Raw genomic sequence first — 57521 nt, 5'->3', positions numbered from 1 at the left:
CATCGGTGTCCTCGAGCTGGCTCTCAAGATCGTCCAGGTCCTGCTTGGTCTGGGCCTGCTCCTTGCGCGCGTCCGCGATCTCGTCGTCATAGGACGACGAGGCGACACCCACCTGGCCCGACGCAGCGGCGGAGCCCACGAGCAGCCCGGCTCCGATCGACGCCGCGAGGAGCGTGGCGACGACGGAGGCAAGGCGACGGGAAGGGGTCCTCATGCGCGCGTGTACCTCCCCAGGGTCAACAGCGACGCGAACGCCGCGAGCCCGAATGCGATGACGATGAGCCACGGCGCGATCGCCAGGACATCGTCTCCACTGACATAGTCCACCCATCCGACGGACGAGCTCAACCAGTCCTGCACCAGATACTGCACCCCGAACCACAGCCCGAGCGCGGCGAGCAGGGCTCCCGCGGTCGCGGCGACGGCGCCTTCCAGCATGAACGGCAGCTGGATGAGGGTGCGTGACGAGCCGACCATGCGCATGATCGTCGTCTCACGCTTGCGGCTCAACGCGCTCAGGCGGACGGTCGTCGTGATGAGCAGCACCGCGGTGAGCAGCATGACCGCCGCGAGGCCCGCTGCGACGAGCGTCGCCGCGTTCAGGAACGCGAACAGCTGGTCGAAGATCTCGCGCTGGTCCTGCACCTCCTCCACGCCCGGCAGACCCTGCGTCGCGTCGGCGACGACCTGGAACTGCGACGGGTCGGTCAGCTTGACCCGGAAGCTCGCCTGCATGTCGTCGGCCGTGAGGTACTGCGCCAGCGAGGAGTCGGCACGCGCTTCGAAGTTCTCGTACGCCTCCTCCTTCGACTCGTACTCGACGGACTCGACGAGCGCCGCCACCGAGCCGTTCTCGAGCACGTCGAGGATCGCCTGCTCCTGGGCCGGCGTCGCCTCGCCCTGGGCGCACTGCTCCTCCACGGACTGCACCGGGCACAGGAAGACCGAGACCTCGACCTGGCCGTACCAGTCGTCCTGAAGCTGGCCGATCTGCGTCTGGATGAGCGCCGCCGCACCCACGAAAGTGAGCGACACGAACGTGACGAGCACGACGGACAGCGCCATCGTCGAGTTGCGGCGAAGGCCGTTGAAGACCTCCCCGAAGATGAACCGGAGCCTCATGCCCGCTCCAGCCCGTACACGCCGCGGTCCTGGTCACGCACCAGGTGGCCGCCCTTGAGCTCGATGACGCGCTTGCGCATCTGGTCCACGATCTCGTCGTCGTGGGTGGCCATCAGCACCGTGGTGCCGGTGCGGTTGATGCGGTCGAGCAGGCGCATGATGCCGACGGACGTGCCCGGGTCCAGGTTTCCGGTCGGCTCGTCGCACAGCAGGATCGGCGGACGGTTCACGAACGCGCGCGCGATGGCCACGCGCTGCTGCTCACCACCGGACAGCTCGTGCGGCATGCGCCGCTCCTTGCCGGCCAGGCCGACGAGCTCGAGCATCTCCGGCACCGTCGAGTCGATCTCACGGCGACCCTTGCCGATCACCTGGAGCGCGAAGGACACGTTCTGATAGACGGTCTTGTTCGGCAGCAGGCGGAAGTCCTGGAACACGGCGCCGATCTCGCGGCGCAGGTGCGGCACGCGCCAGGCGGAGAGCTTGTTCAGGTGACGGCCGGCGACATACACGTCTCCCCCGGTGGGGCGCTCCTCGCGCAGGATCAGCTTGAGGAAGGTCGACTTCCCCGATCCTGAGGAGCCCACGAGGAACACGAAGTCACCGCGCTCGATCTCGATGTCGATTCCATCGAGCGCGGGTCGTGCACCTCGCGAGTACACCTTGCTGACGTTCTCTAGCCGTATCACACTGCCATCCGGGCACGGGGGGACGGACCCATGCCTTCTGCACGCATGGTAAGTAGCCGCATCGTGACTCGCGGGGAGGCCACGCCGCCAGCGAGTGTCCGATGGATCACACTGCCCGGAGTGTCCGGTTCGGGGCTGCTTCAGAACCCAGCTCCGACACTTTGAACCAATCTCGCCCGCGACACCCCGCGGACACGCCGCCGCAGACCGCGACGCGCCGGCGCGTCGCCTTGGCGTTGGTTCAAAGTGTCGGAGAGCTCTCGGTCAGCGCTGGCGCGCGAGCCTGCCGCGCGGGCCTGCCGGGGCGCGCCCCTGGAAGCAGCGCGCGGACCGCCGAGTCAGCAGCGCACGGCCCGCCGAGCCTGCCGCGCGGGTCCGCACGGGCCGCCGAGTCAACAGCGCGCGGCAGCCCTCGCGGGCTGCCCGGGGTCAGTCCTGCTGCGTCTGCTGGGCGCGGCGCCAGCGGATGCCGGCGTCGATGAACCCGTCCAGGTCGCCGTCGAACACGGTCTGCGGGTTGCCGACCTCGTGGCCGGTGCGCAGGTCCTTGACCAGCTGCTGGCCATAGAGGAAGTAGGAGCGCATCTGGTCGCCCCAGCTCGCCTTGATGTCGCCGGCGAGCTCCTTCTTCTGCGCTGCCTCCTCCTCCTTCTTGAGGAGCAGCAGGCGCGACTGGAGCACGCGCATGGCGGCGGCGCGGTTCTGGATCTGCGACTTCTCGTCCTGCATCGAGACGACGATGCCGGTGGGGAGGTGGGTGATGCGCACGGCGGAGTCGGTGGTGTTGACCGACTGACCGCCGGGGCCGGACGAGCGGAACACGTCGACCTTGATGTCGGCTTCGGGCACGTCGATGTGGTCGGTCGACTCGATCTGCGGGATCACCTCGACGGCCGCGAACGAGGTCTGGCGCTTGTCCGCGGAGCCGAAGGGGCTGATGCGCGCGAGGCGGTGTGTGCCGGCCTCGACGGACAGCGTGCCGAACGCGTACGGCGCGTTGAGCTCGAAGGTCGCGGACTTGATGCCGGCGCCCTCGGCGTACGAGGTGTCGAGCACCTTCGTCTGGTAGCCGTGACGCTCGGCCCAGCGCAGGTACATGCGCAGCAGCATCTCGGCGAAGTCGGTGGCGTCGTCGCCGCCGGCGCCGGAGCGGATGGTGACGACGGCGTTGCGCTCGTCCCATTCGCCGTTCATGAGGGTGCGGACCTCCATGGCGGACAGGTCCTTCTTGAGCTTCTCGAGCTCCTGCTCGGCCTCGGCGAGCGTCTCCTCGTCCTCGGCCTCCTCGCCCATCTCGATGAGCACCTCGAGGTCGTCGATGCGGCGGCCGAAGCCGGTGACGCGGGCCAGCTCGGAGTTCGCGGCGCTGAGGGCGCTCGTGACGGCCTGCGCGTTCTCCTGGTCGTCCCAGAGGTCCGGGGCTGCCGCCTGGGTCTCGAGCTCTGCGATCCTCGCCTTCAGCGACGCCGGGTCGAGCACCGCCTCGATCTGCTCGAAGGTGTTGCGCAGCGCTGCGATCTCGACAGGGAATTCAATAGCCACGGTGCTCAAGTCTAGTGGTCCTGCGCGCGGCGCCGCTGCGGACGCGGGAAGGCCCCGACTCCCCTTGTGAGGGAGCCGGGGCCTTCCGGTGCGGGCCGGGTGTGTCCAGGTCCGACTCGCCTGATGCCGCTACTTGGCGGACTTCTTCGCTGCGGCCTTCTTGGCGGGCGCGGCGGGAGCCTTGTCCGACGCGGCCTTGGCCTTGCGGGAGGCGACGACCTCGTCGAACGAGGTGCCGTAGTACGCGGCCTCCATCATGATCTTCATGTCCTCGAGGATCGGCAGGCGCGGGTTGGCCGGCGCGCACTGGTCCGCGTAGGCGTTCATCGCGAGCGTGTCGAGCGAGGCCATGAACTCGGCCTCGTCGACGCCGACCTCCTGGAACGAGCCCTCGACGCCGCACTTGGCGCGCAGCTCGGCGACCGCGTTGGCGTAGGACTCGATGCCCTCCTCCGGCGTGGAGGCCGGCAGACCGAGGTGCTTGGCGATCTCCTGGTAGCGCTGCGGCGCGACGTAGGACTCGGCCTTGGGCCACGAGGTGGGCTTGGTCGGGACCTTGCCGTTGTAGCGGATCACGTGGGGCAGGTAGATGGAGTTGGTGCGGCCGTGCGCGACGTGGAAGGTCGAGCCGGTCACGTGCGACATGGCGTGCACCAGGCCGAGGAACGCGTTGGCGAAGGCCATACCGGCGATCGTCGCGGCATTGTGCATCTTCTCGCGGGCCTTGACGGCCTCGCCGCCCTCCTGCACCGAGGTCTCGAGGTGCTCGAAGACCATCTTGATGGCCTGCAGGCACAGGCCGTCGGTGTAGTCGTTCGCGTACACGGAGACGTAGGCCTCGGTGGCGTGGGTGAGGGCGTCCAGACCGGAGTCCGCGGCCACGCGGGCCGGGAGGTTCCTGGTGAGGACCGGGTCCACGATCGCGACGGTCGGCGTGAGCGCGTAGTCGGCGAGCGGGTACTTGCGGCCGTTCTCCGGGTCGGAGATCACCGCGAACGGCGTCACCTCGGAGCCGGTGCCCGACGTGGTGGGGATGCAGACCAGCTTGGCCAGCTCGCCCAGCTTCGGGAACTGGAAGGCGCGCTTGCGGACGTCGAAGAACTTCTCCTTGAGGTCGGCGAAGTCGATGTCCGGGTGCTCGTACAGGAGCCACATGACCTTCGCGGCGTCCATGGGCGAGCCACCGCCGACGGCGATGATCGTGTCGGGCTGGAAGGCACGCATGGTCTCGGTGCCCTTGCGGACGGTGGAGACGCTCGGCTCGGGCTCGACGTTGTCGATGATCTGCACGGAGACGGGGTTCTCGCGACGCTGCAGCATGTCGAGGACCTTGTCCACGATGCCGATCTGCGTCATGGTCGCGTCGGTGACGATCGTGACGCGGTTCACGCCGTTCATGTCCATGAGGTACTGGATGGCGTTGGGCTCGAAGTAGGTCTTCGCCGGCACCTTGAACCACTGCATGTTGTTGTTCCTCCGGGCGATGCGCTTCACGTTGATCAGGTTGACCGCGGTGACGTTCGCGGAGACCGAGTTGCGACCGTAGGAGCCGCATCCCAGGGTGAGCGACGGCATGAGGGCGTTGTAGATGTCGCCGATGCCACCGTGCGAGGAGGGCGAGTTGACGAGTATGCGGCTGGCCTTGCAGATCTTGCCGAAGTCCTTGATGAGCTCGTCGTCCTGCGCGTGGATGGCGGCCGAGTGGCCGAGGCCGTTGAACTCGACCATGCGCTTGGCGTAGTCGAGGCCCTGCTCGGTGGACTCCGCCTTGAGGACGGCGAGGACCGGGGCCAGCTTCTCGCGGGTGAGGGGCTCGCTCTCGCCGACGGTGGACACCTCGGCCATGATGATCGAGGTCTCCTCCGGGACGGTGAAGCCTGCCTGCTCGGCGATCCACTGCGGGGTCTTGCCAACCACGTTGGGGTTGAGCTTGGCGCCGGCGCAGTTCTCACCGTTGGCCTGGACGCCGAAGATGAACTCCTCGAGCATCGTCTTCTCGGCGGGGGTGGCCATGTAGGCGTGGAGGCGCTTGAAGAGGCTGATCGACTCGTCGTAGATGTCGGCGTCGAGGATGACTGCCTGCTCGGAGGCGCACACCATGCCGTTGTCGAACGCCTTGGAGATGACCAGGTCGTTGATGGAGCGGTCCAGGTTGGCCGACTTGTGGACGTAGGCGGGGACGTTGCCCGCGCCGACGCCGAGTGCGGGCTTGCCGCAGCTGTAGGCCGCCTTGACCATGGCGTTTCCGCCGGTCGCGAGGATGAGGGCGACGCCGTCGTGGTTCATCAGGGCGCCGGTGGCCTCGATGGACGGGGTCTCGACCCACTGGATGCAGAACTCGGGGGCGCCGGCGGCGATCGCGGCGTCGCGCACGATCTTGGCGGCGGCGACGGACGACTTCTGTGCGCTCGGGTGGAACGCGAAGATGATCGGGTTGCGGGTCTTCAGCGCGATGAGCGACTTGAAGATCGCGGTCGAGGTGGGGTTGGTGACCGGGGTGACTCCGGCGACCACGCCGACGGGCTCGGCGATCTCGATGATGCCCTTGATCGGGTCCTCGTTGATGATGCCAACGGTCTTCATGGGCGCCATCGAGTGGGTGACGTGCTTGCAGGCGAAGATGTTCTTGACGGCCTTGTCCTCGAACACGCCGCGGCCGGTCTCCTCGACTGCGAGGACCGCGAGCTCACCGTGCTGGTTGAGCGCGGCGACCGAGGCCTTCTTCACGAGAAGGTCGACGTCGTCCTGGGTGAAGGTCGCGTACTGCTGCAGGGCGACCTGCGCGTTCGCGACGAGCTTGTCGATGGATGCCGCAACGTCGACCGCCTGGGCGGGAGCTTCGGCCTTCTGGTCCGGGGCTGTGGTTGTCATCTTTCACTCTCTCCTCTACCGGGTTCCCCCATCGGGTCCCGACACTTAGAAGTGTAAGGGGGATCAACGCGGTCTGCTCGGTGCCAAGGTCCCGGGGACCATGGGCCTAAATACCAGGCCTTTTGCATCCCCTAGGGGGTATTTTTCCAGCGCATTCACACGGTTCCGAAGCCTGTTGGACAGGTGTCGCTCAAGGGGCGACAGCCGACCGTCCTGCCCGGTTCGACGCACATCGCTGCGCGTCGGCGTATACCCTCGGGGGTATAGAAGAGTGGCCAGATCCCAGGAGAACCCCATGACCGCAGCCCCCGCCGACGCACCCGCGGCACCGCAGTCCCCCACCGGCCCAGGCCTTCAGCACCTCCCGGTGGGCATCTTCGCCTCCGTCATGGGCATCGGCGGACTGGCACTCGCATGGCAGGGCGCCGCGCACCGCTGGGACCTTCCGGCCGCGACCGGAGAGACGCTCGCCTGGGTCGCGCTCGGAGCGCTCGCCCTGGCCACTGTCGCCTACGCAGCGAAGGCGATCCTTCACCCCGCCGCCGTGCGCGCCGAGGCCACCCACCCGGTCAAGGCGGCCTTCATCGCCACGGTCCCTATCGGCGCGCTCGTGACCGCGACGGCGCTGCTCGAGGTCCAGGAGGGCCTCTCCTTCGGGCTGTGGGCAGTCGGCGCGACGCTGCAGGCGGCGGTCACGCTGTACGTCATGCACCGCTGGATCGCCGACGCGACCATCACCCAGACGCACATCCACCCCGCCTGGTTCATCCCCGTGGTCGGCAACCTGGTCGTGCCGCTCGCGGGCGTCGAGCACGCCGACGCGGATCTGAGCTGGCTCTTCTTCGGCGTCGGCATCGTCTACTGGCTGGGATTGCTGCCCGTGGTCCTGGCGCGCCTCTTCACCGCCGGCGTCATCCCGCCGCGTCTCGCACCGACGCTCGCGATCCTCGTCGCTCCCCCGGCGGTCGCGAGCCTCGCGTGGGTGCGCCTGGGCGGCTCCTGGGACGACCCTGCAGCCCGCATCCTGCTGGGCGTCACCCTGTTCCAGGTGTGCCTCCTCCTGGTGCAGAGCCGCTCGCTCCGGAAGGCCCCCTGGGCGGTCTCCGCGTGGGCGTACACCTTCCCCCTGGCCGCCGCGTCGCGCGCCTTCCTTCAGACGGCCGACGGTGCGGCCTGGTGGGAGTGGGTCGGCGCCGTATCGCTGGCTGCGGCCACCATGCTCGTGGCGGCCATGGCGGTGCGCACGATCATCGCCGCCCGACGCGGCGAGCTCACCAGCCCCGAGCCCACGCCTCCCGGCCCGGCCGCCTGATCCTCGGGCGGAGCGTCGGCCCGTCCCGCTGAAGCCGAGCGGGCCCAGACGCACTGATGCCCTGACCGCTCAGGGCCAGGGCATCAGCGAAGGCGAACTGTCAGCCCGTGAACAGCGCCGCGGCGCGGATCGCGGTCATGCTGACGCCGTAGACGAGGCCGGAGACGACCAGCGCCCACAGCACATAGGCGAGCGGGTTGGACCCGCTGGTGGAACTGCTCTTGTCAGCCATGGCTCAGGACTCCTTCCCCGCGGCCGCGAATGCGGGCGCGTCGCTGTCTGCGGTGTGGTGGAGCTCGTGGTCAGGCACCGCGTCGTCGGCCTCGTGCCACTTCTGGCTGACCGGACGCACCAGGAGGTTGGCGACGAAGCCGACCAGGAGGATGCCGACCATCACGAGCATCGAGGGGCGGTAGAGGTCGGCGCCGCTGAGCCCCTGGCCCTCGAGCAGGTCGAGCAGGCCGTTGATGATGAGCGGGCCCGCCACACCGGCGGCCGACCATGCGGTGAGCAGCCGACCGTGGATGGCACCTACCTCGAACTCGCCGAACACGTCCTTGAGGTAGGCCGGGATCGTGGCGAAGCCTCCGCCGTAGAACGAGATGATCAGCACCACGAGCAGCACGAACAGCACCAGGTTCGCCGGGCCGAAGAGCGCGACGGAGGTGTAGGCGACGGCGCCGACGCCCAGGTACATGATGTACGTGGCCTTGCGCCCGATCACGTCGGAGAAGCTCGACCAGCCGATGCGGCCGCCCATGTTGGCCAGGGACAGCAGCCCGACGAATCCTGCGGCGGCCGCCGCGGACACGGCCGGGAAGTAGTCCTCGATCATCGGCTTGGCGTTCTCGAGGATGCCGATGCCGGCGGTGACGTTCGTGAACAGCACGAGCCACAGCATCCAGAACGGGAACGTCTTGATCGCGTTCTTCGCGCTCACCTGGCCGCCGCTCGACACCTTCGAGACGTGCTCGGACGGCACCCACCCCTCAGGGACGTAGCCCTTGGGAGGCACGCGGACGACGGCGGCGCCCAGCAGCATCAGGCATCCGTACATGGCACCCAGGGTGAGGAAGGTCGGAACCAGCGAGTCGGCCTCGGTCGCGGAGTAGGAGCTGAGCATGTACTGGGTGAGCGGGGCTGCGAGCATCGCGCCGCCACCGAAGCCCATGATCGCCAGGCCCGTGGCCAGGCCGGGACGGTCCGGGAACCACTTGATCAGCGTCGACACGGGCGAGATGTAGCCGAGCCCGAGGCCGATGCCTCCGATGAAGCCGTAGCCCAGGTAGACGACCCAGAGCTGATCCATCGAGACGCCCAGCGCGGCGATCGCGAAGCCGCTCGACCAGGCCGCCGCGGAGATCACCATGGTCTTGCGCGGGCCGTTGCGCTCCATCCAGCGGCCGCCGAACGCGGCGGAGAGGCCGAGCATCACGATCGAGATCGAGAAGATGATCCCGACCTGCGTGTGCGAGGCGTCGAAGCGGTCTCGGAGCGCGTCCTTGAGGACGGAGTAGGCGTACACCTGGCCGATGCTCAGGTGGACGGCGAGCGCTGCCGGGGGCACGAGCCAGCGGTTGTAGCCGGGCGGGGCGACGGTGCGTTCGCGGTCAAGGATGGACATCGTTGTTCTCCCTTCGGGAGCAACGCGCCGCGAACGGGGGACGCTCGAGCATCGTTGCTCCGCTGAGCCCCATATTCCTGGTTCCGGGAGTGAGAACGCAGGGACCTTGGTCCGGATTCTGGCCCCTCGACGCCACAGTCGAAGGAGACACCGCGTGTCGCAGGCCGAAATCCCTTGACAACGCTGCATCAGGTGTGAAATATCAGCGTTTCCCGTACCAATTCGTGGGCGCCACGCTCACACGGCGGGAGACAGGGCGTTCGCTCGCCGGGGGGCGGCGGCGCAGCAACAGATGAAGGGGGCTTCTGATGCGACAGGGCATGCTCGCCGAATGGCGCGACGTGATCGCGGTGCACCACGAGGAGCGGCGCGAGCGGCGCGAGGACCGACGCTGGGAGCGCGGCTTCGAGCAGCGCTCGTGGATGATTCAGGCCGACGACCGCTTCGCCTTCAACCCCGAGCGCGACTTCCGCGAGTTCGACCGCTGGATCCGGCAGCAGAAGCGCACGCACGGACGCGAGCACTTCCGGCGCCTCCGCGACGAGCTGAAGGCGGATGGCGCGTGGGACCCGCGATGGAGCGACCGCAGCGTCTGAAGCCGCCGAAGCCTGAAAGCAGTCCGCCCCGGCCTGCGGGAAGGGGAGGGAGCAGGCCGGGGCGTACAGAGGGTGGTGGGGGTCAGCCGGTGACGACCTCGCCGCCCCACGCGCCGATGCCGCCCTCGAGGCCGATCAGCGCGGCGAAGCCTGCGCCCTGCATGGTCTCGATCGCTGCGCGTGAGCGGTTGCCCGAGCGGCAGTACACGGCGTAGTCGGCGTCGGGGTCGAGCTGCGCGATCTCGTCCGCGAACGTCGCGGCGCTCACGTCGATGTTGACCGCGCCAGGCAGGTGGCCCTCGGCGAACTCGGCAGGCGTGCGGACGTCGATGATCGTGACGCCGTCCACCTCGGTGGCGGCGGCGAACATCGAGGAGTCGACGTGCGACGCGTCGAAGACGACGTCGGCGGGCTCCACCACGGCAGCGTCGTCGGACGAGCAGGCGGTGAGCGCGGGAACGGCCAGGGTCAGCAGGGCGCCGGCGAAGGCGGCGCGGACGATGTGCTTCTTCATGACGGAAACTATACCCCAGGGGGTATATGTTGCGTCAACCGTCCGCGCCGCCGCGCACGCTACGGCGCGACGCGCACGAGCTTCTTGTTGACGAACTCGTCGGCCGCGAGCAGGCCCATCTCACGCGAGGTGCCGGACCGCTTCACGCCGCCGAACGGAAGCTCGGGGCTGTCCGCCAGGACGCAGTTGACGTAGACCATGCCCGCGTCGATTCCGTTCGCCATACGGTCGGCCTGCTCCGGGTCGGTCGTGTACACGTACGAGCCGAGGCCGTAGCCGGTGTCGTTCGCGAGCTCGAGGGCCTCTTCCTCCGACGACACCTTGTACAGCGTCGACGCGGGGCCGAAGAGCTCCTCCTTGTAGACGTCCATGTCCTTCGTGACGTCGGCCAGGACCGTCGGCGAGTAGAAGGCGCCCGTGCGCACGCCGCCCGTCACCAGCGTCGCCCCCTGCTCCACCGCGCGGTCCACCTGCGCCTGGAGGCGCTCCGCGGCGAGCAGAGAGGACAGCGGGCCGATGTCCGACCCCTCGGCGAACGGGTCGCCGGCGACGGTGCCCGCGACGGCCGCGGTGAACTTCTCCGCGAACTCCTCGTACAGCGAGTCGATGATGATGAAGCGCTTGGGGGCGTTGCAGGACTGACCGGAGTTGTCCATGCGCGCCTCGAGCGCTCCGGCGACCACGGCGTCCATGTCGTCGGTGGACATCACGATGAACGGGTCCGAGCCTCCCAGCTCGAGCGCGACCTTCTTGAGGTGCTTGCCCGCGAGCGCAGCGACGGCCGAGCCCGCACGCTCCGAGCCGGTGACGGAGACGCCCTGGACGCGCGGGTCGGCGATGAAGTCCGCAGCCTGCTCGTTCGTGGCGTACACGTTCACGTAGGCGCCCTCGGGGAAGCCGGCGTCCAGGTACATCTGCTCGATCGCGGCGGCGGACTCGGGGCACTGCGGCGCGTGCTTGAGGATGATCGTGTTGCCCACCGCAATGTTCGGCGCGGCGAAGCGAGCGACCTGGTAGTAGGGGAAGTTCCACGGCATGATGCCGAGCAGCACGCCGATCGGGGCGCGACGCACCACGGCGGTGCCCTCGCCCAGGATGTCGAGCGGGGTGTCGCCGGTGATCTTGTCGATCTGGTCGGCGTAGTACTCGGTGATGTCTGCCGCGAAGTCCACCTCGCCGTAGGCGTGGGACAGCGGCTTGCCCATCTCGCGCACGATGATCGCGGCGAGCTCGTCGCGGCGCTCACGGTGGAGCTCCGCGACCTTGCGGATCAGTGCGGCGCGCTCGGCGGGCGTCGAGTTGCGGGACCAGCCGCGGTAGGCGCCCTCGGCCTTGGCGAGCGCCTCCTCCACCTCGGCGTCGGTCATGGTCGGGTACGTGGCGAGCGTCTCCCCGGTGGCGGGGTTGACGACGGCGTAGGCGGTCATGCTTCTCCTCTTTTGGTGGTGGTGCTGCGGTCAGCTGACCGGGATCAGCGTGTACTTCGTGGACAGGTACTCGTGGATGCCTTCGAGGCCGCCTTCGCGACCCAGGCCCGAGAGCTTGACGCCGCCGAACGGCGCAGCCGCGTTGGAGACGACGCCTGCGTTGAGGCCCATCATCCCCGTGTCGAGCCGGTCGATCATGCGGTGGCCGCGGGCCAGGTCCTCGGTGAAGACGTAGGACACGAGCCCGTAGTCGGTGGCGTTAGCGAGCGCGACAGCCTCGTCCTCGGCCTCGAACGTCGCGATGGCGAGCACGGGGCCGAAGATCTCCTCGCGGAGAATCTCGCTGCCTGCCTTCACGTCGGTCAGGACGGTGGGCGCGAGGAAGCTGCCGGGGCCGTCGATCGCGGCGCCGCCGGTGGTGACCGTCGCGCCGCGGTCCACGGCGTCGGCCACGAGGGCGAGCGAGGACTCGACGGCGCGGTCGTCGATGAGCGGGCCGATGGTGACGCCGTCCTCGGTGCCGCGGCCGATGCGCATCGCGGTGACGCGCTCGGTGACCTTCGCGGCGAACTCGTCGGCGACGTCCTTGTGGACGATGAAGCGGTTGGCGGCGGTGCAGGCCTGGCCGATGTTGCGGAACTTGGCCATGAGGGCACCCTCGACGGCCTTGTCCAGGTCGGCGTCCTCGAAGACGACGAACGGCGCGTTGCCGCCCAGCTCCATGGAGACGCGGAGGACGCGGTCGGCGGCCTGACGGATGAGCCCCTGGCCCACCTCGGTGGAGCCGGTGAAGGACAGCTTCTTGAGGCGCGGGTCTGCGAGCAGGGGCTCGGTGACGCCGCGCGAGCTGGTGGTCGTGATGACGTTGACCACGCCCGCGGGGACGCCGGCCTCCTCGAGGATGCCCACCATCGCGAGCGTGGTGAGCGGGGTCAGGGCTGCGGGCTTGACCACGACGGTGCAGCCGGCGGCGAGCGCCGGCGCGATCTTGCGGGTCGCCATCGCGAGCGGGAAGTTCCACGGGGTGATGAGGTAGCTGGGGCCGACGGGGCGCTGGGAGACGACCATGCGGCCGGTGCCCTCGGGGTTGAGCCCGTAGCGGCCGGAGATGCGGACGGCCTCCTCGGAGAACCAGCGGAGGAACTCGCCGCCGTAGGCGACCTCCCCCCTGGCCTCGGCCAGCGGCTTGCCCATCTCGAGCGTCATGAGCAGCGCGAGCTCCTCCTTGCGCTCCTGCACCAGGTCGAACGCCTTGCGGAGGATCTCGGCGCGGACTCGGGGCGCGGTGGCGGCCCACTCGTCCTGAGCGGCGGCAGCGGCGTCGAGCGCGCGGACGCCGTCCTCGGGGCTCGCGTCGGCCACGGAGGTGAGCACGTCACCGGTGGCCGGGTCGCGAACCTCGAACGTCGCTCCGGTGGAGGAGGCGACCCACTCGCCGCCGAGGAACAGGCCGGTGGGGACGGCGTCCAGGACTGCCTTCTCGGTGGCGCTCATGCCTGCACCTCCGCGAGGGCCTTGCCGACGACGGTGAGGCCTTCGACGAGCAGCTCGTCGGAGATGGACAGCGGCGGCAGGAAGCGGAGCACGTTGCCGTAGGTGCCGCACGTGAGCACGATGACGCCCTGAGCGATGGCCGCCTTGGCGACAGCGCCGGCGACGGCGGGGGCGGGCTCTCCGGTGGTCGGCTCGACGAGCTCGATGGCCATCATGGCGCCGAGCCCGCGAACCTCGCCGACGCGGGGGTCGCTGGACTGGAGCGCTTCGAGGCGGTCGCGCATGAGGGCGCCGAGTGCGGCAGCCCGCGCGGAGAGGTTCTCGGTCTCGAAGACCTCGATGGTCGCGAGCGCGGCGGCGCAGGCGACGGGGTTGCCGCCGTAGGTGCCGCCGAGGCCGCCGGGGTGGGCGGAGTCCATGATCTCGGCGCGGCCGGTGACGGCCGCGAGGGGCATGCCGCCGGCGATGCCCTTGGCGGTGGTGACCAGGTCGGGCATGAAGCCGAAATGCTCGGAGGCGAACATCGTGCCGGTGCGGGCGAATCCGCTCTGGACCTCGTCGGCGATGACGACGATGCCCTTCTCGTTGGCCCATGCCTGGATGGTGGGCAGGAAGCCGTCGGCCGGGACGATGAAGCCGCCTTCGCCCTGGATCGGCTCGATGATGACGGCGGCCAGCTGGTCGCCTCCCACCTGCTTCTCCAGCACCGAGATGGCGCGGGCGGCGGCGGCCTTGCCGCTCAGCCCGTCGCGGTAGGGGTACGACATCGGGGCGCGGTAGACCTCGGGGGCGAAGGGACCGAAGCCGGTCTTGTAGGGCATCGCCTTGGCCGTGAGCGTCATCGTGAGCGTGGTGCGGCCGTGGTACGCGTGGTCGAACGCGGCGACGGCCGAGCGGCCGGTGTGGTGGCGGGCGATCTTGATCGCGTTCTCGACGGCCTCGGCGCCCGAGTTGAACAGCGCGGTGCGCTTCTCGAAGTCGCCGGGCGTGAGGCTGTTGAGCGCCTCGGCGACGGCCACGTAGCCCTCGTACGGGGACACCATGAAGCAGGTGTGGGTGAACTGCGCAACCTGGTCCTGGACCGCCTTGACGACGGCAGGGTGGGCGTTGCCCACGGAGGTCACGGCGATGCCGGAGCCGAGGTCGATCAGCGAGTTGCCGTCGGCATCGACGACGACGCCACCACCGGCGGCGACCGCCGCGATCGGGGCGGTGTGGCCGACGCCGCGGGGCACCGCCTGCGCCTTCCGGTCGAGCAGCTCCTGCGAGCGGGGACCGGGGATGGACGTGACGAGTCGGCGCTCCTGCGCCAGGGCCGGCCCACCGAGGGGGACGGCGGATGCCTCAAGGGTGCTCATAGCGGCGAGCCTAGGCATGGGTTGCGGGAGACTCATTCGCCACGGCGTACAAAGTGGTGCGCATCTCTGTACACGGTGGCAGACTGCGTCCATGGAACCCGCCGGGCCCACCATCAGGGCGCTGCTCGCGCGACGCGGACTCGACCTGCGGCTCGCCAGCGATCCCGCCGACCTGCCCGCCGATGCGCTCGACCGCGAGATCCGGTGGGTCCACAGCACCGACCTCCTGGACCCCACGCCGTTTCTTTCCGAAGGGCTCGTGCTCCTCACCACGGGCACGCAGTTCGCGGACGCCGCCTCCGACGACGAGTACGACGCCTACGTGGACCGACTGCGGCGCCGCGGGGTGCTGGGGCTGGGCTTCGGCACCGAGGTGGTGCGCGACGGCATCCCCGCTCCCCTGGCGCAGGCCTGCCGAACCCACGGCATCCCGCTGTGGGAGGTGCCGTACAAGACTCCGTTCATCGCGGTGGCACGTGCGAACGCGGAGGCCGTGGCGGCCGCCGCCTACGCCCGCCGCACGTGGGCGCTCGACGCGCAGCGCGCCATCGCGCTGGCCGCGCTGAGCCGTCGCGGCACCGACGCGGTGATCGCGGAACTGTCGCGACGCCTGGGCGTCTGGGTAGGCGTGGTCGACGCTGGGGGCAGGTTCCTCCACGAGCACCCCGCCGGCGGCCTCGGGGCCGACGCCGCCGAGCGGGTGCGGGTCGAGGCCGTGGGCCTCACCGCCCGCCGGGTCGCGGCGGGCGGCTCGTTCACCGTCGGGGACACTCCCGTGACGCTGCAGACCCTCGGGCACGGCGGCGGCCAGGGCGTGCTCGCCGTCGCGATGATGCTGGACGAGCACGAACGCTCCGTCGTCACCACTGCCGCGGCCATCGCGGGTGCGGCGGGCGAGCGCCGGGCCGACCTGGAGCACGGACGTGAGGTGCTTCGGGCAGGGCTCCTGGCAGCGATCGAGCGCGATGACGGCGACCTTGCCCGAGACGTCGCCGACGCAGCCGGCATCTACCTGCCGTCCCCGCCGGTCGCCGTTGCCATCGCCCCGCATCCCACTCCCCGCCTTCTGACGGCGCTCACGCAACAGCCCACGCTGTTCGTCGTGCTCTGGACGACCGAGGCGATCGTGCTCGGCCCGGCGGACGGCGCCGCGATCGCGCTGGCCGCCGTCGACGAGCCGGTCGGGATGTCAGTCGCTCACTCCTGGGAGGAGTACGGCGATGCGCTCGCGCGGGCGCGGATCGCGCTCACCCGCGGCCACACCGGGCTCGTCCGCTTCGAGGACACGGCGCGGCTGGGGATGCTCGCGGCGCTCGGCGACGAGGAGGCGCGCCAGCTGGGCGCGCGCACTCTCGAGCCGCTCGCGGACCACGACCGCGCTCACGGCACAGAGCTGATGGCGACGCTCACCGCTTGGGTCTCGGCGGAGTGCGCGCACGACGCCGCGGCCCGGGCGCTCGGCGTGCACAGGCACACGGTGCGGACCCGGATCGAGCAGGCGCAGCGGCTGCTCGGGCTCGATCTGAGCACGGTCGCGGGCCGCGCACTGGCGTGGGCGGCGCTGACGGCCTCGGGCCGGCTTGAATCGTAGGGGCGCGCCTCAGGCGGGCTTGCCCACCTGTCGCTAATCAGCCCCCATCGGTGAACACGCGTCGAGGGCCGGCGGGGCCCGGTGCGGTGCGGCCTGCGCCGCTGGCGCACCCGCCCCTCGCACGGCACCCGCGAGCTCCTGCCACCCGAGCGGGCAAGTTACCGGCGAACCCGGAACCCGTCGAGCCCGTGCCCAGGTGTGCAGCCACGAGATGCGCTCGCCTCGCATGCGCGTACTTCCGTTGCCACTGAACGGTCGGGCTTGACCAAGCCCGGAACCGCCTGGGGCTAGCCGCTATCGAGTGGCCGGAGGGGTCTGGATGGCGTAACGAGTTATGTTGCTACTTCAAGTTTGGGGGCGCGCACAGCGCGCCCCGTGCTTCGCGCGGGCTGCCCGGCCAACCTCCGCACGCCCTACCAAGACTCTGTCTTGAACAACCGACCCGATTCACCTTCATCGTGGAGAGTAACGATCACTTCGCCGTCCGAGAGCCGGTCCGCTGAAGCGGCGCTACCCCGCGGAACCTCGAAGTCAAGTAGCGAGACTATGGGCTGGAATCCGAGCTCCGAGTACTCGCGGAAGACCGCGAGCAGTTTCTGGCGCTTGCGCGACTCCAACTGCTCGAACGCTCCATCGTGATAGACGAAACGCGGGAACGGGGCATCGCCATACGCCCTCAGAAGCGCAAGATCGAAAGCAATGCACATCGTCTTCTTGTAGGTGAGGCCCTCGCCGCCAGCTGTTGCCGTTCCACTGTCGTCGATGAAGTCGGCCACGAAATCGATTCCTCCCGACGCATTGAGGTGCATCGCGAGCAGCGCTCGTTGCCCAAGCACTTCGTTGACAATGTCTCCGAAATACCGCCTAAGCAAGCCGAATCGCCCCTCGTCATCGCTGCTGACCGCGACGATTTCAGTCTCCGTCTCCGACTTGAGCCGGTTGAAGTCCTCTTCCTTCTCGCGCAGTTCCTGCTTGAGGTCAAGTAGCCGATCGGCGGCCACCCGGCGGGCCTCAAGAGCCTGAAGTTCGGCCTTGAGATCAGTCAGCTCGAGCGAGACGTCACGGTACTTCTCAAGCGAGTCTGACTCGCGCAGAACCCCCAGAACGTCACGGCGAATTCGATCCAGTTCCTCAAGTCGCGCATCCGTGGCCTCCTGCTCCTCCAGGACCTCTGCGTACTGCGCCGCCAAGTAGCCTCTACGCTCTTCGGAAATCTCACGGTTGAACGCGATGAGGCTCTCGAACGTGTGCTTCACCTGGTCCCCGAAAGCGATGCCAGCTTCAGCAAACAGCCCCTCGGCTTCGCTTGGCCGGAATACGATCTGGTCCTCAGCCAGCGACTCCTCGAGCCGAACCGCCAGCTGCCTAAGTCTGTACGAGTCCTCATTGAGCCTGGCGATCTCTTGCTCGGTCTCGTCGACCAGCACCCTGACTCGCTCGACATCGTCGCCGTGGAAGGAGAACGCCTCGACCGCGGTCTCCTTCTCCTTCACCTCACGTCGCTTGTTGGCGATAAGGCCGCTAAGCACCGAGGAGTCAACCTCGACGCCGCCCCACTCCGCCTTGAGCGTCTTGATCCGCTCTCGGTACTGCTCCACGTCATCACGAGTTTGATAGAGGGCCATAGCGCGCTCACCGTCCATGCCAATCAGCTGCGCAACGAACGGCTTCCATTCCAGGTGCTTGCCGGAGTTCTTGTCCAGCTGGAACACATCGCCGTAGTCACTCTGGCTGCGAATCAGGTATCCAATCACCTGCCGCAGACCCCATGGCTTGAGCACGTCGAAGCTCAACAATCCGTCGACAATCAACTTCGCCCGCGCGAGCGTGAGATTGGTGTGCTCCCACACGACCGATTCGTCGCCTTCACCATCGATGGGCACATCTGAGATCGCAAGATCGACACGGGTGCCAGGGTCTACCGCTCGTCTAATCGTAAGAAAGCGGCCGTCCGGGAGCATGACCTCCAAGAAGAACACAAACTCACGAAATATATCTCCGTTGGCGAAGAGGAAGAACCTTTTCGATTTGCCCTTCAACAGGCAGAAGTCCAGGAGTGCCCCGACCGTGCTCTTGCCGAGATTGTGGGTGTCAAGATCCATATTTTCTGGCTTGCGAATCTCCGCGAGCACCGCAGAAAACCCGTCATTGAATCTGACCTCTTCGAAGATTTCGGGACGGTTCGAGTACAGTCGTTCTAACTTCACTATTTATCCACCCGTGTATTCGAAGCAATCCACCGTCGGCCGGTATTCAACTATTCCAAGGAGGAAAAGAAGGCTGACCGCGGGCGTGAACAAATAGTCCACGTCTCGCACCTCGCGACCCGCAACACGCTTGACGTCGTCGTACTTCATGACGCGCTCGCGGCGGAGCGCGCGGAGAATCACGGTCGACGCCGCCATTACTGTCGCGTCGGGGTGCGAGTGCTTATTCGGCAATAGCATCCGGCACCCGCCCGATATCGCAGTTCCAGTACATGTAGAAGACCAGAGCGCGCGTGAGCCTCCGCTCCCGCCCGAGGACAGTGTCTCGAGAGAAGAGCAAGCCCACGAGGTAATTAAAGAGCCTGTCGAAAGACTCGAAGTCACTTCGATGAGCAATGATCTTGAGTTGAAAGTCCTCCACGGCAGCCTCATATCGCCGCAGGACATCAACATTTCCAGGTGCAGCCAGGAATCGCTGGATTTCAATCGTGAGGTCAAGGTAGTTCCTGGCGAGCTGGGAACTAAACTCACTCGACATACCGTTCGCAGCGTCCTTCTGCGCAAGTGAGACCCTGTCAACGACTGGTGCATCCGTGAGGAGATCGTCAGCACCAAGCGCCTTGGAAACCGCAAGAATTATCTCCGCGAGATCCTGGCTCGGAACGTTCAGCGGCACATCTGGCATCTCCAGATGGGCCTGTCGAACAAGGCCTGGAAACTTCTCGAGCATCGAATCAAGGAACTCGATGCCGGCGACGAATATGCGCTCAGTCGGGATGCCAACCTCACGTGCTATCCGGTCCCTGATGTCAGTGGCAGCGATCGCTCCAGCGCGCCTATTTGTAATGAGAAGATAGTTGTCGAGCTCACCGGACTTCACGAGCGCCTTTACACGCTCGATCTCCACTGAGATCAACGACGTCTCTCCGGCACCGCTGAAATCGCTGTCTGAAATGTGAGTGTTAAACCCGCTCGTGTGCTTGGCCTGCCCGATTGTGCAGCCCACCCAGGGGCTGGCGGCGCTCGGGAATCTCTCGGCGGTACCCGTGAACCGCGCATCTCGCCCACCATCGGGGCCTGGCGAGAACTCTTCGACAGCCAGCCCGAACAACTCCCGCATCAGTGCAACCACGAGACGTTCAAACTTGCTGTCGTCCAAGTCGTGGAACGGGTAGCGCATGGAAGAACCCTAGCTCTCGGCGACCGCTGCCCAAAGCGGCTCGCCACGGCGGGCGCCGCTTCCAGGCGACGGGGGTGGAGGCGACCGGTGCGGCGACGTCGGTCCGCTCGGCTAGAGGCTCTACTTCCACTTGATCATTGCGTGGCCATTTGAGCCCGAGAGAGGGCGACACCGCCATGAGGGTGTATTCACGAGTTGCTTCCTTGGTCGTCACCCTGGCTCCGGACGCAGTGCTGCACGTCTAGCCAAGAAGGCAACTCGTCGATCAACCCTCCGGTGCGGTCTCACTCCGGACACGCCCCTAGAACGCGCACACGCAGTTTGATGTCTCGGTTGCCGCGAAGTAGACCGCCCTATGTGGACCTGGGATGCGATAGGTGGGCACGCGTTGAGGGTTGGGACCAATCGAGTTCTGCATGAGGACCGCGGTTGCCGTGCGTTGCCACTCCATGGTCCAGACATCGACGCCGCCGAGGAACACAGGGTCACCTTCTACGCAGCGGGTGCGGAACTGCAACTCGGGAACGACGATCATGAAGGCAGGGTTGCACAGTGACTGCATCCCGCTGAGCTGCGCCACGCAATCATCATGTCGAGAGCATCCGGTGCCCAGCAGGCGACCCACCCGTGTGCCCGTGTGTACGCGACCGGGCGGATTGGCGCCTAACCAGCATGCCCGCCCCTCCCTTGTCCATGGGAAGCCGTGAAGCGCTACTCGACTACGTGCATAGACGGGCCGTGAGCTCGGCGACGGTCGATCTCCTGCTTCGATTTGAGTGCCAGGTAGCCATTGGAACCGACACCGACGACGCTCGCGCAGGTCAGCAGCGCCAGCCCGATCCAGTCCGACCACTCGGAAGCCCACACGTACGCCGCCAGAAGCACCCAGAGAGCCGTGAGGGCGAGGTGAAGACGGTGCGTCCACACAAGTCCCGTGTCGTCGACCTGCCGATACCTCTTGCTAGGCGCCGTGACCATCCTCTGAACCCCCTGTCGTGCATTCCCGCCCCTGCGACAAGGCTACTCAGACTCGACGCCGCTGAGGGGTTCCTGGGGACAGAACTCAGGCCAGGTAGATCTTCCTCAACGTCTCCGTCACCGTCCAGCGCGTGCGCTGGCCGGCCACGAGCCGCACCACGTCACCGGGACCGACCTCAAGCGATTCGCCTTCAGGCTCGACCATGTCGATGCGCGCGGCCCCGGAGAGCACCACGAAGACCTCGTCGATCTCCACGTCGGTGCTGACGCCCGGGGTGTGCTCCCACACCCCAACTTCGAGCCCCTCGAACGCCGCGAGAGCGACAGAGCCGGCCCGCGGCGCCCCGGCCTCGACCTGTGCATGCGGCAGCGCCTCCAGGGGCACCGGCAGCGAGGCCGCGCGGATCACGCCGCCCGGCTCCAGCGTCGTCACGAGTCGAAGCCCAGGCCGAAGCGGTCGAGGGTGCGCAGCAGGATGTTGCGCCGTCCCTCGCGGTGGTCGGCCTGGTTGAGCGACCACTGGGTCATGCCGATGCCGATCGCCGCGACGGGCTCGGGCGGGAACGGCAGCGGCCGCTCCTTCACCATCTGGAGCCGCGTGCGCTCGGTGTCCTCGCCCGCGAGCAGGTCGAGCATCACGTTCGCGGCGAAGCGCGTCGCCCCGACACCCAGCCCGGTGAAGCCCGCCGTGTAGGCAACCTTCCCCTTGCGCGCGGTGCCGAAGTACGCGCAGTAGCGGGTGCACGTGTCGATCGCTCCGGCCCAGCGGTGCGAGATTCGGATGCCTTCGAGCTGCGGGAAGGTGGTGAGCAGGTGGCTCATCAACTTCGCGTAGGACTCGGGACGGTCCTCGTACGCCCCCTTGACCTTGCGGCCGGGGTGGTAGATCGCGTCGTACCCGCCGAAGAGGATCCGGTTGTCCGCGGTGAGCCGGTAGTAGTGGAACTGGTTGCCCATGTCGGCGATGCCGTAGCGGCCGTCCCAGCCGATCGAGGCGAGCTGCTCGGGCGTGAGCGGCTCGGTCATGAGCGAGTAGTCGTAGACGGGCACCGTCATGAGCGAGTTGCGCTTGAGCAGCGACGGGAAGACGTTCGTGGCGAGCACGGTCTTCGCCGCGTGCACCTCTCCCCTGCCGGTGCGCACGCCGTTGTCGGTCAGCTCGGTGACGGCGGACCGCTCGTGGATGACGACGCCCAGCTCGACTGCCACGCGGGCCAGCTCGAGCGCGAGCTTGCCGGGGTGCACCATCGCGCAGCCTTCGGTGTCCAGCTCGCCGCCCAGATAGGTGGGCGAGTCGACCAGGGCGCGGACGCCGTCGGCGTCGAGCGAGCCTTCCTCGAGCCACTCCACCTGGTGCGGCTCGACGGCGACGCTCAGCTGCCCGGTGCGCTCGAAGTCGACGTCCATGCCGTACTTCGCGACGGTCGCCTCGATCTCGTCGAGGTTCTCGAGGCCGAGCTCGTCGAGCCTGTCGATCTCGTCGGGCCAGCGGCTCTCGCCGTTCTCGCGGCCGTGCGTGAGGCTGGCCTCGCAGAAGCCGCCGTTGCGGCCGGACGCCGCCCAGCCGATCAGCTCGCCCTCCAGCAGGACGACGCGCGTCTCAGGGTTGCGCTCCTTGGCGAGCACAGCGGTCCACAGGCCGGCGTAGCCGCCGCCGACGATGACCAGGTCGGCCACCTCGAGTCCTGACAGGGGCGGGTGCTCGGGGCGTTCGACGCCGTCGAGCCAGAAGGGAGCAAGGCGGGAGCCGCTGAGGGCCTCCCGCACCACCGCGGGGTCGGCGGGTTCGCGTTCGAAGACAGTGGTGCGGGAGGCCTCGGCAGTCATCAGGCGTCGGCCTCCGTGAGCGCAGCGGCGAGCGAGTCGAACGCGGCGATGTAGGCGTCGACCGACTCGTCGGAGTGGACGACGGACATGGTCCACTCCTCCTCGCGGCCCGGGGTCATGAAGATGCCGTGGTTCATGTTCCACAGCCATGCGAGCTCGCACAGGTCGACGTCCTGCGCCTCCTTGAAGGTCTCGTAGTCCACGATCTTCTCGGTGGCGAAGGTGACGCACCCCTTGGAGCCGATGCCGACGGCGTAGCCGGGCAGGTCGTACTTGTCGATCACGGCCTGGCAGCCGTTGACGATGCGGTCGTTGAGCTCGGCGAGGCGGTCGTAGGCGGCCGGGGTGAGCACGTCGAGCAGCGAGGCCCGGGCGGCGGCCATGGTGAGCGGGTTCCCGTTGTAGGTGCCCACCTGGTAGACGGTGCCGTCCTCGACGATCGCCATGACCTCCTCGGTGCCGCCGATCGCGCCGGACGGCAGACCACCGCCGAGCGCCTTGGCGAGCGTCACCATATCGGGGGTGACGCCGAACTTCTCGGTGGCGCCTCCGGGGGCGATGGTGAGGCCGGTCTTGACCTCGTCGAAGATGAGGACGATGCCGTGCTTCTTGGTGATCTCGCGGACGGCCTCGAGGTAGCCAGGCTCGGGAAGCACGACGCCCAGGTTCATCATCGCGGCCTCCATGATGACGCAGGCGGGCTTGCGCCCCTCGGCGTCGAGGCGCTCGATGCGGCGCTCCATGGCGCCGGCGTCATTAAAGGGCACGGCGATGGTCATGTCGACGGTCGCCTGCGGGATGCCTGCGCCGTAGGCGAGCGACTCGAGGTTCTCGCGGTCGCCGATCTTGTCGTACTCCACGCCGATCGACACCATGACGGTGTCGTGGTGACCGTGGTAGCTGCCGAAGATCTTCATCACGGTGTCGCGGCCGGTGAAGGCGCGGGCGATGCGGATCGCATCCATGGTGGACTCGGAGCCCGAGTTCGTGAAGCGCCACTTGGGCAGACCCCAGCGGCGGGCGAGCTCGTCGGCGACGACGATCGAGTCCTCGGTGGCGGCAGCGAAGTGCGTGCCGAGCGGGTAGCGCTTCGCGAGCGCGTCGCCGATGGCCGGGTGGGCGTGCCCCTGGACCATCGAGCCGAAGCCATTGTGGAAGTCGTAGTACTCGTTGCCGTCCACGTCGACGATCCGGTCGCCGGAGCCGGACTCGATGTAAATGGGCCAGGGGTCGCGCCCCTGATAGCTGGAGGCGACACCGCCCGAGAGGTGCTCGGACGCCTGCCCGAACATCTCCTTGGACTTGGTGGTGCGCTCGTTGAGCATCGCGGTCTGCTCTTCGATGAGCGTCGCGATGCGGGTGCGGTCAAGCGTGATTGCCATGGCTACTCCACCCGACCGGCCTGGCGACGGGCGTATGCGTGGCATGAAGACGGTCGTCGGCCTGGCACGATCCGTCGAGCAAGAGTCCCGCAGGACTCGCGTCGGGGCACGCACTGCTTGGGTCCGACGATAGCAAGCGAATCCGCAGAGAATCGGCCATGTCACAAGGAATTAACACGTGAGGGCGTTCCACGACTGCGGAAACCATGGCTGGCGGCCATATGAGAAGAGGCGCCCCGGAGGGCGCCTCTGGCTCACATCACGTTGATGCCGCGCTTCGCGAACTGCTGCTTCACGCGCTCGATCAGCTCCTTGCTCGGCGGTTGCGTGTCCTCGAGCAGGTACGGCTCGCCGGACAGCTCCCACTTCTCGCGACCGAGCTGATGGAACGGGAGGACCTCGAGCCGCTCGACGTTGCCGAGCGTCGCGACGAAGTCGGCGACGGCGTCGACGTTCTCCACCGCGTCCGTGAGTCCGGGGACCAGGACGAAGCGGATCCACACCTTCTTCTCCAGCGCGTCCAGACGCCGGGCGAAGTCGAGCGTGGGCTGAAGCGGGCGACCGGTGACCCGCTTGTACGTCTCCGGGATGCCCGACTTGATGTCGAGCAGCACGAGGTCCACGTAGTTGAGGTCGTCGTCCGTGAGACGCGAACCCAGCAGTCCCGCGGTGTCCAGCGCCGTGTGGATGTCCAGATCCTTGCAGCGGCGGAACACGTTCATGACGAACTTGGACTGCAGCAGCGGCTCACCGCCGGAGATGGTGAGCCCTCCCCCGGTGACCTTCATGACGGTCGCGTACCGGGTGACGCGCTCCATCACCTCGTCCACCGTGTGCCGCACGCCATCACGCATGCGCCATGTGTCGGGGTTCTGGCAGTACTGGCAGCGCATGCCGCAGCCCGCCATGAACAGCGTCATGCGGGTGCCGGGGCCGTCCGCGCCGGTGACCAGATCCCACGAGTGGACGGAGCCGGTGAGGGGTGACGCGAGCTTCTCGCTGTCCTCCAGCTCCTTGTCCGCGATCTCCATGGGAGGGGACGTGAGGAGCTGTACGGGGACGGGCTCGTCAGGCATGGTGGGGATCTCCTCGCCTTGTCGAAGTTGTCTGGAGAAAGGGCGACGCCCCGCCCACCGAGGGGCGGGGCGTCGCTCCTGATTCTGTCTTACAGGCCCGCGTGGAACGTACGGGAGAGGACGTCCATCTGCTGCTCACGCGTCAGGCGGACGAAGTTCACCGCGTAGCCGCTCACACGGATGGTGAGCTGCGGGTAGTTCTCCGGGTGCTCCATGGCGTCCTCGAGCGTCTCGCGGTTGAGCACGTTGACGTTCATGTGGAAGCCGGAGGACACGGTGTAGGCGTCCAGCACGCCGACCAGGTTCTTGATCTGCTCGGACTTGTCACGACCGAGGCCCGAGGGGACCACGGAGGTGGTGAGCGAGATGCCGTCCTGAGCGTCGTCGTAGGGCAGCTTCGCGACGGAGAGGGCCGACGCCATGATGCCGTGGTTGTCGCGGCCGTTCATGGGGTTGGCACCCGGGGCGAAGGGCTCGCCGGCGCGGCGACCGTCGGGCGTGTTGCCCGTCGCCTTGCCGTAGACCACGTTCGAGGTGATCGTCAGCACCGACTGGGTGTGCTTGGCGTTGCGGTAGGTGGGCTGCTTGCGCACCTTCTCCATGAAGCGGTGCACCAGGTCCACCGCGATGTCGTCCGCACGGTCGTCGTCGTTGCCGTAGGCCGGGTACTCGCCCTCGGTCTTGTAGTCGACCACGAGGCCGGTCTCGTCGCGAACCGGCGTGACCTTGGCGTACTTGATGGCGGCGAGCGAGTCGGTCGCGACCGAGAGGCCGGCGATGCCGCAGGCCATGGTGCGCAGGATCTCGCGGTCGTGAAGCGCCATCTCGATGCGCTCGTACGCGTACTTGTCGTGCATGTAGTGGATGCAGTTCAGCGCGTCCACGTACGTCTCGGCCAGCCAGTCCATGAAGACGTCGAACTTCGCCATCACGTCGTCGAAGTCGAGCACGTCGCCCTCGACCGCCGGGGTGACCGGCGAGACCTGCTTGCCGGAGACCTCGTCGCGGCCACCGTTGATCGCGTAGAGGAGGCCCTTGGCCAGGTTGACGCGAGCGCCGAAGAACTGCATCTGCTTGCCGACCTCCATGCCGGACACGCAGCAGGCGATCGCCGCGTCGTCACCGCACTGGTCGCGGAGCAGGTCGTCGGCCTCGTACTGGATCGACGAGGTGTCGATCGAGACCTTGGCGCAGTACTCCTTGAAGCCCTGGGGCAGCTTGTCGCTCCACAGCACCGTGAGGTTCGGCTCGGGGGCCGGGCCGATGTTGTACAGCGTCTGCAGGAAGCGGAACGAGGTGCGCGTCACGAGCGAGCGACCGTCCGTGCCGATGCCGCCGATGGACTCGGTGACCCACGTCGGGTCGCCGGAGAACAGCGAGTCGTACTCGGGGGTGCGGAGGAAGCGGACGATGCGCAGCTTGATCACGAAGTCGTCGATGATCTCCTGCGCCTCGGACTCGTTGAGGGTGCCGTCGGCGATGTCACGCTCGATGAAGATGTCGAGGAAGGTGGAGGTGCGGCCCAGCGACATGGCGGCGCCGTTCTGCTCCTTCACCGCAGCCAGGTAGCCGAAGTACAGCCACTGCACGGCCTCCTTGGCGGTGGTCGCGGGGCCCGAGATGTCGAAGCCGTAGGAGGCCGCCATCTGCTTGAGCTCCTTCAGAGCCTTGATCTGCTCCGAGTTCTCCTCGCGGTCGCGGATGATGTCCTCGGTGGAGCGCTCCATGTCGAGCGACATGCGCTCGACCTTCTTGCCCTCGATCAGGGCGTCGACGCCGTAGAGGGCGACGCGGCGGTAGTCACCGATGATGCGGCCGCGACCGTAGGCGTCGGGCAGACCCGTGACGATGTGCGACGAGCGGGCGGCGCGAACGTTCGGGGGGTACGCGTCGAAGACGCCGTCGTTGTGCGTCTTGCGGTACTTGGAGAAGGTCTCCTCAAGCTCCGGAAGGACCGGGTAGCCGTAGGTCTCGAGCTCCTTGACGACCATGCGCCATCCGCCGAACGGCATGATCGCGCGCTTCAGCGGGGCGTCGGTCTGGAGGCCGACGATGACCTCGTTGTCCTGGTCGATGTAGCCGGGCTTGTGCGCGGTGATGGTGGCCGGGGTCTCGTAGTCGACGTCGTAGACGCCCTTCTCGCGCTCCTCCGGGAACATCGCCGACAGCTTCTCCCACACACCCGTGGTGCGCTCCGTCGGGCCGGCGAGGAACGAGTCGTCGCCGTCGTACGGGGTGTAGTTCAGCTGGATGAAGTCACGGACGTTGATCGCGTCGCGCCACGGGCCGGACGTGAAACCACGCCATGCGTGCTCGCGGACGGCGTCGAGGTCAGCGCCGGTGGGGGAAGTGATGGTCATTGGCGGAACTCCTCACGCTCGAGGCCCGGTAAGGCCTCTTCTCTCCCCGGCGGTTCTGGACCCCGTCGAGGCTGCGACCACACGGTCCGGTCGACCGCATGTCCAAAACCAAAATAGAACGGCGTGTTCACTAATTCTCGGGACCTTTGGCCCCGGTTCGTTTCACCACGGTACCTAGGGTCCGGATCCGGCGCCCGACGAGCCCGCTCGCGTACCCCTTCGCCCTGGCAACGCCTCCCCCTCCCCAGGCGTTGCACACATGTCAGCCCGACCCCCACGCGGGCGATGTCACGCCTGCTCGCTACTACAGTGAGGGGGTGCGCCTCACCGGCGCGAGAACTGATGAGGGAGCGAACGGATGACCTGGAGGACTGCGACCGGCGTCGCGGCGACCACCCTGGCGGGAGTGCTCGTGCTGAGCGCCTGCACCGGAGACGGCACCGACACGTCCGCATCCCCCTCGGCCTCGGCCGAGCCCGTGACGATCTCCGTCGCCACAGTCGGAGACATCGGCATCGAGCCGCTCGCCGAGCAGTACATGGCCGACAACCCGAACGTCACCATCGCGGTCGAGCAGCAGTCGTACGCCGACCTGCACGACGGGCTTCAGAGCGCGCTCGTCGCCGGCACCGGCGCCCCGACCATCGCCGTGCTCGACGAGGCGTACATGCCTACCTTCGTGGGCCAGTCGGACGGGTTCGTCAACCTGCTGGACCTGGGCGCCGCCGAGTACGAGTCCACCGTGCTGCCGTGGGCGTGGGCCGAGGCCACGAATGCCAACGGCTCCGGCACCATCGGACTGCCCGCCTCGGTCTCAGGGCTCGCGCTGTGCTACCGCCGCGACCTGCTCGAAGACGCCGGCCTCACCGGTGACCGCGACGCGCTCTCCACCCTCATGGGCGACTCCTGGGAAGGCTTCATCAGCGTCGGCGAGCAGTACACCGGAGAGACGGGCACCGCATTCGTGGACAGCACCACGAGCCTCCTCAACCCGCTGCTCATGCAGGCCGGCGTCAGCTACTACGACACGGACAACGCGCTCGCCATGGACGGCGTCGAGGCCCCGTTCGGCACGGCTGTCGCCGCCGCATCCGCTGGCATCTCCGCGAACGTCGCGCAGTGGACCGACGAGTGGACCGCAGGCCTGTACGACGGCACCTTCGCCACGGTTCTGTGCCCCTCGTGGATGCTCGCCTATGTCGAGCAGAACGCACCCGAGGACTTCTCCGGCCAGTGGGACGTCATGGACATCCCCGGCGAGGGCGGCAACTGGGCGGCGAACTTCTACACGATGCCCGCCCAGTCCGACGAGGCGACGACCGCGGCCGCCTACGAGTTCCTGCAGTGGCTGATGGAGGACGAGCAGCAGCTCGCGCGCTTCCAGTCGGTCGGTGCGCTGCCCGCCACCCCGGCGCTCTACGTGGACGAGGGCATCCAGGCCTTCTCCAACCCGTTCTTCAACAACGCGCCCGTGGGCTCGATCTTCACGAAGACGGCAGAGGACCTCACCGGCTCCATCTACTACGCGCAGAAGAACATCAACGTGCGCACGGCAGTGGAGCTCGTCCTCGCGGACGTCGCGGTGGGCAACACCAGCGCTGACGATGCCTGGTCGGAGGCGGTCGACGCTGCTGAGACCGCCGACGCGTCGTAGGCGATCCCAGCAGCGGGTCTGCAGGGCCTAGCGGCCCCTGCCGCCGCCCCCTCCTCCTCCTGCCTTCGGGCTGAGCGTGATGTCGAGGGTCACCGCGTGGTCGGTCCTCGTCATCGTGTCCGCGTTCCAGTCCTGGACGGCGCCGATCGTGGTGTCGTCGGAGACGGTGAACGTGATCGCGTAGTCGCCTGCCGCGGCGAAGTCGCCCTTCTGACCCCAGTTGAAGCCGTAGACCACGGCTCCCATGGAGTTGATCTCCGCGGACGCGGGGATCGTGAAGGAGGCGGGTGCACTGCCGTCCGTGGGAACGGTCGCGATGGTGAACGTCGCGTCGTGATCCCACACGCGAGGCGTCATGGCGGTGCCGTCGGCGTCGTTGGTGCCGTAGACCGCGAGACGGTCGGGCACGCCCTCCTCCGACAGGTTGTCGATCGTGTAGCCGGTGGCCGCTGCCGCACCGTTGGCGAACAGGCCTACCTCCACACGGATGGTCTTGCCTGCCTTGAGCGCGGTGGTGCCGGTGAGGTTGTCACCCCAGTCGAGCGTCACCTGTGCGCTGCTGGCGACGGCGCATGACGCGCCCCAGGTGGCTGCGGTCTTCTGCAGCCAGTAGCCGGCATTCGGGAGTCCCTCAGCGATGGGGAGCGCTCCGTCCCAGCCGGGTGCGTACGACGTCCAGTCGCAGGGCGCGCGGAGTCCGGGCGCCGTGCTGGGGATGGTCGTACCGTCGGCGGTGACGAAGATGGCCGGGACGGACAGGTTGTTGCCTGTCTCGACTCCGGTGGGCGGTCCGCCCTTGGCGAGGGCGGGTGTCGCGAGCATCGCTGCGATGAGCGCTGCTCCGACTATCGGTACTGCTAACTTGCGCATCGTTCCTCTCCTCCCCGGAGGGTGGTGAGGCGCGCGGGGTGCGTGCCGCACCACCGGCGATCCTGCGTCTTCGCAGGCTCGTCTACTCCTATCCCACACCCGCCGCAGACCCCACGTGAGGTGGGTGACCTGTCATGACGCGCGGGCCGAGGACTCGGCGGTGAGGGTGATCCCGTCGGTGAACGGAAGCAGGGCGGAGACGCCGAACAGAGGGTCGACGGTGACCTGCACTTGGACGACGGCGGTGGCGCCGTCGGGCGTGGCCACCAGCACTGCTTGGGCACCTTCGAGGCCGTGCCGATCGCTCGCGTCGCCAAGGTGATCCGCAACCGTCGCCTGCATCCTTTGCTCGCCGAGCAGCACGGTGCCGTCATCCAGGTCTGCGATGTCGCCTCGGTAGTACGCGTCGAGGTCGAGCGAGTCGGCGGCATCGAGGGCGAGCTCGTCGGCGAGGTGCAGAAGGCGCACGCGCGTGAGCTGTACGGCAGTCGCGGAGGCGATCACCAGGATCAGCGAGAGCAGCAGGACAAGCAGGCCTAGCGAGAGGAGGGTGACGTTGCCGGCCTCATCGTCCGCACTCACACCAGGAAGCCGTCGCAGGGTCATCGTCCGTCTCCGAGGGAGTCGACGGGCATGGTCGACTCGGACGAGATCGTGACGGCGAGCCCGGCATCCGACACGAAGCCGGGAACTCCGGGGAGCGGCACGCGGATGGTCACGCGCGCGGTGACATCCGATCCGGGCGTGAAGCACGGGTTCGCAGAGCAGGAGGTGGCGAGATCGGCCTGGGTCGGATCGACGGCGAAGTCCGCGAGCGCGACCGAGAGGGCAGCCTCCGCGCGGGCCTGGGCGGCTGCACCCGCGTCGCCGTCGGTGGCGCCGTTCTCGAGCGCCTCAACTCCGACGAGCACGGATGCCCTGGCCGCGTCCCGGGCGGCACCTTCGGCGGCGTACGCCGCCGCCTGCACCAGTCCCAGGGTGATGACCAGATAGATCAGAGGCACGATCAGTACCAGCGAGATCGCGAGGAACTCGACCATCGCGCCGCCCGTGTCGTCCCAGCCCCAACGAGTGTCGAAGCCCGCTTCCTCACCCACTGCTCGGCTCCTGCAGGGCCGTGCCGCGAACCGTGGACTCGGCGGGGCCCCAGAGCCCGAGCACGGGTACGGGCGCCGTCAAGGTGACCTCGACGGCGGGCATGCCTGCGATGGTCGCGTCTGCAGCGGCGGCGCTCACCTCGAGCCCGCCGAGCGACTCGTGGGCGAGCGACTCGGCACGCGCGGCGCCGTCGGCGAGTTCACGGTCGCCGCGGGCGGCGAGCCGCGCTCCCTCTGCGGCCGACTCGATGAGGGTGTTACGGACGTGCACAGCGAGCGCGACCTGGAGGACGCCGAGCGCGAGCACCACGACGAGGATCATCGTCATCAGCTGTTCGACGATGACGCTGCCCGTATCACTACGGAGGTCACGCACCGGTGACGGAGTTGATCGCGTCGGTGAACAGGCCCGTGAGGGCTGGGCCGGCGACAGCCCAGATGGCCGCCACGAGCCCTGCCGTCATGAGCGTGATGAGGACCCAGCCGGGCACGTCTCCACGGTCGTCGAGGTCTCGCATGCGTTGCCCAAGCGCGTTCCAGGCCTTGGTGAGTGTGGTCATGCCTTCTCCTTCACAGTTCGAGCCTCAGCGCGGCCAGCCCAGGGAAGGCGGCGAAGAGGACTGTCACGGGGAGGATGAGGAAGATGACGGGGACCATCATGAGGATCTCTCGCCGCCCTCCGTCCTCCATCAGTTCCTGCTGCCCTGCGGCACGCACGTCGCCCGCCTGCGCTCTGAGGACCCCGGCGAGCGGTGTGCCGCGCTCGATGGCGGTGGCGACGGCCTCCGCAAAGCGCTCGACCGCCGGCACTCCGGTGGAGTCGCTGAGCTGACGGAGCGATTCGGGGAGCGGTGTGCCTGCCTTGGCGCGGGCCAGCACCTCGAGGATCTCCTCCGCCATGGGCCCGGAGGCGATCCTGCTGACCCTCTCGAGCGCGCCGAGCGCGCCCTCTCCTGCCGAGACCGAGAGCGCGAGCAGCTCGGCGATCGCGGGGAGCTCGGCGGTGAGTCGACGCTCTCGAACGGTGATCGCGCGGGAGAGCATCCGATCTCCGAGGAGCACCCCCGACGCAGCGCACGCGAGGGTGAGGACCAGGAGCGCAGGCATCGGTGAACCTCGGGTCGCGGCGAGCGCGAGCGACACCGCGATCCCCGCCGCGAGACCAAGCGCTCCGGCGACGACCTGGGAGGCGCGGTACTGGTCGGCGGTGCCCGCGCGCCCTGCTCGTGCGAGACGGCGCTCGATCTCAAGGGTGGAGCTCCCCCACCGTTCGAGCGCCCGGATCGCGTCCGCCACGATCGGCTCCAGGATCCGTGGGGCTGCGAACTGCGGACCTGAGACGAGGTCGTCGGCTCGACCTTGCTGCCCGAGCGACAGCGCGGGGTCGAGACGCTGAAGCAAGCTGGGCGTCCGCGAACGCCACCACGAGTGAACGAGCAGCACACCAGCGCCGAGGGTGACGCCGAGCAGGATCGCGGTCATCGCATCACCCGCTGCTCCTGGGGCAGGCGACCGATCCGCATCATCAGCCGATACGCGACGATCGTCGCAGCGCCACCGGCCACCAGAACGGTGACGCCCCGCGCGGAGTCATAGGCGGCGGCGTTCTGCGGCTGCATAGATAGGACGAGTAGGACCACCCACGGAGCCGCACTCGCCAGGCGGGCTGCGTTGACCGTCCAGCTCTGTCGCGCCTCCAGCTCGCCGCGAGTGCGGGAGTCCTCGCGCAGGAGCTCGCTCAGGGTGCGCAGCAGCGAACCGACATCACTGCCACCGACCTCCCTGGTGAGCCGCAGCGCCTCGACGATGCGGTCGGCGACGGGGTCGGCGAGCCGCTCCTTCAGAGCATCGAGGCAGTCCCCGAACCTGCCTGAGGCGCGATAGTCCCGGCCGAAGGCGGCGCACGGCGCGCGCAGCGGTTCCGGCCCGCGCTCGCCGAGCTGGCTGAGCGCTTCGGGCAGCGCCATCCCTGCACGGATGCCGGATGCCAGGTGGTCGACGGCTTCGGGCCAGACCTCCCGCATCATCGCGCGACGGGACCGGGACCGCGCGCGCACGAGCGCGACAGGCGCACGTGCGGCCAGCACAGCGAAGCAGGCGGCGATCACTGCGGATCCTGTCATCGCCCATGTCACCACCATGGCCATCAGTCCCGTTCCCGCGGCAGTCCACAGGAGCCCTCCTGGACCGACGCCCCTCACACCCGACTGCACGAGGTCATCGGACAGGCGCGAGGACCACCGGGAAGCAGCCCTTGCGGACCGCGGCTCCACCACCCAGGTCGACCACCAGACAAGGAAGAGTCCTGCCCCGAGCGACAGACCGAGCACCGTGCCCATCAGCCGCCACCTGGGTGGCGCGAGAGGCCAAGGCCACCGAGTCCAGCGAGCCGTTCCGCGTGCGGAGGTTCGCCGCTTCCCCTCACGAGCTCGCCGTCGACGCGGTGGAACAGGTCGGAGGTCTCGATGATCCCCGCCTCGACCCGACCGGGCACCCCGACGATCTCAACGACTTGGCGACGTCCGCGGGCGTCGCGATCGAGGTGGACCACCAGGTCGATCGCCGAGGCGACCGTCGGCACGACGAAGGCCGCCGTGACGTTGTCCCCCGCGAGAAGCGGCAGCGTGCACATCTTGGTGATCGCGTCTCGCGCGGAGTTCGCGTGAAGCGTGCACATGCCAGGCACTCCCGCGTTCAAGGCGATCAGCATGTCGAGCGACTCGGCCTCGCGCACCTCGCCGATGATCAACCGGTCGGGCCTCATGCGCAGCGCCTCCTTCACGAGGCGTCGGAGGGCGATCTCCCCTGTCCCCTCAAGCGACGGCTGCCGACACTGAAGACCGACCACGTCGCGCAAGGGAAGCGACAGTTCGAACACTTCTTCGCAGGTGACGACGCGCTCGCGGGCCGGGACGGAGCCCGCGAGCGCGTTGAGGGCCGTGGTCTTGCCTGCCTGGGTGGCGCCAGAGACCAGGATGTTGAGCCCTGCATTGACCGCGGCGGCAAGGAACCGCGCGGCGGCGGGCGTGAGCGAGCCGAGAGCGACCAGGTCGTCGGGATGGCTGGCGCGAGCGATGTACTTGCGGATGTTCACCGACCAGTGGAGGCGAGTGACATCCGGAATGACCACATGCAGGCGCTCTCCGCCAGGAAGCGATGCGTCGACGAATGGGCTCGACAGGTCAAGGCGGCGGCCCGACACCTTGAGCATCTGCTCGACCAGGTCGCGCACCTGTGCGGCGGACAAGATCGTGGTGGTGAGCTCGGCGACTCCGCGGCGTGCGACGAACACGCTGGTCGGCGAGTTGATCCAGATCTCTTCCACCTCTGGATCGTCGAGGTACTGCTGCAACGGCCCGAGACCGGCGACGTTCGCGAGCACGGCCCGGGTCGCCCACTCGGGATCCTCAACTGACGGCACGACGCCCTGAAGCGCGCGCTCCTCCCACGCCGCGAGCGCCTCATCAACCAAGGCGCGCACGCCCTCACGATCACGCAACGGGTCGACGCCACGCGAACGAATCTGTGCGCGCACCTCGCTCTCAAGCTGCGCGACCGCTTCCGCCCCCATGAACGGACAAACTAGGCAAATGAGACACCACGCGTCAGGGGCTGCCAGGCATCTGTGGACAACTGCCCGACAATCTCACGCTGTGGATGGCGGATACCGCGTCGGGCCGCATTGACAAGGATTCACTCAAGGATGCCCGCCGAGCGCTGCGACGACAGTACGTCCCGCAGCGCGAGCGCCTGCCTACCAGTGCCTCAGGTCTGACCCCAGTCCCCCGGCTCCCCCTGCAGCACGCTCGGCGGGGTCTCAGGCGGCTCGCTGTCCTCGACCGGCTCCTGCTCGAGGTCGGCCTCGAACTCGTACTCGGCGATCTCTTCCTCGGAGGCGCCGAGGTTTCGCAACTGCTGTGTCCGGTCCTGGACATACTGCTCGAGCGACTCGGAGGGGTGCGTCACTCTCTACTCCTTCACCTGAGAGTTCTCTGAGATGGCGAGCCCGCTTCTGGTCTGCATCTCTACGCACCGTCCCGGCACGGGAAGAGCAGCTCGCTCACGAGCCAACCCACGCGAGAAGCATCGCAGTCATGTGCGGCTTCGCGGAAGGCATGACGCCGCGGCGCCGCGCGAACAGCACACGACTCCGCCCCGGACTCGGCCACGCAGTCCCTAGACCACCATCACCGCGATCGCCGCCGTGGCCACATAGACGGCCGGCAGTGCGACTCCTTCGAAGCCGACGCCGCGTCGGTCCCTCACTAGCAGTCCGGCCGCGAGGATCGCGGTGATGAGCAGCGTGCCGCCGAGCAGGACGAGGCTCTCGGGCCCCGCGTCGGCGTAGATGGATCCGCGCGTGTAGAAGGCGTCGGAGACGGCGATGAGCAGCGTGTCGAACACGTTGCCGCCGATGATGTTCGCGACACCGAGGGTGAGCGCGCCGATGCGGACGGCCGCGAGGAGCGTGACGAGCTCGGGCAGCGAGGAGATCGCCGTGGTGAGCGTGAAGCCCGTCACCGACGACGACCATCCTGTCCCCGCGGCGACACCCAGCCCTGCCTTGGCGATCACCCAGCCGGTGACGCCGACGACAATCGCGAGCGCGGAGAGAGACGCCCACAGGTGCGGCAGCGAACGCTCTGAGGGCTCGTCGGGCTCATCCACGACGGTGTCCGAGGTCGCCTCGGGCTCCCACATCGGCTCGGCACGCATGCGTCGCACCAGCACGAGGCCGTACCCGTACAGCACGGGGATCAGCACGGTGACGGGATGCACCCAGCCCCACGTCAGCTCGGGGGTCGCGTACGCGATGACGGGCAACGACAGCAGCGCGAGCAGCACGAGCGCCTGCAGGATGTTCTCGAGCGATGCGGCGGCGTGCTCCAGGTTCGCGCGGCGATAGACGAGGTCCGCGATCGCGAGCCACACCGACTGGATGGCCACCCCACCCACGGGGTTGGCGAGCGCGAAGCCCGCATCGCCTTCGAGCGCTCCAGTGGCCGACGCGACGATGCCCGGAAGCGACGTCACACCGCCCAGGAAAAGGGCCCCAGCAAGGGCCTCGCCCATGCCGGTGCGGTCAGCCAGTTCGTCGGCCACGTGGGCGAGCTTGGACCCTGCGACAACGATCGCGCCGACCGCGAGCGCAAGCGCGACCGCGGAGGGCAGGAGTGGCCAGGTGCCTTCCATCGCTCCCCCTCCCGATGCTCGACTCCGGGATCGACGTGTGCGCCGGCTTCCGTCAGGTGCAACCGGCCGACGCCCCCACACCTTCCCCGAACCGGCCGCCACACGGTCGGACCTGCCCACATGGGCCCGCTGTCGCTACGCTCGGTAGCAGGAGACATGGGGTCTCCCGGTACGAGGGGTGGGGGTCGCGATGGCGACGAAGATGACGAAGGCCGAGCTGGAGGCGCGGCTGAGCGCGCTGGAGGCGGAGAACGAGTCGCTGCGCGCGCAGGTCTCGACGCCGCCGGAGCCGGTCGTGGTGGCGGCTCCCGCACCCACCCCGACGCCCGCGCCGGTGAAGGAGTCGCGCCACCGTGGCCGCGCCTTCCTGGCGACCACGATCCTGGTGATCGCAGCGATCCTGGCACCGATCACGTCGGTCGCGTCGTTCGCGGCGGGCCAGGTGAGCGACACGAGCCGGTTCGTCGGCACGCTCGCACCGCTGGCCGAGGACCCGGCGATCCAGGCGCTGATCGTGGACACCGCCGCCACGGCGATCGACGACGCGCTCGACACCGACGCGCTGGTCGCCGAGCTGCTCGACAGCATCCTCGACGAGGACTCGACGCCGCGCCTTGCCGAGGCGGCCGATGTGCTGGGCCCCCTGCTCGCCGATCAGACCCGCACCGCGATCCGCTCCGCCCTCACCGCCGTGGTCGAGTCCGAGGCGTTCGCCGACATCTGGGAGCAGGCTCTCACGCTCACCCACTCGCAGGTTGTCGCCGTCCTGGAGGACGACGGCGAGGGCGCGATCGCGATCGACTCCTCCGGCAACGTGGTCATCCAGCTGCAGCCGATCATCGAGGCCCTCAAGCCCGCGCTCGTCGAGCAGGGCTTCGGGCTCGCCGACTCGATCCCTGAGGTCGACGTCTCGATCACCGTCACCCAGGTGCCGGAGGTGGCCACGGCACGTCTCGCCTACGCCGTCCTCACCACGATCGGCAACGTGCTCCCGTGGATCGTCCTGGGCCTGCTGGTGATCGGCATCCTCATCCACCCGCGCCGCCCACGCGCCGCCGTGGTCGCCGGCTCGCTGATGCTCGTGGTCGGCTCGCTCGTCGCCGGTGCCCTCACCATCGTGGGCGCGGTCGCCGGCGCCGCTCTCGCCTCGGACATCCCGACCGACGCGACGGCCGCCCTCTACAACGGCCTCACCGGGCAGCTGGTCGCGTCCAGCATGGCGTTCGCGCTCGCTGGCCTGATCCTGCTGATCGCCGGCTTCCTCTCAGGCGGCTCCACGGCGGCGATCGCGGCGCGCGAGGGAGGCGCGCGGACGCTCTCGCGCGGCGCGTCGACGCTGGACGAGCGCGGCTGGCGCTCCCCCGAGCTCGCCCGCCTGCTGGACCGTCACCCCTGGATCCTGTGGGTGGTGCTCGCCGCCGTGTTCGCGCTGTGCTTCGCGCTCGTGCGCCCGGTCACTCCGCTCGAGGTGGTCTTCATCGGACTCCTGCTGGCGCTCATCGCCGTCGCGTTCGGCGTGTTCCGCGGCGACGCAGAGTCCCCCTCCCCCGCGAGTGACCCCGAGGTGGATCCCGTCTGACCCCGGGCCCCGGTCTCACCCAGAACCCCGCCCGAGCCCGCGCGCACCGTCACACCCGCGAGGCACACTGGGGTCATGTGCGGCCGGTACGCGAACTTCCTCACCGAGCAGGACCTGATCGACGCCTTCGAGGTGGCGGTCATGTCCGACGACGCCCGTCTGCTGCCGCCGTCGTGGAACATCGCGCCCACCCAGAAGGTGCCGATCGTCGTCCCCGCGCGTGAGCCCGCACCCGTCGGCGAGCGTCACGTGGAGGTCGCCCGCTGGGGCCTGGTGCCGTCGTGGGCCAAGGACCCGTCCGTCGGCTCCCGCATGTTCAACGCGCGCTCGGAGACCATGGCGGAGAAGCCGTCGTTCCGCGCGGCCTTCAGCAAGCGTCGCTGCCTGGTTCCCGCGTCGGGCTACTACGAGTGGAAGACGGGACCCGACGGCAAGACCCCGTACTTCATCCATCCTGCGGGCGACGCGCCGCTCGCGTTCGCCGGGCTCTACGAGTTCTGGCGGGACAAGGCCGAGGGGGACGACGCACCGTGGATGGCCTCCTGCTCGATCGTCACCGTCGCGTCGCGTGACGAGATGCAGGAGATCCACGACCGCCAGCCCGCCATGCTCACCTCCGAGTCAGCGGCCACCTGGCTCGCCAAGGACGCCGAAGCGTCGGACCTGCACGACGCTGTCGCCGCCCCCGCGCCCGAGCTCGCCTGGCACACGGTCGGCAAGGCGGTCGGCAACGTCCGCAACAACGACGCCGATCTGATCGCGCCGGTCACCTGACGGACCGCCTCGCGCTCGCCGGGAACCGGGACCACGCCGACCTAGACTTGGCACCATGCCAGCACGGGGGTCCTATCGCAAAGGCATCGAGAAGCGCGCCGAGATCCTGGACGCCGCGCTGCGGATCATCGCGCGCGACGGCTACTCCAAGACGACCATCGGGCAGCTCGCCCAGGAGGTGGGCCTCAGCCCCAACGGCGTGCTCCACCACTTCGGCTCCAAGGAGGCGCTGCTCGCCGCTGTCGTCCAGGAGCGCGACGCCCGGCACGGCGCCGCCTCCGCCGAGGACGACGGGCTGGGACACACGCGCGGCTACGTCGAGTTCGTCCGCCGGAACACCGATCAGCCAGGACTCATCCAGCTGTTCACTCGCATCGTGAACGAGGCGACCGAGCCCGAGCACGACGCGCACGAGTACTTCCGTGACCGCTACCGGGTGGCCCGCGATTCTTGGGAGACGTACTTCGCCGGCGTCGCAGCCGAGGGCCGCCTGCGCGAGGGGCTGGAGCCGCGCGTCGCAGCCGAGACGATCGTCGCCATCTCCGACGGCCTGCAGACCCAGTGGCTCTACGACCGGAGCGTCGACATGCCGCGCGCCATCAGTTCGATGCTGGCGCTCATGGTCAAGGACGCCTGACCCGCCCTGCACATACGTCTGCCCCCGGTCCTGCTGACCGGGGGCAGACGCTGCATGGAGGACCCCAACTACACGTGCCGGCCTGCTGCCGGCGAGGTCCAACCCCCCGCGCCCGCCGGTGATGGGGAACCGGTGGGCGCGGGAAGAGTGATCAGGACTCGACGGTCACCTCCGCCGTCTTGCGCTGGACGATCAGCCGGCGGGTGGTGAAGCCGAGCATCGCCAGCACGCCCAGCGCCACCACGGCGTCGAGCGCGTACAGGCCCCACTGCCACAGCGGCGTGACCTGCTCGATGCGTCCGCCCGCGGCCAGACCGTTCATGGCGTTCGAGTTCACGACCGCGAAGGCCACGTCATGCGCGGCGTCCACGATGTCGCGCTGGACGGTGGGCGTCATGTCCTCGTCGGACAGGCGCCACAGCTCGGCGTCGGTGTTGAGCCACAGGCTCGTCCCGGCCGCGAGACCCTGACGCAGGTCCTCGTAGGCGAAGACGTCGAATGACGCCTGGTCGGTGATGACCACGCCCTGGAAGCCCCACTCATCGCGCAGCACTCCGGTCATCAGACCCTCGTGAGCGCCGACCCACGTGGCGCCGATGCGGTTCATCGCCGCCATCATGCCGCGCGCACCGCCGTCCTCGACAGGCATCTGGAAGGCGGGCAGGTAGACCTCACGGATGGTCTGCTCGTCGGCGAACATGGCGCCTCCGTAGCGGTTCACCTCCTGGTCGTTGATCGCGAAGTGCTTCACGAACACCTGCACGCCCTTGGCGTCGGCACCCGCGACGACCGCGGCTCCCATGCGACCGGACAGCAGACCGTCCTCCGAGTAGTACTCGAAGTTGCGGCCCGAGTACGGGGTGCGGTGGAGGTTCGTCGAGGGCGCGTACCAGCCGGCCACGCCGAGCTGGATCGAGTCCTCGCCGATCGCGTCGCCCATCTGGCGGGCGAGCTCGTCGTTCCAGGTGGCCGCGAGGACGATCTCCGGCGGGTAGGCCATGCCGGACTCACCGCCCACGAGCGTGTCGGAGATGCCTGCAGGGCCATCCTTGACGACGGTCGCCGGCAGCTGGATCGAGTCCACGCCGCGGGTGGCGTAGCCGCCGATGCGGACCAGCTGCTCGAGCTCGTCGAGCGTCGCCTGACCGAGAAGCGCGTCCCAGGCGGGGCTGTCGTACTCCTCGCCCACGAGCATCGCCGCGGTGAGCTCGCCGTAGTCGGGGTCGACCGTGTCGAACACGGGCGTCTCGACGTCCGGGTCCTCCTCGGGGACCGTGATCTGCATCGCGTCGATCAGCTCCTGCGGGGCCTCCCACGCGCCGTCGGCGTAGGTGGTGGGCCAGGTGCCGTCCCAGTCGGTGCGGCTCAGGTAGGTGAACGACTCGTCGTATGCCTCGACCCCGGTCATCGGGAACTGGTTGACGATCGGCTCACCCGTCACGTCGGACGTGGCGAACGTGGTCGAGTCGAGCTCGTCGAGGGTGGTGACCCACGCGAAGTCGGCAGTGCCGTCGACGTCCATGCCGTCGGCCGTGCTGTGGCCCTTGGCGGCGAGCACGTTGTTGAGGGCCTCGTGCACGTTCTGGCCTGCGGCCAGGTAGTAGTCGCCGGCGTCAGCGATGTAGGTGCCGAAGCCATCGGTGTCGTACGTGGCCATGAGGTCCTTCGGGACCGTCACGGTGACGGTCTCGGAGGCGCCGGGCTCGAGCAGCGACGTCTTCGCGTAGCCCGCGAGCTCGATCGCGGACTTCTCGATGCCGTTCTCCACGTCGTAGTCGGTGAAGGGCTGCTGCAGGTACACCTGGACGATGTCCTTGCCCGCCACGTCACCCGTGTTGGAGACCTCCACGCTCACCTGGAACGAGTCGTCGGACTCGTCGACCGTGTAGCCGTCCCACGCGAAGTCCGTGTACGACAGGCCGTAGCCGAACGGGTACTGGACCTGAGTCGCGTAGTCGTAGGCCGAGGCGTCCTCGTTGCCGAGCACGACGTCCTCATAGCGGGTCTCGTAGTAGCGGTACCCCATGTAGACGCCCTCGCCGTACACGAGGTAGGCATTCTGCGACCACACCTCCGCGTTGTTCGCGAAGTGGTAGGAGCCGAAGTTCGCCATCGCGGGGGCGCTGAGCGAGTCGTACGCGTAGGTGTCGGTCAGCGCACCGGAAGGGTTGACGACGCCGGTGATGACCTCGGCGACCGCGGTCGCGCCGGTCTGGCCCAGGCCGCCGACCCACAGGGTGGCGTCCACGTCGTAGTCGGCGAGGTCGCCGAGCTCGACAGGGTTCTGGGCGTTGAGGACCACGATGACGGTGTCGAAGCGGTCGGACGCGAGCTGCAGCATGTCGCGCTCCTCGGCGCTGAGCTGCAGGTACGTGTAGCCGTTCTCGTCGGCCGCGGTCGGCAGGTCCGAGGACTCTCCGCCCGAGCGGCCGAGGATGACGACCGCCGCGTCGTTGTAGTCGTCGAGGCTTGCGAGCGCCTCGTCGGTGTAGACGTCCTGCGGCACCTCGTTCACCGCGTACGAACCCTGGCCGTATGCGTCGATCGTGGCCTTGCGGTACGACGAGCCTGCCCCGGTGTCGTAGAAGTCCCACAGGGTCGGGTTGACCTCGAGGCCGGCTGCGGCGAACGCGTCGTCGAAGCCGACGGCCTGCGACGTGTCGACCGAGCCTGCGCCGCCACCGCCGAAGACCGGGTCCACGGAGTCCTGGCCGAGCAGGCTGACGCGGATGCCGGTCGAGAGCGGCAGGGCGCCGTCGTTCTCCAGCAGGGTGATGCCCTCGCGGGAGATGTCGGTCGCGACCTGCTCCAGGTAGGCCTGGCGGTCGGCCTCGTTGTCGAACGAGGAGATGTAGTAGTCGGCATCGCCGTCTCCGTCGGTGGAGACGACGCGCTGCGTGGACTGTCCGAGGTACACCGAGATGAGATCGGAGTACCGCAGCGCGTAGCTGTTGCCGATGATCAGCGCGACGATCAGGACTGCGCTGAGGACATAGATGGCCGTGGCACGGACGGGTCCGAGCCGGCGAGGGCGCTTCCGGGCGGCGGTGCCGCCTTCGGGCGTGGTGCTCATGTTGCTCCTTTGCAAGGTGACCGCTCGTCACGAACCATCTGAAAACTGCATGACAAGCGCTTTTCAAGCATCGCGCACGCTCACAGCCGCGCCGGCCGTCCTGCACAATCTGTCGCTCTGACCGCACAACCTGTCACTCGGAGGCAGGGTCCAATGCTCCCGCACGCCCCGATAAACTGGCGGTCCCGGACGCGTCACCTCGTCCGGCCGAGGGAAGGCGGTGGTCGCGTGATCCGCATCGGGATCGTCGAGGACGATCCGACGGCGCGCGACGCCCTCGTCGGACACCTCCGCCGCTACAGCGCCGAACGCCGGCTCGAGTTCGACATCCGCACCTTCTCCGACGGCTCCCAGATCATCGACGCCTACCGCCCTGAGTACGACATCCTGCTGCTCGACATCGAGATGCCGGAGGTCGGGGGGCTCGACGCCGCGCACCACATCCGCGAGACCGACCCGGACGTCATCATCGTCTTCGTCACCAACATGGCGCAATACGCCATCAAGGGGTACGAGGTCGACGCCCTCAGCTTCCTGCTCAAGCCCGTCCCCTACTTCTCGCTCGAGCACGAGCTCGACCGCTCCCTCAGCCGCCTGCGCGAACGCGACGACGAGAGTCTCGTGGTCAACGTCGGCGGCTCCCTGACGCGCATCAACCTCGTGGACATCGTCTACCTCGAGTCGATCCGGCATCGCATCATCGTGCACACGCGCACCGAGGAGCTGTCCTTCACCGGAACCCTCAAGGCGCTCGAGGCAGAGCTCGAAGGCAAGGGCTTCTACCGCTCCAACAACCCCTACCTGGTGAACCTCCGCCACGTGCGCTCCGTCCAGCCCACCAGCTGCACCCTCACCGGCGGAATCGAGCTGCAGGTCAGCCGCCCCCGCAAGCGCGGCTTCATGGACGCGCTCGCCGACCACATGGGTGGCCACCGGTCATGAACGACGCGATCGCGGACATCCCTCGCTGGGTCACCGCCCTCGCGGAATGGTCCGCGTGCCTCGTCTACATCTCCGTGATGCGCAAGCGCGTCAGCGGCGTTCCGCTGGTCGCCACGCTCATCGGTGGCCTCGTCCTGATGTGGGGCATCCAGGAGTTCGCCGGCACGCTTCCCATCGGACTGTGGACGGTCGGCATGCTGCTTGCCGTCGCGGCGATGTTCACCCTGATCTGGCTCACCTCCGACGTGTCGATGCGAGAGGCCGGCGACCTCACCGCCCGCGCCTTCGTGCTCGCCGAGCTGGGCGCCTCCCTCGCCTGGCAGCTCCACTACTTCTTCCTCGGAGACGCAGGACCGACAGCAGGCGGAATCGTGCTGCTGATCGCGACGGCGGGCACGGTGTTCGCCGTCGCCTACCTGATCGAGCGACGACAGTTCCCCCGCGACCTCCCGCTCGCGATAGACAACAAGGCGCTCGCCAGCGCCCTGGGAATCGCCACCGCCACGTTCCTGGTCTCCAACCTCAGCTTCATCACCACGAGCACCCCCTTCAGCGGACGCATCGGCCCCGAGCTGCTCTACATCCGCACGCTCGTGGACCTGTGCGGCTTCGTGGTGCTGTACGCCCAGCGCGCCCAGCGGCTCGAGCTGCTGCGCGTGGTCGAGCTGCAGTCGATGAACACGCTGCTCCACACCCAGCACGAGCAGTACCTCGCGTCGCGCGCCGCGGCCGATGAGGTGAACAGGCGCCACCACGACCTCAAGCAGTACGTGGAGGCGATGCGCGCCGAGTCAGACGCAGGGGCGCGAGGGGAGCTCGCCGATCAGCTCGAGCAGGAGATCCGAGGGCTGTCGGGCGTGCCGCTCGACACGGGCAACACCGTCGTCGACACGATGCTCACCTCCAAGACGAGCCAGGCCGCACAGCACGGGATCGCGATCACTCCCGTCGTCGACGGCTCCGTCGTGGACTTCATGGACGTCATCGACATCGTCACCATCTTCGGCAACGCGCTCGACAACGCGATCGAGGCGACGCGCAACGTGTCCGACAAGGACAAGCGGCTCATCCGCGTGGCCGTGTACAGGGAGGGCGCGTTCGCGCTGCTGCGGTTCGAGAACTGGTTCGGCGGCGCCGTCACGCTCGTCGACGGCCTTCCCCGCACCACGAAGGACGAGGCGCACCATCACGGCTACGGCCTCAAGAACATCCGGCAGGCCGCCTACAAGTACGACGGCACCATGACGGTCCGCGTCGAGGACGGCTGGTTCGTGCTGCGGGTGCTCGTGCCGGTGCCGGCCTGAGGCCCGCGCCCGCGCCCGCGCCCGCGATCAGTTGAAGCCGACGGCCCTCTGCGCGGCCTTGTAGGCCACCACGCCCACCTGACGACCGGCACGGCCCGGCAGGTTCACCACGAGGTTGAGCATGCGACGGCGCAGGCGCCAGTACAGCTCGGGGTCCCACTCGCGGATGTCGTCCCACAGCGCGTCCTTGCGGTCCAGCGCGGCAGGCGTGCCGGCGCGCAGCGACAGCGTCGACGAGACGGCGCAGATGATCTCGAAGTAGTGGCTCATGTAGCGCATCAGGCCCGCGGGGACGCTGTCGCGGCGAGGCAGGTGGCGCATCATCATGCGGTTGACGCGCAGCTGCTGGTCGAGCCGGGAGATCATGACCTCCTCGTTGACCGACTGACCCTCACGCCCGATGAAGTAGCGGTAGAGGTCCACGTCCAGGTAGTACATGCGGCGCACGTGCGGCAACGGCTCGAACGCGTACAGGTTGTCCACGTAGAACGTGTGCTCGGGCAGGCGCAGGCCGGCGTCGCGCAGCAGCTCGGTGCGGTACACGAGCGAGTGCATCATCAGGTACTGCCGCTTGCCGAACCGACCGACCTCGTCCCAGCCGAAGACGCGGCCCGTGGGCAGCACGTCGCGGAAGCGCACGGCGGTCTTGTTCTTCTTGCCGACCTTCTCGTACACGAAGTTCGACACGACCAGGTCGATCACGGTGCGGTCCGTCACGAACGCACGCAGCGTGGACAGCAGCGCCGAGAGCGCCGACTCGTCCACCCAGTCGTCGGAGTCGACGATCTTGATGAACTCGCCCGTCGCGACGGCCAGGCCGGCGTTGATCGCCGAGCCGTGGCCGCCGTTGGGCTTGTGGATCGCCTTCACGATGCCCGGGTACCGCTCCTCGTACGAGTCGGCGATCTCCGCCGTCGCGTCACGGGAGCCGTCGTCGACGACCAGGATCTCCACGTCCTCCCCGCCGGTCAGCAGGGTGTCGAGGCAGTGGGACATGTAGTCGGCCGAGTTGTAGCAGGGCACGACGACGGACAGGGTGGGCATAGTCAGACTCAGCTCTCTCAGCGGGCGGGGGAGCCCGGCGTGCCCTCCGCAGCGTCGTCCGCGGCAGGGCCGGCGGCAATCCTACCTGCCGGGGCGGCCTCTGCATCGGGCTCCGCGTCGGAGGTGACCGACGCCTCATCCTCAGGCACATGCTTGAAGATGATCTTGAAGATCGGGAAGAACACCCAGAACGCGATGGCGCTGTTGATGATCATCGTGATCACGTCGGCGATGGTCTCGCCGGTGCTGCCCATGCCCCAGGTGTCGATGAACAGGTTGTAGATCGGCACCTTGTAGAAGCCCTGCGCGGCGCCTGCCGCGATCGTGATGATGACGTACGCGATGAAGTACCACATCGCGGCCTTCCACACCGAGTTGTTCGCGCGGAAGGTGATCTTGCGCTGGGCGAAGAAGTTGATGACCTGGGCGATCGCGATGGTGATCTGCACCGCCAGGAAGTAGGCGAGGCCGCCGCCCGTGCCGTCGGCCTGGATGGGGCCGGCGGCGTAGTCGAAGATGTAGAACTGAGAGCCGTCCAGGTTGGAGCCGACCGGCATGACCTGGAAGCTGATGTCGACGAGCCCGGTCTGGTCGAAGATGCTGCGGAACAGCGGCATCAGGACGAGCTGCAGCACGGTGACGCCGTTGCTCAGGATGAAGAACATGAGGAACTGGGCGGTGTTGGGACGCTTCTCATAGAAGCGGTTCCACAGACGCGTGATCCAGCTGAACATCGTTGGTCTCTCTTTCAGTTCTCAGATCGAGACGGACTCGGTGGCTTCCGCCGCGAGCTCGTTCTTGAGGCGACGCGAAGCGCCCGCCTGGCGGAAGAACCCGGCGATCACGCCGCCCAGGCCCTTGAAGAAGTGGCCGTTGGCGAGGATCACGATCGAGTCGACCATCCCCATCGACACCGCGCCGTTCGTCATCTTGGCGAGCGCGCGGAACGGCATGTTGTACAGGAAGTACAGGTTGAGGTCGGGCTTGCCCTTCGCCTCGGAGCGTGCGATCAGGGACCGCAGGATGCGCGCGACCAGGCGACCGAGCGGGCTCTTGGCGTGGTGCATCGCGCGGAACGGGTCGTTCGCGCCGAGAGCGACGCGGGCACCCGCAGCCGGAGCGGTCGGGAGCGACCGTCCGATCAGGGCCTCCACGTCGGCGTCGGTCGCGTCGGTGACCTTGCCGGTGCGGTACACCTCGGGGACCTCGGTCGTCGACGGAGCGGAGCCCTCGACGGCGTGCGAGGCGTCGAGCCAGAGGTCCTCCACCGAGGCGCCCACGAGCACCCGGTACTCCCCCGCCTCGACCGTCCAGGCGTCGGCCTCGACGTCGAAGGTGCGGAAGGTGCGCTCGTCGAAGGGGATCGTGACACGCACCGACTCGCCTGCGGCGAGGTGGATCTTGCGGAAGCCCTTCAGCTCGCGCGCCGGACGGTAGGCGCCCGGCGAGGTGCGGGAGATGTAGAGCTGCGCGACCTCGGCACCGTCGCGGTCGCCGGTGTTCGCAAGCGTGAACGTCGCACCCTCGGCCGTCACGGACAGGTCCGAGTACTCGAAGGTGGTGTAGCTCAGGCCGTATCCGAACGGGAACAGCACCGGCACGCCTGCCGTCGTGTAGTAGCGGTAGCCGACGTACGGGCCCTCGCGGTAGACGGTGGCCTCCTCCTCGACGGGGAACGCGCTCGCGGTGGGGGTGTCGGCGAGCGACACGGGGTAGGTCTCCGCCAGGCGACCGGAGGGGTTCACCTCGCCCGTGATCACGGACAGGACCGCACCGGCTCCTGCCTGGCCGCCCAGGTAGGCGTGGACGACGGCCGGGACCTTCTCGAGCCACGGCATCTCGACGGCGGAGCCGGCCGAGAGCACCACGACGACGCGATCGTTGACGGCGGCGATCTGCGTCAGAACGTCCACCTGGTTGGCAGCGAGCGTCATGTCGTCGCGGTCCTTGCCCTCGGACTCGCGGGTCTCGTCGAGGCCCAGGTAGAGCAGCACGACGTCCGCCTCGCGGGCAGCGTCGACCGCGGCCGACGCGAGAGCGGGGTCCGCGACGCCGTCGCGGCGGAAGCCCTGCGCGTACGTGACCATGTCCAGACCGCTGAACGGCACCGCTTCGAGCGCGTTGGTCAGCTGGGTGGGGTTCACCTGCGAGGAGCCTGCGCCCTGGTAGCGGGGGGTGTCCGCGAAGTCGCCGATGACGGCGACTCGCGTGCCCTTCGCGAGCGGCAGCAGGTCGCCCTCGTTGCGCAGCAGCACCACGGACTGCTCCGCGGCGGCCCTGGCGAGCGCGTGGTTCGCGTCGTGATCCACGGCGTCCGCCTCGCGCGACTCGATCCAGTCGTGCAGATCGAGCATCTCCTGGACGCGCACGTCCAGGTCGGCCTCGGTGAGGCGACCGTCCTCGACCGCTGCCAGGATCTCGAGCGCGGAGCCGAGCCCGGGAGACGGCATCTCCAACGTGCCGCCGCCCTTGACCGCGGCCACCGCGTCGTTGCCGCCTCCCCAGTCGGAGACGACCACGCCGTCGAAGCCCCACTCGTCGCGCAGGATGTCGACCAGCAGGTGGCGGTTCTCGTGGGCGTACTCGCCGTTGACCTTGTTGTACGAGGACATGATCGTGCGGGGGCTCGCCTCGCGCACGACGGTCTCGAAGGCCGCGAGGTACATCTCACGCAGGGTGCGCTCGTCCACGATCGAATCGCTCGACATGCGGCGCGTCTCCTGAGAGTTCACGGCGAAGTGCTTGGGTGACGCGGCGGTGCCCTGGGACTGGATGCCCCGCACGTACGCCGCGGCGAGGCGTCCCGCGAGCAGCGGGTCCTCGGAGAAGTACTCGAAGTTGCGCCCGCCCAGGGGGCTGCGCTTGATGTTCAGTCCGGGGCCGAGCAGCACGTCCACGCCCAGCGCGGCGGCCTCGGCTCCCAGCGCCTCGCCGATCCGCTCCGCGAGCACCGGGTCCCAGCTGTTCGCGACCGTGGCGGACGTGGGGAAGCAGGTCGCCTTCGCGGAGGCGTTGAGGCCCAGGTGGTCTCCCTCACCGAGCTGACGACGCACGCCGTGCGGGCCGTCGGACAGCACGAGCGAGCGCAGTCCCAGGCGCGGCAGCGGGCGGCTGTCCCACACGCTCTCGCCGCTCAGGAGGGCGGCCTTCTCGCGGAGGGTGAGCTTGTCAGCGGAGATCACGGAGCATTCCAATACGTCAGAGATGAGTGTCTTGCCTGAGGTCCCGTCCCGGGCCGGCGATGGGGAGCCGACCCGGGACAGAACCTGGTTCAGGTCAGGACTTGGCCGGAGCCTCGTCCTTGGCGGGGGCCTCGACATCCGCAGAGCCCTGAGGCTCGTCGGTGCCGGCCTCGGCGCCCTCAGGCGCCTCGTCCTCGCCCTTGCCGTGGCGACGGACCCGGACGGTGACCAGCACCGCGCCGAGAGCGATCAGCACGCCCAGGGCGATGGTGATGCCGGTCTGCCAGTAGCGCCACGCCGGCGGCGTGTAGGTGATGGTCGACGCCGGGGCGATGCCGTCCATCGCGTTCGAGTTGGCCACCGTGTAGAGCATGTGGTGGGCGACCTGACGGAGGTTGCTCACCGCAAGCGCGGACTCGGTGTCGGCCAGCTGCTTCATGGGCTCGAAGGTCAGCATGTGATCGGTACCGGCGTTGATGCCCTGGTCCGGGTACATGTACCCGTACAGGTTGAAGTCGGTGATCACGAAGCCCTCGAAGCCCCACTCCTCGCGAAGCACGTTCGTCATGAGCGCCGGCGAGCCGCCCGCCCAGGTGCCGCCGATGCGGTTGAACGAGCTCATCATGGCCATCTGACCCACCTCGGCGGTGGCGAGGGTGCCCTCGTCGTCCGCGACGTAGGTGATCTCGCCGGTGACCTCCTTGACGGGGATCTCGAACGCCTTCAGGTAGATCTCACGGATCGCCTGCTCGTTCGCCTGCGAGGAGACGCCGTTGTTGACGCGGTTGGTCTCCTGGTCGTTCATCGCGAAGTGCTTGAGGAACGTGTACACGCCCTTCGTGAGCGCTCCGCTCGAGGTGGCCTCCGCCATCGCGCCGGACAGGTACGGGTCCTCCGAGTAGTACTCGAAGTTACGGCCCGCGAACGGCGAACGGTGGATGTTGAGCGCCGGTGCGTACCAGCCGTTGGCCTCCATCTGGAGCGCCTCCTCGCCGATCTGCTGGCCCATGCGGAACGCCAGGTCCTTGTTCCACGTCTGGCCGATGACGACCTCGGACGGGTACGCGGTGCCGTTGTAGGCGTCGTTGAGGAAGGACGAGAAGCCTGCGGGGCCGTCGAGGTCGACGGTGGCGGGCTTCACGATCGACTCGATCGCGGCCGTGTTGTACGCACCGTTGAGGATCACCGTGGTGATGTCCTGGACGGTGAGCTGGTCGAGCAGCAGGTCCCACAGCGGGTCGTCGAAGGCGACGCCGCGCAGGTCGATGAGCTGCAGGCCGTTCTCGGCACCCGTGGTGGGCATCTCGGCGTCCGACGCCTCGGCCGCGGCAGCGGCGTCGTACGGCTGGAACGCCTCGACGATCGCGTCGGGAGCGACCATGTCGGCCTCGGTCGGCGCGGTGGGCCAGGTGCCGGCGAAGTCGGCACGCGACAGGTTCGTCGCGACGCCCTCCTGCGGCGTGTCGGAGAACAGCGCGCTGACGTCGTCGAACTGGTTGACGGCGGTGACCGCGTCGGAGGGACGGCCGTCCTCGTCGAAGACGACGGTGTCGCCCACGCTGTAGGTCAGCTCGTCGATGCCCTCGGCGAGGGTGTGCGAGTCGCTCTGGACGCGGATGCCGTAGTCACCCTCGTCGAGGACGTAGGCGCCGGCGTTCTCGTAGTCGTACGAGGCCATGTCGGCGACGGCGAACGTCAGGGAGACGGTCTCCGAGGCGCCGGGCTCGAGCAGCGAGGTCTTCGCGAAGTCGCCCAGGACGACCTCCGCCTTCTCGACGCCACCCTCGGTGTACGGGGCGTTGAAGTAGACCTCGACGACGTCCTTGCCTGCGACGTCACCGGTGTTGGTCACCTGGACCTCGAGGGTGATCTCACCGTCGGTGTCACCCATGTCCTCGCCCACGAGCTCCCACTCGAAGTCCGTGTAGGACAGGCCGTAGCCGAACGGGTAGATGACGGCGGAGTCGTAGTCGATGAAGTCCTCGACGGCTGCGGTCTCGTAGTACCGGTAGCCGACGTAGATGCCCTCCTCGTACTGCACGAAGTAGCCGGAGCCGTTCTCCGTGTCGATGTTGCTGTACTCGAAGTGGCCGAAGTTGTTCCAGGTGGGGTCCTGGGTGAAGTCGGCGGCCCAGGTGTCGACGGTGCGACCCGAGGGGTTGATGGTGCCGTTCAGGGCCTCGCCGACGGCGTTGTAGCCGGTCTGGCCGGGCGAGCCGATGAGCAGGACGGAGTCGATGTCGGCGTCGTCCTGGATGGGGCCGAGCTCCATCGTGGTGGACGCGTTGACGATCACCACGACGTTGTCGAAGTTCGCCTTGGCGACCTCGAGCATCGCGAGCTCGTCCTGGTTCAGCTCGAGCATGTGCTCGCCTGCCTGGGCGCGCTCGTCGGCGGTGCCCTGGACGTCGGTCATGTCCTGGGTCAGGTCGCCGCCCTCGCCGCCACCGCGGCCGATGACGACCACTGCAGCGTCGGCGTAGTCGCCGAAGGAGGCGGTCGCCTCGTCGGAGTACTGCTCGACGGGCATCTCACCGATCGTGTAGTTCGAGCTCCAGGGCTCGTCCATGACGATGTCGGCCTTGTCGTTGTTCTGCGCGAAGTCCGAGAACATCGAGTACACGGTCGGGTTCACGTCGAAGCCCGCGTTGGTGAGGCCGGTGAGGGCGTCCACCGCGGTCGAGGTGTCCACGGAGCCGGAGCCCGCGCCGCCGTAGACCGGGTCGGCGGAGAAGCGGCCGAACATCGTGATGCTCGCGCCAGAGGTCAGCGGGAGAACCGCGTTCTCGTTCTTCGTGAGGACGATGCCCTCGGACTCGATCTCCTGGACGAGCGCGAACGCGTCCTCCTGCTCAGCCTCGAGCGAGTCGTAGGAGGCCTTGTTGTAGTCGGTGTCCCAGCCCTCGGTGTCCTCCGAGGTCTCCACCGTGTAGGTACCGGTGCCGAGCTGCGTCTCGACCCATGCTCCGAAGATGTTCAGGGCCACGTTCGCCGCCACCAGCAGGATGGTGAAGAACGCGAGCACCGGGATCCAGATCCCGAGGAACTTCCTATTGGTCATCGGCGGCTTCGCCGAACGAGTACTCATCGTTGATTACTCCTTGCGCACGTCCTTGTTCGCCGGCTCCGAGGCATCCGCGGGTCATTCCGCGGACCGGGGGGCCATCGGGGTTCAGCTCCGAAGGCCGTGCATTCCTGTGTAGTTGGGTGCGCCGCCAGCCCATGCTCTGCGAGCGGCCCGCCATGGTAGGCACCCGTCAACCAGCGCTGGCCGGGCCTTTTCACAACCTGTCGGGCAGCGTGCACAACCTGTCGCCTCAAGGGGCCGATGTGACCGTTCCGTGACCTGCGTCGAACCGGTTCAGGCGCGGCGCACCCGCACGTCCCCTGCAAGCACAGCGGTCCGCCGACCGGAGTCGGACTCGACCAGGAGAGAGCCTTCGGAGCCGAGCCCGACGGCCCGGCCGGTCACCGGCGCACCGGTGCCCACGTCGACAGCGACGTCCCAGCCGACGGTCGCGCACGCGCGCTCCACGGCCTCCTTGGCCTCGTCGGGCCGCGCATCCCAGAGTGCGGTCGCGCGGGCGAGGGCCGCGCCGAGCGCGCGCAGCACGTCGACCCGCGATGCCTCGATCCCCAGCGAGCGCACGGACACCGCGTGGGCGACCGGCAGCTCATCGTGCTCCTGCAGGACGTTCACTCCCGTGCCCGCGACGACGGCGTCACCGACCACCTCGCACAGGATGCCCGCGATCTTGCGCCATGTGCCCCACCCAGGCACGTCCTCCGCGCCGCAGTCCACGACCACGTCGTTGGGCCACTTGATCCACGCCTCGGCACCCAGCTCTCGCATCGCCTCGACGGCAGCCAAGCCGACGATCAGCGGCGCCCACGCGAGATCCGGACCGGACACGCGCGGGCGCAGCACCCAGCTCATCGTGAGGGCACTGCCCGCCGGGGTCTCCCACGACCGTCCGGAACGGCCTCGACCGGCCGTCTGGTGGTCGGCGATGTAGGCCGACAGGTGGGGCCACGCGTCTGGCGACTCCCGCAGCGCTGCGGCGAGCGCGGTGTTCGTGGACGGCTCGCGCGGCACGACGGCCGCGAGCGCCAGCGGCCCGTGCGGGGCGATCAGAGGCGCCACCGCGTCGGTCGTGAGCGCGGGGCGCTCAGGCGTCACTCGGCGTCCAGGTCCTTCTTGAGCAGCTCGACGAGCGAGTCCAGCGCAGCCTCGGCACCGTCGGCGTCGCTCGCGAGCTCGACGGTCTCGCCGTGCTTCGCGCCGAGCGCCATCACGCCGAGCATCGAGTTGGCGGGCACAGGAGCGCCGCCCGGCTTGCAGATCGTGACGGGGATGCCGGAGTCGTTGACCGCCTGTACGAACAGCGCGGCGGGGCGCGCGTGGAGGCCGACGGAGGATCCGATCTCGACGGTGCGGGTGGTCATGGGGTCTCCTTGTGTTGTGCTGCGGCCTGCATGCCGTGGTCCCACCGTAACGCCGAGCGGGGCGTCAGGCGCGGACCACCTCGACGCCGGCGGCGTCGATCGCGTCGGCCGTCTCGTCGTCGAGCGTGTCGTCGGTGATGAGCGTGGCGATCTCGCCCAGCTCGGCGAAGCGGTGCAGGTGCACGAGCCCCGCCTTGGAGGCGTCGGCGACGGCGACGACGCGGCGTCCCGCCACCACCATGCCGCGCTTGGTGGCGGCCTCCGCCTGGTCCGGCGTGGTGAGGCCGCGGTCCACGGTGAAGCCGTTCGTGCCGATGAATGCGACGTCCACGCACAGCGTGCCGAGCTCGGACTCCGCCCAGTCCCCCACCGCCGCGCCGGTGAGATGCCGCAGGCGCCCGCCGAGCATGAGCAGCTCGATCTTGGGCATGTCCGCGACGTGCGCGGCGATGGCGATCGAGTTGGTGACGACCGTCGCGGTGAGGTCCGCGGGCAGCTGCTCCGCGATCGCGAGCGTGGTGGTGCCCGCGTCGAGCAGGAGCGTGCCGCCGTCGGGAAGCTCAGCGAGGGCCCGCGCCGCGATCCGGCGCTTCTGGTCGGAGTGCTGAGTCTCCCTCGCAGCGAGGTTCGGCTCGAGCGTCAGACGCTCGACCGGCAGTGCGCCGCCATGGACGCGCCGCACCGCGCCGAGCCTCTCGAGCGCGGTGAGGTCGCGGCGCACCGTCTCGACCGTGACCCCGAGGCTCTCGGCGAGGATCCCTACCTCGACCCGTCCCTCAGCGCGCGCACGGGTGAGGATCTCGTGCTGTCGTTCTGCCGCATACACCGCAGTCAACCCCCATTGTTGTCGATACCTGGATCTATCATCCCGGACATCGCCGGGCCGGCGAAGCATCCCGACCCGGCGATCCCTCCGGATGTCACGGCTCGACGGTGACCTTGATGCCCGTGCCGGCCTTGACGATGTCGAACGCGTCGAGCACGTTCTCGAGCGCGACGCGGTTCGTGATCAGATCCTTCACGGGAACCTTGCCTGACGCGATGTACTCGAGCGCCATCTTGTTGTGCGCGGGTGCAGAGCCGTTCGCGCCGAAGATGCGCAGCTGGCGGTAGTGCACCAGGTTCGAGTCGCACGTGATGGTCGGGTTCGTCTTGGGCAGGCCACCGAAGAAGGAGATCTTGCCGTTGCGTGCGGCCATCGAGATGGCCTGCTCCTGCGCGATGTTCGCCGCGGTCGCGGTGATGATCGCGTCGGCGCCGCGGCCGTCGGTGAGCTCCTTGACCTTCTCCACCACGTCCACCTTGGCGCCGTTGATGACCTCGTCCGGGTGGACGGCGTCCGCGGTGAGCTTGAGGCGGTCGTCGTTGACGTCGATGAGGAACACCCGCGCCGCGCCGTTGGCGCGCGCCAGGCGGATGTGCATCGCGCCGATCGGGCCCGCGCCGAAGACGACGACGGTGTCGCCCTCCTCGATGCCGAGGATGCGCTGCGCGTTGATCGCGCAGGCGAGCGGCTCGGCGGCCGACGCCTCGTCGAAGCCGATGCTGTCCGGGATCCGGTTCAGGCCGTCGACCTTCATCACCTCGCGCGGCACGATCATGTACTCCGCGAAGCCGCCCTCGTACTGGTAGCCGACCGAGGTCTGGTTCTGGCAGACCTCCATCCAGCCGCGCGAGCACTCGTAGCAGTCGCCGCATGGCACGGCCGCGATCACCTGGACGCGGTCGCCGACGGTCCAGCCGTCCACGCCGTCGCCGATGTCGACGATCTCGCCCGCGATCTCGTGGCCGATCGTGCGGGGCGGGGTGAGGTTCTGGTGGCCGTTGTAGAAGATCTTCACGTCGGTGCCGCAGGTGGAGCAGTTGCGGACGCGGATCTTCACCTCGCCCGGGCCGACCTCGGGCTCGGGGACGTCCTCGATGCGGACGTCCTCCGGGGCATAGAAGCGCAGTGCCTTCATGGTGGTGTTCCTTACTTCCTGGGGACGTTCTGGTGGCTTGTGGGTCAGGACTCGTCGGGGGCCAGCAGCGCCAGCACGTCCGCGACGCCCGCAGGCTCGCGCAGCTTCGCTGCGGCCTCGGGGTCCATGAGCACGGCGGCGAGCTTCTGGAGGATGTCGATGTGCTCCTCGCTGCGGGACGCGATCGCGATGCACACCTGCACCGTCTGTCCGTCCCAGTCGACGCCGTCGGGGAACTGCAGGTAGGCGATCGCCGCGCGCTGGATGTGCTCGCGGCTCTCGTTGGTGCCGTGAGGGATCGCCACGCCCTCGCCGATGTAGGTGGTGACCTGCGTCTCGCGCTCGTGGAGCGCGTCCGCATAGTCCTGCGTGGCGGCGCCGATGGCGACGAGCAGGTCGCCGCACTGCGTGAGGGCGTCCGCCTTGTCCGCGGCCGTGAGGCCCAGACGGACGCCCTCCTCCGACAGGATCGCCATCGTCAGGACTCCAGGTCCTCGCCGTTGGCGATGGCCTTCTCGACCTTGGTGAACGCGGGGTCGCCCATGAAGATGGCGAACGGGACGACGACGGCGTTCGGAGCGGTCTGCTGAGCGCGCGCGGCGAGGCCCTGGTGGCACAGGACCACGACGCCCTCGTCGCCGGGAAGCTCGTTCACAGGCGTGTGCGAGACGTCCACGCCGTACTTCTTGAGCTTGCCCTTGAGCGTGCTGGCGACCATCACGCTCGAACCCATGCCCGCGTCGCACGCGACGATGACCTTCTTGACTGCGGAACCGTTGACTGAGGGCATCGTTGCCGCTCCTTTCTGGGGTGTGCGGTGCGGGGCCGCTGCCTCGCGGCCCCGCACCTTGGATTGTGGACCGTCAGGCCGCGATGTGCTCGCCGCGAGCCTCGGCCTCGGCCTCCTCCTTGGCCTCCTGGCGAAGCTCCTTGTCGAACTTCAGCAGGAAGAAGCCGACCACGAAGGCGACTGCCGCGGCGATGAACACCTGGAGGAACATCGTCACGTACTCACCCCTGGGGGTGAACGTGGCCCACGCGAAGATCGAGCCAGGCGAGGGCGGGGCGACGAGACCGTTGTTGAAGATCACGCCGGTCAGGACGCCTGCCATGCCACCTGCGATCGCCGCGGCGATCAGCTTCGGCTTCATGAGGATGTAGGGGAAGTAGATCTCGTGGATTCCACCGAAGAAGTGGATGATCATGGCGCCGGGGACCGAGGCGCGCAGCATCTTGGGGCCGAAGAACAGGAAGGCCGCGAGGATGCCCAGGCCGGGTCCGGGGTTGGACTCGATCATGAACAGGATCGACTTGCCGGTCTCCTCCGCCTCGACGGTGCCGAGCGTGGTGAACACGCCGTGGTTGATGGCGTTGTTGAGGAACAGGACCTTGGCGGGCTCGACGATGATCGAGGCGAGCGGCAGCAGGCTGTTGTCGACGAGGAACTGCACTCCGTCGCCTGCCCACTCGACCAGCTGCTGCACCACGGGGCCGATGATCAGCTTGCCGAGCATCGCGAGGAGCATGCCGAGGATTCCGATCGAGAAGTTGTCGATCAGCATCTCGAAGCCGGCCTTGACCTTGCCCTCGATCGCCTTGTCGAACTGCTTGAGGAGCCAGGCGGCGGCGGGGCCGACGATCATGGCGCCGAGGAACATCGGCACGTCGGATCCGACGATGACACCCATGGTGACGATCGCACCGATCACACCACCGCGGGTGTCGTGGATCATCTTTCCGCCGGTGTAGCCGATCAGCAGCGGCAGCAGATAGGTGATCATGGGGCCGACCAGCTCGGCGAAGCCCTCGTTCGGGGTCCATCCCGTCGGGATGAAGAAGGCGGTGATGAGACCCCACGCGATGAATGCGCCGATGTTGGGCATGATCATGCCCGAGAGGAATCGTCCCAACCTTTGGACAGCCGCTCCAGCGCCACCGGAGCGATTCTTGTTGACCTGAGCATCAGGTAGTGACATGCGTACCTTCCCTTTCCCTGCCCCGCGTCATTGCGAGGGGCCGCATGCTGCCCACCGGAGGCGGGCGTGTCTTCGTTGACCCTGCTGACACTAGACCCGGATGCGGCGCGAGTCAAACATAAACGGACCGATTCGGCGGATAACGCATCAGAACCGGCGCATAGCGGGCGGAATCGATCCGAAAGAGACCCCATCCCACACGGCAAACGGGCTGTTCCAGCAGCGAGCGCGTCCTGACCGGCCGCCCCGACGCCCGCACATGACACCGCTCACCGACTCCCGGTCCCTGTTCTGTCGCGAATCCACAAAGGGCGCACAGGGCACCCCGGCTAGGCTGGGTCGCAGTCCCGACCCCAAGGAGAGATGTGTCCGAGACCCAGCCACGGAAGACCACGGCCGGCGCCTCCGCCGCGCTGCGCAAGCGCCACGACGCCGCGGTCACCGCAGCCGAGGAGAAGGCCCAGGAGAAGCAGCACGCGCGCGGCAAGAAGACCGCACGTGAGCGCGTGCTGCAGCTGCTCGACGAGGACTCGTTCATCGAGATGGACCAGCTCGCGCGCCACCGCTCCACCAACTTCGGCCTCGACCGCAACCGGCCATACGGCGACGGCGTCGTCACGGGCTACGGCACCATCGACG

Annotated in this window: 52 protein-coding genes (2 of these 52 only partly in view); 10 read left to right on the top strand and 42 right to left on the bottom strand. The window is 68.3% G+C overall.

What is annotated here, in order from left to right; genetic code table 11:
* The 5 genes from QQX04_RS07805 to adhE form a co-directional block, all read right to left on the bottom strand.
* A protein-coding gene (locus QQX04_RS07805; RefSeq protein WP_301127899.1) for a M23 family metallopeptidase crosses the window boundary here: on the bottom strand, positions 1–214 show its beginning. 1100 nt of this gene lie to the left of the window's left edge; only the first 214 of its 1314 coding nucleotides appear in the window; it begins with the start codon at positions 212–214; its stop codon lies off the left edge, out of view.
* Complete coding sequence (ftsX, locus tag QQX04_RS07800; protein WP_301127897.1) at positions 211–1122, bottom strand: permease-like cell division protein FtsX; 912 nt, start codon at positions 1120–1122, stop codon at positions 211–213. The genes QQX04_RS07805 and ftsX overlap by 4 nt, the downstream gene beginning before the upstream one ends.
* Positions 1119–1811: a cell division ATP-binding protein FtsE gene (gene ftsE / locus QQX04_RS07795; RefSeq protein WP_301127895.1), complete on the bottom strand. Its 693-nt coding sequence runs from the start codon at positions 1809–1811 to the stop codon at positions 1119–1121. Before ftsE ends, ftsX begins: the two co-directional genes overlap by 4 nt.
* Positions 1812–2240: 429 nt before the next feature.
* A complete protein-coding gene (gene prfB / locus QQX04_RS07790) occupies positions 2241–3353 on the bottom strand; it encodes a peptide chain release factor 2 (protein WP_301127893.1) in 1113 nt (370 codons plus the stop codon).
* A 129-nt stretch (positions 3354–3482) separates the two neighbouring features.
* Positions 3483–6224 carry a bifunctional acetaldehyde-CoA/alcohol dehydrogenase gene (gene adhE, locus QQX04_RS07785; RefSeq protein ID WP_301127891.1) on the bottom strand — a complete coding sequence of 914 codons (2742 nt, stop codon included), beginning with the start codon at positions 6222–6224 and terminating at the stop codon, positions 3483–3485.
* A 295-nt stretch (positions 6225–6519) separates the two neighbouring features.
* On the opposite strand from adhE, the gene QQX04_RS07780 reads away from it, so the two are divergent.
* Positions 6520–7536 carry an SLAC1 anion channel family protein gene (locus QQX04_RS07780; RefSeq protein WP_301127890.1) on the top strand — a complete coding sequence of 339 codons (1017 nt, stop codon included), beginning with the start codon at positions 6520–6522 and terminating at the stop codon, positions 7534–7536.
* A gap of 100 nt (positions 7537–7636) precedes the next feature.
* On the opposite strand, the gene QQX04_RS07775 is transcribed toward QQX04_RS07780, so the two are convergent.
* Both QQX04_RS07775 and QQX04_RS07770 read right to left on the bottom strand, forming a co-directional pair.
* Positions 7637–7768 carry an MFS transporter small subunit gene (locus QQX04_RS07775; RefSeq protein ID WP_301127888.1) on the bottom strand — a complete coding sequence of 44 codons (132 nt, stop codon included), beginning with the start codon at positions 7766–7768 and terminating at the stop codon, positions 7637–7639.
* 3 nt (positions 7769–7771) lie between these two features.
* Positions 7772–9160 (bottom strand): L-lactate MFS transporter, encoded by a 1389-nt coding sequence (locus QQX04_RS07770; protein WP_301127886.1) that lies wholly within the window; start codon positions 9158–9160, stop codon positions 7772–7774.
* 308 nt (positions 9161–9468) lie between these two features.
* On the opposite strand from QQX04_RS07770, the gene QQX04_RS07765 reads away from it, so the two are divergent.
* Positions 9469–9756, top strand: a complete 288-nt coding sequence (locus tag QQX04_RS07765; RefSeq protein ID WP_301127884.1) for a hypothetical protein — start codon at positions 9469–9471, stop codon at positions 9754–9756.
* Between the two features lie 82 nt (positions 9757–9838).
* Here QQX04_RS07765 and QQX04_RS07760 read toward each other — a convergent pair whose 3' ends face one another.
* Genes QQX04_RS07760 through gabT form a run of 4 tightly spaced genes read right to left on the bottom strand, consistent with a single transcriptional unit; the run spans position 9839 to position 14549 of the window.
* The gene (locus QQX04_RS07760; protein ID WP_301127882.1) at positions 9839–10270 is read right to left on the bottom strand and encodes a rhodanese-like domain-containing protein; all 432 of its coding nucleotides are present in this window, start codon (positions 10268–10270) and stop codon (positions 9839–9841) included.
* A 59-nt stretch (positions 10271–10329) separates the two neighbouring features.
* Positions 10330–11697, bottom strand: a complete 1368-nt coding sequence (locus QQX04_RS07755; protein ID WP_301127880.1) for an NAD-dependent succinate-semialdehyde dehydrogenase — start codon at positions 11695–11697, stop codon at positions 10330–10332.
* Between the two features lie 30 nt (positions 11698–11727).
* Positions 11728–13191 carry an NAD-dependent succinate-semialdehyde dehydrogenase gene (locus tag QQX04_RS07750; protein WP_301127878.1) on the bottom strand — a complete coding sequence of 488 codons (1464 nt, stop codon included), beginning with the start codon at positions 13189–13191 and terminating at the stop codon, positions 11728–11730.
* On the bottom strand, positions 13188–14549 hold the full coding sequence (gabT, locus tag QQX04_RS07745) for a 4-aminobutyrate--2-oxoglutarate transaminase (RefSeq protein ID WP_301127876.1): 1362 nt from the start codon (positions 14547–14549) through the stop codon (positions 13188–13190). Before gabT ends, QQX04_RS07750 begins: the two co-directional genes overlap by 4 nt.
* A gap of 91 nt (positions 14550–14640) precedes the next feature.
* On the opposite strand from gabT, the gene QQX04_RS07740 reads away from it, so the two are divergent.
* Positions 14641–16140: a PucR family transcriptional regulator gene (locus QQX04_RS07740; RefSeq protein ID WP_301127874.1), complete on the top strand. Its 1500-nt coding sequence runs from the start codon at positions 14641–14643 to the stop codon at positions 16138–16140.
* A gap of 413 nt (positions 16141–16553) precedes the next feature.
* Here the strand turns inward: QQX04_RS07740 and QQX04_RS07735 are convergent, their stop codons facing one another.
* The 9 genes from QQX04_RS07735 to pflB form a co-directional block, all read right to left on the bottom strand.
* Positions 16554–18347: a DUF2326 domain-containing protein gene (locus QQX04_RS07735; RefSeq protein ID WP_301127873.1), complete on the bottom strand. Its 1794-nt coding sequence runs from the start codon at positions 18345–18347 to the stop codon at positions 16554–16556.
* 3 nt (positions 18348–18350) lie between these two features.
* A complete protein-coding gene (locus QQX04_RS14645) occupies positions 18351–18497 on the bottom strand; it encodes an ABC-three component system middle component 8 (protein WP_367312951.1) in 147 nt (48 codons plus the stop codon).
* A gap of 73 nt (positions 18498–18570) precedes the next feature.
* Positions 18571–19527 carry an ABC-three component system protein gene (locus QQX04_RS07730; RefSeq protein WP_301127872.1) on the bottom strand — a complete coding sequence of 319 codons (957 nt, stop codon included), beginning with the start codon at positions 19525–19527 and terminating at the stop codon, positions 18571–18573.
* A gap of 301 nt (positions 19528–19828) precedes the next feature.
* On the bottom strand, positions 19829–20107 hold the full coding sequence (locus tag QQX04_RS07725) for a hypothetical protein (protein ID WP_301127870.1): 279 nt from the start codon (positions 20105–20107) through the stop codon (positions 19829–19831).
* A gap of 483 nt (positions 20108–20590) precedes the next feature.
* Positions 20591–20938, bottom strand: coding sequence for a cupin domain-containing protein (locus QQX04_RS07720; protein WP_301127868.1), 348 nt, complete (start codon positions 20936–20938; stop codon positions 20591–20593).
* Positions 20935–22332 carry an NAD(P)/FAD-dependent oxidoreductase gene (locus tag QQX04_RS07715; protein ID WP_301127866.1) on the bottom strand — a complete coding sequence of 466 codons (1398 nt, stop codon included), beginning with the start codon at positions 22330–22332 and terminating at the stop codon, positions 20935–20937. The genes QQX04_RS07720 and QQX04_RS07715 overlap by 4 nt, the downstream gene beginning before the upstream one ends.
* The gene (locus QQX04_RS07710; protein ID WP_301127864.1) at positions 22332–23714 is read right to left on the bottom strand and encodes an aspartate aminotransferase family protein; all 1383 of its coding nucleotides are present in this window, start codon (positions 23712–23714) and stop codon (positions 22332–22334) included. Before QQX04_RS07710 ends, QQX04_RS07715 begins: the two co-directional genes overlap by 1 nt.
* A 254-nt stretch (positions 23715–23968) precedes the next feature.
* Positions 23969–24790, bottom strand: a complete 822-nt coding sequence (pflA, locus tag QQX04_RS07705; RefSeq protein WP_301127862.1) for a pyruvate formate-lyase-activating protein — start codon at positions 24788–24790, stop codon at positions 23969–23971.
* Between the two features lie 89 nt (positions 24791–24879).
* Complete coding sequence (gene pflB, locus QQX04_RS07700; RefSeq protein WP_301127860.1) at positions 24880–27150, bottom strand: formate C-acetyltransferase; 2271 nt, start codon at positions 27148–27150, stop codon at positions 24880–24882.
* A 358-nt stretch (positions 27151–27508) separates the two neighbouring features.
* On the opposite strand from pflB, the gene QQX04_RS07695 reads away from it, so the two are divergent.
* Complete coding sequence (locus QQX04_RS07695) at positions 27509–28804, top strand: ABC transporter substrate-binding protein (RefSeq protein ID WP_301127858.1); 1296 nt, start codon at positions 27509–27511, stop codon at positions 28802–28804.
* 27 nt (positions 28805–28831) lie between these two features.
* On the opposite strand, the gene QQX04_RS07690 is transcribed toward QQX04_RS07695, so the two are convergent.
* From QQX04_RS07690 to QQX04_RS07645, 10 genes are all read right to left on the bottom strand, one after another.
* Positions 28832–29674, bottom strand: coding sequence for a hypothetical protein (locus QQX04_RS07690; RefSeq protein ID WP_301127856.1), 843 nt, complete (start codon positions 29672–29674; stop codon positions 28832–28834).
* Between the two features lie 132 nt (positions 29675–29806).
* The gene (locus tag QQX04_RS07685; RefSeq protein WP_301127854.1) at positions 29807–30280 is read right to left on the bottom strand and encodes a pilus assembly protein TadG-related protein; all 474 of its coding nucleotides are present in this window, start codon (positions 30278–30280) and stop codon (positions 29807–29809) included.
* Positions 30277–30771: a pilus assembly protein gene (locus QQX04_RS07680; RefSeq protein WP_301127852.1), complete on the bottom strand. Its 495-nt coding sequence runs from the start codon at positions 30769–30771 to the stop codon at positions 30277–30279. Before QQX04_RS07680 ends, QQX04_RS07685 begins: the two co-directional genes overlap by 4 nt.
* Positions 30764–31147: a TadE/TadG family type IV pilus assembly protein gene (locus QQX04_RS07675; protein ID WP_301127850.1), complete on the bottom strand. Its 384-nt coding sequence runs from the start codon at positions 31145–31147 to the stop codon at positions 30764–30766. The genes QQX04_RS07680 and QQX04_RS07675 overlap by 8 nt, the downstream gene beginning before the upstream one ends.
* Entirely contained in the window at positions 31140–31331 is a 192-nt protein-coding gene (locus tag QQX04_RS07670; protein WP_301127848.1) for a hypothetical protein, read from the bottom strand. The genes QQX04_RS07675 and QQX04_RS07670 overlap by 8 nt, the downstream gene beginning before the upstream one ends.
* A 10-nt stretch (positions 31332–31341) precedes the next feature.
* Entirely contained in the window at positions 31342–32253 is a 912-nt protein-coding gene (locus QQX04_RS07665) for a type II secretion system F family protein (protein ID WP_301127846.1), read from the bottom strand.
* Positions 32250–33110, bottom strand: coding sequence for a type II secretion system F family protein (locus QQX04_RS07660; RefSeq protein WP_301127844.1), 861 nt, complete (start codon positions 33108–33110; stop codon positions 32250–32252). The genes QQX04_RS07665 and QQX04_RS07660 overlap by 4 nt, the downstream gene beginning before the upstream one ends.
* Positions 33110–34342, bottom strand: coding sequence for a TadA family conjugal transfer-associated ATPase (locus QQX04_RS07655; protein ID WP_301127842.1), 1233 nt, complete (start codon positions 34340–34342; stop codon positions 33110–33112). Before QQX04_RS07655 ends, QQX04_RS07660 begins: the two co-directional genes overlap by 1 nt.
* Positions 34343–34536: 194 nt before the next feature.
* Positions 34537–34737 carry a hypothetical protein gene (locus QQX04_RS07650; RefSeq protein WP_301127841.1) on the bottom strand — a complete coding sequence of 67 codons (201 nt, stop codon included), beginning with the start codon at positions 34735–34737 and terminating at the stop codon, positions 34537–34539.
* A gap of 210 nt (positions 34738–34947) precedes the next feature.
* A complete protein-coding gene (locus QQX04_RS07645; RefSeq protein WP_301127839.1) occupies positions 34948–35964 on the bottom strand; it encodes a sodium:calcium antiporter in 1017 nt (338 codons plus the stop codon).
* Between the two features lie 190 nt (positions 35965–36154).
* Between QQX04_RS07645 and QQX04_RS07640 the strand changes: the two genes are divergently transcribed.
* The 3 genes from QQX04_RS07640 (at position 36155) to QQX04_RS07630 (ending at position 38954) form a co-directional block, all read left to right on the top strand.
* A complete protein-coding gene (locus tag QQX04_RS07640) occupies positions 36155–37543 on the top strand; it encodes a hypothetical protein (RefSeq protein ID WP_301127837.1) in 1389 nt (462 codons plus the stop codon).
* 75 nt (positions 37544–37618) lie between these two features.
* Complete coding sequence (locus QQX04_RS07635; protein WP_301127835.1) at positions 37619–38317, top strand: SOS response-associated peptidase; 699 nt, start codon at positions 37619–37621, stop codon at positions 38315–38317.
* Positions 38318–38372: 55 nt separating this feature from the next.
* On the top strand, positions 38373–38954 hold the full coding sequence (locus tag QQX04_RS07630; protein WP_301127833.1) for a TetR/AcrR family transcriptional regulator: 582 nt from the start codon (positions 38373–38375) through the stop codon (positions 38952–38954).
* Positions 38955–39105: 151 nt separating this feature from the next.
* Here the strand turns inward: QQX04_RS07630 and QQX04_RS07625 are convergent, their stop codons facing one another.
* The gene (locus QQX04_RS07625; RefSeq protein WP_301127832.1) at positions 39106–42027 is read right to left on the bottom strand and encodes a glycoside hydrolase family 3 N-terminal domain-containing protein; all 2922 of its coding nucleotides are present in this window, start codon (positions 42025–42027) and stop codon (positions 39106–39108) included.
* A gap of 228 nt (positions 42028–42255) precedes the next feature.
* Here QQX04_RS07625 and QQX04_RS07620 point away from each other — a divergent pair, with 228 nt between their 5' ends.
* Together QQX04_RS07620 and QQX04_RS07615 are read left to right on the top strand one after the other, a co-directional pair.
* The gene (locus tag QQX04_RS07620) at positions 42256–42969 is read left to right on the top strand and encodes a LytR/AlgR family response regulator transcription factor (RefSeq protein WP_301127831.1); all 714 of its coding nucleotides are present in this window, start codon (positions 42256–42258) and stop codon (positions 42967–42969) included.
* Positions 42966–44273: a GHKL domain-containing protein gene (locus QQX04_RS07615; protein ID WP_301127829.1), complete on the top strand. Its 1308-nt coding sequence runs from the start codon at positions 42966–42968 to the stop codon at positions 44271–44273. Before QQX04_RS07620 ends, QQX04_RS07615 begins: the two co-directional genes overlap by 4 nt.
* 27 nt (positions 44274–44300) lie before the next feature.
* On the opposite strand, the gene QQX04_RS07610 is transcribed toward QQX04_RS07615, so the two are convergent.
* The 11 genes from QQX04_RS07610 to mtlA all read right to left on the bottom strand — a co-directional run bounded on the left by QQX04_RS07610 (position 44301) and on the right by mtlA (position 56795).
* Entirely contained in the window at positions 44301–45317 is a 1017-nt protein-coding gene (locus QQX04_RS07610) for a glycosyltransferase family 2 protein (protein WP_301127827.1), read from the bottom strand.
* Positions 45318–45334: 17 nt separating this feature from the next.
* Positions 45335–46051, bottom strand: a complete 717-nt coding sequence (locus QQX04_RS07605) for a GtrA domain-containing protein (RefSeq protein ID WP_301127826.1) — start codon at positions 46049–46051, stop codon at positions 45335–45337.
* A gap of 21 nt (positions 46052–46072) precedes the next feature.
* Positions 46073–48499 (bottom strand): glycoside hydrolase family 3 C-terminal domain-containing protein, encoded by a 2427-nt coding sequence (locus QQX04_RS07600; RefSeq protein ID WP_301127824.1) that lies wholly within the window; start codon positions 48497–48499, stop codon positions 46073–46075.
* 94 nt (positions 48500–48593) lie between these two features.
* The gene (locus tag QQX04_RS07595; protein WP_301127822.1) at positions 48594–51560 is read right to left on the bottom strand and encodes a glycoside hydrolase family 3 protein; all 2967 of its coding nucleotides are present in this window, start codon (positions 51558–51560) and stop codon (positions 48594–48596) included.
* Positions 51561–51860: 300 nt separating this feature from the next.
* Positions 51861–52679 (bottom strand): biotin--[acetyl-CoA-carboxylase] ligase, encoded by an 819-nt coding sequence (locus tag QQX04_RS07590; protein WP_301127820.1) that lies wholly within the window; start codon positions 52677–52679, stop codon positions 51861–51863.
* Positions 52676–52945, bottom strand: coding sequence for an HPr family phosphocarrier protein (locus tag QQX04_RS07585; RefSeq protein ID WP_301127818.1), 270 nt, complete (start codon positions 52943–52945; stop codon positions 52676–52678). The genes QQX04_RS07590 and QQX04_RS07585 overlap by 4 nt, the downstream gene beginning before the upstream one ends.
* 64 nt (positions 52946–53009) lie before the next feature.
* Positions 53010–53771: a DeoR/GlpR family DNA-binding transcription regulator gene (locus QQX04_RS07580; RefSeq protein ID WP_301127816.1), complete on the bottom strand. Its 762-nt coding sequence runs from the start codon at positions 53769–53771 to the stop codon at positions 53010–53012.
* Between the two features lie 94 nt (positions 53772–53865).
* Positions 53866–54906, bottom strand: coding sequence for a zinc-dependent dehydrogenase (locus QQX04_RS07575; protein ID WP_301127814.1), 1041 nt, complete (start codon positions 54904–54906; stop codon positions 53866–53868).
* Between the two features lie 44 nt (positions 54907–54950).
* Positions 54951–55382 carry a PTS mannitol transporter subunit IIA gene (locus tag QQX04_RS07570; RefSeq protein WP_301127812.1) on the bottom strand — a complete coding sequence of 144 codons (432 nt, stop codon included), beginning with the start codon at positions 55380–55382 and terminating at the stop codon, positions 54951–54953.
* Between the two features lie 2 nt (positions 55383–55384).
* Positions 55385–55696 carry a PTS sugar transporter subunit IIBC family protein gene (locus QQX04_RS07565; RefSeq protein WP_301127811.1) on the bottom strand — a complete coding sequence of 104 codons (312 nt, stop codon included), beginning with the start codon at positions 55694–55696 and terminating at the stop codon, positions 55385–55387.
* Between the two features lie 73 nt (positions 55697–55769).
* Positions 55770–56795: a mannitol-specific PTS transporter subunit IIC gene (mtlA, locus tag QQX04_RS07560; RefSeq protein ID WP_436968470.1), complete on the bottom strand. Its 1026-nt coding sequence runs from the start codon at positions 56793–56795 to the stop codon at positions 55770–55772.
* Between the two features lie 452 nt (positions 56796–57247).
* Between mtlA and QQX04_RS07555 the strand changes: the two genes are divergently transcribed.
* Positions 57248–57521, top strand: the 5' end (the start) of a protein-coding gene (locus QQX04_RS07555; RefSeq protein WP_301127809.1) for an acyl-CoA carboxylase subunit beta. Its footprint extends 1316 nt past the window's final position; the window shows 274 of its 1590 coding nt (coding positions 1–274); it begins with the start codon at positions 57248–57250; its stop codon lies off the right edge, out of view.

This window comes from Demequina zhanjiangensis (genome assembly GCF_030418315.1).
GTDB lineage: Bacteria > Actinomycetota > Actinomycetes > Actinomycetales > Demequinaceae > Demequina > Demequina zhanjiangensis.
Note: the sequence above shows the minus strand (reverse complement) of the source record. Positions and strands in the feature narration are given on the sequence as shown.

Coding starts and splice junctions, on each gene's coding strand:
- QQX04_RS07715 (WP_301127866.1), bottom strand. CDS start 22,332: ATGACTGCCGAGGCCTCCCGCACCACTGTCTTCGAACGCGAACCCGCC.
- QQX04_RS07575 (WP_301127814.1), bottom strand. CDS start 54,906: ATGAAGGCACTGCGCTTCTATGCCCCGGAGGACGTCCGCATCGAGGAC.
- QQX04_RS07585 (WP_301127818.1), bottom strand. CDS start 52,945: ATGACCACCCGCACCGTCGAGATCGGATCCTCCGTCGGCCTCCACGCG.
- QQX04_RS14645 (WP_367312951.1), bottom strand. CDS start 18,497: ATGAAGTACGACGACGTCAAGCGTGTTGCGGGTCGCGAGGTGCGAGAC.
- QQX04_RS07570 (WP_301127812.1), bottom strand. CDS start 55,382: ATGGCGATCCTGTCGGAGGAGGGCGTCCGTCTGGGCCTCACGGCCGCG.
- QQX04_RS07670 (WP_301127848.1), bottom strand. CDS start 31,331: ATGACCACACTCACCAAGGCCTGGAACGCGCTTGGGCAACGCATGCGA.
- QQX04_RS07780 (WP_301127890.1), top strand. CDS start 6,520: ATGACCGCAGCCCCCGCCGACGCACCCGCGGCACCGCAGTCCCCCACC.
- QQX04_RS07640 (WP_301127837.1), top strand. CDS start 36,155: ATGGCGACGAAGATGACGAAGGCCGAGCTGGAGGCGCGGCTGAGCGCG.
- QQX04_RS07665 (WP_301127846.1), bottom strand. CDS start 32,253: ATGACCGCGATCCTGCTCGGCGTCACCCTCGGCGCTGGTGTGCTGCTC.
- QQX04_RS07610 (WP_301127827.1), bottom strand. CDS start 45,317: ATGCCCACCCTGTCCGTCGTCGTGCCCTGCTACAACTCGGCCGACTAC.
- QQX04_RS07655 (WP_301127842.1), bottom strand. CDS start 34,342: ATGGGGGCGGAAGCGGTCGCGCAGCTTGAGAGCGAGGTGCGCGCACAG.
- QQX04_RS07615 (WP_301127829.1), top strand. CDS start 42,966: ATGAACGACGCGATCGCGGACATCCCTCGCTGGGTCACCGCCCTCGCG.
- QQX04_RS07695 (WP_301127858.1), top strand. CDS start 27,509: ATGACCTGGAGGACTGCGACCGGCGTCGCGGCGACCACCCTGGCGGGA.
- QQX04_RS07740 (WP_301127874.1), top strand. CDS start 14,641: ATGGAACCCGCCGGGCCCACCATCAGGGCGCTGCTCGCGCGACGCGGA.
- mtlA (WP_436968470.1), bottom strand. CDS start 56,795: ATGATCATGCCCAACATCGGCGCATTCATCGCGTGGGGTCTCATCACC.
- QQX04_RS07765 (WP_301127884.1), top strand. CDS start 9,469: ATGCGACAGGGCATGCTCGCCGAATGGCGCGACGTGATCGCGGTGCAC.
- QQX04_RS07630 (WP_301127833.1), top strand. CDS start 38,373: ATGCCAGCACGGGGGTCCTATCGCAAAGGCATCGAGAAGCGCGCCGAG.
- pflA (WP_301127862.1), bottom strand. CDS start 24,790: ATGCCTGACGAGCCCGTCCCCGTACAGCTCCTCACGTCCCCTCCCATG.
- adhE (WP_301127891.1), bottom strand. CDS start 6,224: ATGACAACCACAGCCCCGGACCAGAAGGCCGAAGCTCCCGCCCAGGCG.
- QQX04_RS07760 (WP_301127882.1), bottom strand. CDS start 10,270: ATGAAGAAGCACATCGTCCGCGCCGCCTTCGCCGGCGCCCTGCTGACC.
- QQX04_RS07685 (WP_301127854.1), bottom strand. CDS start 30,280: ATGACCCTGCGACGGCTTCCTGGTGTGAGTGCGGACGATGAGGCCGGC.
- QQX04_RS07730 (WP_301127872.1), bottom strand. CDS start 19,527: ATGCGCTACCCGTTCCACGACTTGGACGACAGCAAGTTTGAACGTCTC.
- QQX04_RS07775 (WP_301127888.1), bottom strand. CDS start 7,768: ATGGCTGACAAGAGCAGTTCCACCAGCGGGTCCAACCCGCTCGCCTAT.
- QQX04_RS07690 (WP_301127856.1), bottom strand. CDS start 29,674: ATGCGCAAGTTAGCAGTACCGATAGTCGGAGCAGCGCTCATCGCAGCG.
- QQX04_RS07595 (WP_301127822.1), bottom strand. CDS start 51,560: ATGACCAATAGGAAGTTCCTCGGGATCTGGATCCCGGTGCTCGCGTTC.
- QQX04_RS07770 (WP_301127886.1), bottom strand. CDS start 9,160: ATGTCCATCCTTGACCGCGAACGCACCGTCGCCCCGCCCGGCTACAAC.
- ftsX (WP_301127897.1), bottom strand. CDS start 1,122: ATGAGGCTCCGGTTCATCTTCGGGGAGGTCTTCAACGGCCTTCGCCGC.
- QQX04_RS07755 (WP_301127880.1), bottom strand. CDS start 11,697: ATGACCGCCTACGCCGTCGTCAACCCCGCCACCGGGGAGACGCTCGCC.
- QQX04_RS07645 (WP_301127839.1), bottom strand. CDS start 35,964: ATGGAAGGCACCTGGCCACTCCTGCCCTCCGCGGTCGCGCTTGCGCTC.
- QQX04_RS07750 (WP_301127878.1), bottom strand. CDS start 13,191: ATGAGCGCCACCGAGAAGGCAGTCCTGGACGCCGTCCCCACCGGCCTG.
- QQX04_RS07710 (WP_301127864.1), bottom strand. CDS start 23,714: ATGGCAATCACGCTTGACCGCACCCGCATCGCGACGCTCATCGAAGAG.
- QQX04_RS07625 (WP_301127832.1), bottom strand. CDS start 42,027: ATGAGCACCACGCCCGAAGGCGGCACCGCCGCCCGGAAGCGCCCTCGC.
- QQX04_RS07605 (WP_301127826.1), bottom strand. CDS start 46,051: ATGTTCAGCTGGATCACGCGTCTGTGGAACCGCTTCTATGAGAAGCGT.
- QQX04_RS07635 (WP_301127835.1), top strand. CDS start 37,619: ATGTGCGGCCGGTACGCGAACTTCCTCACCGAGCAGGACCTGATCGAC.
- pflB (WP_301127860.1), bottom strand. CDS start 27,150: ATGACCATCACTTCCCCCACCGGCGCTGACCTCGACGCCGTCCGCGAG.
- QQX04_RS07565 (WP_301127811.1), bottom strand. CDS start 55,696: ATGCCCTCAGTCAACGGTTCCGCAGTCAAGAAGGTCATCGTCGCGTGC.
- gabT (WP_301127876.1), bottom strand. CDS start 14,549: ATGAGCACCCTTGAGGCATCCGCCGTCCCCCTCGGTGGGCCGGCCCTG.
- QQX04_RS07660 (WP_301127844.1), bottom strand. CDS start 33,110: ATGGGCACGGTGCTCGGTCTGTCGCTCGGGGCAGGACTCTTCCTTGTC.